This window comes from Scandinavium lactucae, from assembly GCF_033843265.1.
In the GTDB taxonomy this organism is placed as follows: Bacteria; Pseudomonadota; Gammaproteobacteria; order Enterobacterales; family Enterobacteriaceae; genus Scandinavium; species Scandinavium lactucae.
Window position 1 is genome coordinate 1 of record NZ_JAWXRD010000040.1, and the last position, 56,522, is coordinate 56,522.

56 protein-coding genes and 2 tRNA genes (1 of these 58 running past the window's edge) are annotated in these 56,522 nt (G+C 55.0%); 18 read left to right on the forward strand and 40 right to left on the reverse strand.

The window, feature by feature from the left end; translation table 11 throughout:
- Nucleotides 1-60: 60 nt before the first annotated feature.
- The 3 genes from SIK69_RS17635 to mdtK form a co-directional block, all read right to left on the reverse strand.
- Nucleotides 61-137, reverse strand: a tRNA-Val gene (locus SIK69_RS17635).
- A 2-nt stretch (nt 138-139) separates the two neighbouring features.
- Nucleotides 140-216, reverse strand: a tRNA-Val gene (locus SIK69_RS17640).
- A 140-nt stretch (nt 217-356) separates the two neighbouring features.
- The gene (mdtK, locus tag SIK69_RS17645) at nt 357-1,730 is read right to left on the reverse strand and encodes an MdtK family multidrug efflux MATE transporter (protein ID WP_319630562.1); all 1,374 of its coding nucleotides are present in this window, start codon (nt 1,728-1,730) and stop codon (nt 357-359) included.
- Nucleotides 1,731-1,959: 229 nt separating this feature from the next.
- Between mdtK and SIK69_RS17650 the strand changes: the two genes are divergently transcribed.
- Nucleotides 1,960-2,601, forward strand: a complete 642-nt coding sequence (locus tag SIK69_RS17650; RefSeq protein ID WP_319786664.1) for a riboflavin synthase subunit alpha — start codon at nt 1,960-1,962, stop codon at nt 2,599-2,601.
- 31 nt (nt 2,602-2,632) lie between these two features.
- Here the strand turns inward: SIK69_RS17650 and cfa are convergent, their stop codons facing one another.
- Both cfa and punC read right to left on the reverse strand, forming a co-directional pair.
- Complete coding sequence (cfa, locus tag SIK69_RS17655) at nt 2,633-3,781, reverse strand: cyclopropane fatty acyl phospholipid synthase (protein WP_319630560.1); 1,149 nt, start codon at nt 3,779-3,781, stop codon at nt 2,633-2,635.
- A gap of 300 nt (nt 3,782-4,081) precedes the next feature.
- Complete coding sequence (punC, locus tag SIK69_RS17660; protein ID WP_319786665.1) at nt 4,082-5,284, reverse strand: purine nucleoside transporter PunC; 1,203 nt, start codon at nt 5,282-5,284, stop codon at nt 4,082-4,084.
- 107 nt (nt 5,285-5,391) lie between these two features.
- Here punC and punR point away from each other — a divergent pair, with 107 nt between their 5' ends.
- Entirely contained in the window at nt 5,392-6,303 is a 912-nt protein-coding gene (punR, locus tag SIK69_RS17665) for a DNA-binding transcriptional activator PunR (RefSeq protein ID WP_319786666.1), read from the forward strand.
- An 18-nt stretch (nt 6,304-6,321) separates the two neighbouring features.
- Here the strand turns inward: punR and purR are convergent, their stop codons facing one another.
- Entirely contained in the window at nt 6,322-7,347 is a 1,026-nt protein-coding gene (gene purR, locus SIK69_RS17670; RefSeq protein ID WP_319630557.1) for an HTH-type transcriptional repressor PurR, read from the reverse strand.
- A 293-nt stretch (nt 7,348-7,640) separates the two neighbouring features.
- Here purR and cydH point away from each other — a divergent pair, with 293 nt between their 5' ends.
- Both cydH and SIK69_RS17680 read left to right on the forward strand, forming a co-directional pair.
- Nucleotides 7,641-7,730 carry a cytochrome bd-I oxidase subunit CydH gene (cydH, locus tag SIK69_RS17675; RefSeq protein WP_319630556.1) on the forward strand — a complete coding sequence of 30 codons (90 nt, stop codon included), beginning with the start codon at nt 7,641-7,643 and terminating at the stop codon, nt 7,728-7,730.
- A gap of 176 nt (nt 7,731-7,906) precedes the next feature.
- A complete protein-coding gene (locus SIK69_RS17680) occupies nt 7,907-9,073 on the forward strand; it encodes an MFS transporter (protein WP_319786667.1) in 1,167 nt (388 codons plus the stop codon).
- A 41-nt stretch (nt 9,074-9,114) separates the two neighbouring features.
- Here SIK69_RS17680 and sodB read toward each other — a convergent pair whose 3' ends face one another.
- Together sodB and SIK69_RS17690 are read right to left on the reverse strand one after the other, a co-directional pair.
- Complete coding sequence (sodB, locus tag SIK69_RS17685) at nt 9,115-9,696, reverse strand: superoxide dismutase [Fe] (protein WP_319630554.1); 582 nt, start codon at nt 9,694-9,696, stop codon at nt 9,115-9,117.
- A 122-nt stretch (nt 9,697-9,818) separates the two neighbouring features.
- Nucleotides 9,819-10,622, reverse strand: a complete 804-nt coding sequence (locus SIK69_RS17690; RefSeq protein WP_319786669.1) for a C40 family peptidase — start codon at nt 10,620-10,622, stop codon at nt 9,819-9,821.
- Between the two features lie 338 nt (nt 10,623-10,960).
- Here SIK69_RS17690 and SIK69_RS17695 point away from each other — a divergent pair, with 338 nt between their 5' ends.
- Nucleotides 10,961-11,308 (forward strand): Grx4 family monothiol glutaredoxin, encoded by a 348-nt coding sequence (locus SIK69_RS17695; RefSeq protein WP_319630552.1) that lies wholly within the window; start codon nt 10,961-10,963, stop codon nt 11,306-11,308.
- 43 nt (nt 11,309-11,351) lie between these two features.
- Here SIK69_RS17695 and rnt read toward each other — a convergent pair whose 3' ends face one another.
- The 4 genes from rnt to SIK69_RS17715 all read right to left on the reverse strand — a co-directional run bounded on the left by rnt (nt 11,352) and on the right by SIK69_RS17715 (nt 14,345).
- Nucleotides 11,352-12,002, reverse strand: a complete 651-nt coding sequence (gene rnt, locus SIK69_RS17700; protein WP_319786670.1) for a ribonuclease T — start codon at nt 12,000-12,002, stop codon at nt 11,352-11,354.
- 105 nt (nt 12,003-12,107) lie between these two features.
- Nucleotides 12,108-12,515, reverse strand: coding sequence for a lactoylglutathione lyase (gloA, locus tag SIK69_RS17705; protein ID WP_319630550.1), 408 nt, complete (start codon nt 12,513-12,515; stop codon nt 12,108-12,110).
- A gap of 78 nt (nt 12,516-12,593) precedes the next feature.
- On the reverse strand, nt 12,594-13,691 hold the full coding sequence (locus SIK69_RS17710; RefSeq protein ID WP_319630549.1) for an alkene reductase: 1,098 nt from the start codon (nt 13,689-13,691) through the stop codon (nt 12,594-12,596).
- A 54-nt stretch (nt 13,692-13,745) separates the two neighbouring features.
- The gene (locus tag SIK69_RS17715; protein ID WP_319630548.1) at nt 13,746-14,345 is read right to left on the reverse strand and encodes a TetR/AcrR family transcriptional regulator; all 600 of its coding nucleotides are present in this window, start codon (nt 14,343-14,345) and stop codon (nt 13,746-13,748) included.
- Between the two features lie 110 nt (nt 14,346-14,455).
- On the opposite strand from SIK69_RS17715, the gene SIK69_RS17720 reads away from it, so the two are divergent.
- From SIK69_RS17720 to sodC, 3 genes are all read left to right on the forward strand, one after another.
- On the forward strand, nt 14,456-14,695 hold the full coding sequence (locus SIK69_RS17720) for a DUF1289 domain-containing protein (RefSeq protein WP_319630547.1): 240 nt from the start codon (nt 14,456-14,458) through the stop codon (nt 14,693-14,695).
- Nucleotides 14,696-14,744: 49 nt separating this feature from the next.
- Nucleotides 14,745-15,641: an aldo/keto reductase gene (locus SIK69_RS17725; protein WP_319786671.1), complete on the forward strand. Its 897-nt coding sequence runs from the start codon at nt 14,745-14,747 to the stop codon at nt 15,639-15,641.
- Between the two features lie 78 nt (nt 15,642-15,719).
- Complete coding sequence (sodC, locus tag SIK69_RS17730) at nt 15,720-16,241, forward strand: superoxide dismutase [Cu-Zn] SodC (protein ID WP_319786672.1); 522 nt, start codon at nt 15,720-15,722, stop codon at nt 16,239-16,241.
- On the opposite strand, the gene SIK69_RS17735 is transcribed toward sodC, so the two are convergent.
- From SIK69_RS17735 to SIK69_RS17745, 3 genes are read right to left on the reverse strand one after another with little or no spacing between them, the layout of a single operon-like run.
- Entirely contained in the window at nt 16,234-18,258 is a 2,025-nt protein-coding gene (locus SIK69_RS17735) for an FUSC family protein (protein WP_319786673.1), read from the reverse strand. The genes sodC and SIK69_RS17735 overlap by 8 nt on opposite strands.
- Nucleotides 18,258-19,196 carry an HlyD family secretion protein gene (locus SIK69_RS17740; RefSeq protein WP_319786674.1) on the reverse strand — a complete coding sequence of 313 codons (939 nt, stop codon included), beginning with the start codon at nt 19,194-19,196 and terminating at the stop codon, nt 18,258-18,260. The genes SIK69_RS17735 and SIK69_RS17740 overlap by 1 nt, the downstream gene beginning before the upstream one ends.
- 8 nt (nt 19,197-19,204) lie before the next feature.
- On the reverse strand, nt 19,205-19,441 hold the full coding sequence (locus SIK69_RS17745) for a DUF1656 domain-containing protein (RefSeq protein WP_319630590.1): 237 nt from the start codon (nt 19,439-19,441) through the stop codon (nt 19,205-19,207).
- Nucleotides 19,442-19,620: 179 nt separating this feature from the next.
- Here SIK69_RS17745 and slyA point away from each other — a divergent pair, with 179 nt between their 5' ends.
- On the forward strand, nt 19,621-20,061 hold the full coding sequence (slyA, locus tag SIK69_RS17750) for a transcriptional regulator SlyA (RefSeq protein ID WP_319630542.1): 441 nt from the start codon (nt 19,621-19,623) through the stop codon (nt 20,059-20,061).
- A 70-nt stretch (nt 20,062-20,131) separates the two neighbouring features.
- On the opposite strand, the gene slyB is transcribed toward slyA, so the two are convergent.
- On the reverse strand, nt 20,132-20,599 hold the full coding sequence (gene slyB / locus SIK69_RS17755; protein ID WP_319630541.1) for an outer membrane lipoprotein SlyB: 468 nt from the start codon (nt 20,597-20,599) through the stop codon (nt 20,132-20,134).
- A 276-nt stretch (nt 20,600-20,875) separates the two neighbouring features.
- On the opposite strand from slyB, the gene anmK reads away from it, so the two are divergent.
- From anmK to tyrS, 4 genes are all read left to right on the forward strand, one after another.
- Entirely contained in the window at nt 20,876-22,000 is a 1,125-nt protein-coding gene (anmK, locus tag SIK69_RS17760; protein ID WP_319786675.1) for an anhydro-N-acetylmuramic acid kinase, read from the forward strand.
- A 91-nt stretch (nt 22,001-22,091) separates the two neighbouring features.
- Nucleotides 22,092-22,427 (forward strand): C-type lysozyme inhibitor, encoded by a 336-nt coding sequence (mliC, locus tag SIK69_RS17765; protein WP_319786676.1) that lies wholly within the window; start codon nt 22,092-22,094, stop codon nt 22,425-22,427.
- A 56-nt stretch (nt 22,428-22,483) separates the two neighbouring features.
- Nucleotides 22,484-23,140 carry a pyridoxamine 5'-phosphate oxidase gene (gene pdxH / locus SIK69_RS17770; RefSeq protein ID WP_319630538.1) on the forward strand — a complete coding sequence of 219 codons (657 nt, stop codon included), beginning with the start codon at nt 22,484-22,486 and terminating at the stop codon, nt 23,138-23,140.
- 126 nt (nt 23,141-23,266) lie between these two features.
- Complete coding sequence (tyrS, locus tag SIK69_RS17775) at nt 23,267-24,541, forward strand: tyrosine--tRNA ligase (protein ID WP_319786677.1); 1,275 nt, start codon at nt 23,267-23,269, stop codon at nt 24,539-24,541.
- 91 nt (nt 24,542-24,632) lie between these two features.
- Here the strand turns inward: tyrS and gstA are convergent, their stop codons facing one another.
- From gstA to blr, 13 genes are all read right to left on the reverse strand, one after another.
- Nucleotides 24,633-25,238: a glutathione transferase GstA gene (gene gstA / locus SIK69_RS17780; RefSeq protein ID WP_319786678.1), complete on the reverse strand. Its 606-nt coding sequence runs from the start codon at nt 25,236-25,238 to the stop codon at nt 24,633-24,635.
- A 109-nt stretch (nt 25,239-25,347) separates the two neighbouring features.
- The gene (gene dtpA / locus SIK69_RS17785) at nt 25,348-26,853 is read right to left on the reverse strand and encodes a dipeptide/tripeptide permease DtpA (protein ID WP_319630535.1); all 1,506 of its coding nucleotides are present in this window, start codon (nt 26,851-26,853) and stop codon (nt 25,348-25,350) included.
- Nucleotides 26,854-27,430: 577 nt separating this feature from the next.
- Nucleotides 27,431-28,066 carry an endonuclease III gene (nth, locus tag SIK69_RS17790; RefSeq protein ID WP_319630534.1) on the reverse strand — a complete coding sequence of 212 codons (636 nt, stop codon included), beginning with the start codon at nt 28,064-28,066 and terminating at the stop codon, nt 27,431-27,433.
- Nucleotides 28,066-28,770 carry an electron transport complex subunit E gene (locus tag SIK69_RS17795; protein ID WP_319786679.1) on the reverse strand — a complete coding sequence of 235 codons (705 nt, stop codon included), beginning with the start codon at nt 28,768-28,770 and terminating at the stop codon, nt 28,066-28,068. Before SIK69_RS17795 ends, nth begins: the two co-directional genes overlap by 1 nt.
- A gap of 3 nt (nt 28,771-28,773) precedes the next feature.
- On the reverse strand, nt 28,774-29,394 hold the full coding sequence (gene rsxG / locus SIK69_RS17800) for an electron transport complex subunit RsxG (protein WP_319630532.1): 621 nt from the start codon (nt 29,392-29,394) through the stop codon (nt 28,774-28,776).
- 8 nt (nt 29,395-29,402) lie between these two features.
- Entirely contained in the window at nt 29,403-30,455 is a 1,053-nt protein-coding gene (gene rsxD / locus SIK69_RS17805) for an electron transport complex subunit RsxD (protein WP_319630531.1), read from the reverse strand.
- Nucleotides 30,456-32,588 carry an electron transport complex subunit RsxC gene (gene rsxC / locus SIK69_RS17810; protein WP_319786680.1) on the reverse strand — a complete coding sequence of 711 codons (2,133 nt, stop codon included), beginning with the start codon at nt 32,586-32,588 and terminating at the stop codon, nt 30,456-30,458. It lies immediately after the preceding gene.
- Entirely contained in the window at nt 32,581-33,159 is a 579-nt protein-coding gene (gene rsxB / locus SIK69_RS17815; protein WP_319786681.1) for an electron transport complex subunit RsxB, read from the reverse strand. The genes rsxC and rsxB overlap by 8 nt, the downstream gene beginning before the upstream one ends.
- Nucleotides 33,159-33,740, reverse strand: a complete 582-nt coding sequence (gene rsxA / locus SIK69_RS17820) for an electron transport complex subunit RsxA (RefSeq protein WP_319630528.1) — start codon at nt 33,738-33,740, stop codon at nt 33,159-33,161. The genes rsxB and rsxA overlap by 1 nt, the downstream gene beginning before the upstream one ends.
- 78 nt (nt 33,741-33,818) lie before the next feature.
- Nucleotides 33,819-34,259: a DUF2569 domain-containing protein gene (locus SIK69_RS17825; protein WP_319786683.1), complete on the reverse strand. Its 441-nt coding sequence runs from the start codon at nt 34,257-34,259 to the stop codon at nt 33,819-33,821.
- 75 nt (nt 34,260-34,334) lie between these two features.
- On the reverse strand, nt 34,335-34,550 hold the full coding sequence (ydgT, locus tag SIK69_RS17830) for a transcription modulator YdgT (protein ID WP_319630526.1): 216 nt from the start codon (nt 34,548-34,550) through the stop codon (nt 34,335-34,337).
- A 224-nt stretch (nt 34,551-34,774) separates the two neighbouring features.
- Nucleotides 34,775-36,175, reverse strand: coding sequence for a GH1 family beta-glucosidase (locus SIK69_RS17835; protein WP_319630525.1), 1,401 nt, complete (start codon nt 36,173-36,175; stop codon nt 34,775-34,777).
- Nucleotides 36,176-36,286: 111 nt separating this feature from the next.
- On the reverse strand, nt 36,287-36,424 hold the full coding sequence (gene blr, locus SIK69_RS17840) for a division septum protein Blr (RefSeq protein ID WP_319630524.1): 138 nt from the start codon (nt 36,422-36,424) through the stop codon (nt 36,287-36,289).
- 147 nt (nt 36,425-36,571) lie between these two features.
- On the opposite strand from blr, the gene SIK69_RS17845 reads away from it, so the two are divergent.
- A complete protein-coding gene (locus SIK69_RS17845) occupies nt 36,572-37,612 on the forward strand; it encodes an oxidoreductase (RefSeq protein ID WP_319786684.1) in 1,041 nt (346 codons plus the stop codon).
- A gap of 39 nt (nt 37,613-37,651) precedes the next feature.
- Here SIK69_RS17845 and add read toward each other — a convergent pair whose 3' ends face one another.
- The 3 genes from add to malX form a co-directional block, all read right to left on the reverse strand.
- The gene (add, locus tag SIK69_RS17850; protein ID WP_319786685.1) at nt 37,652-38,653 is read right to left on the reverse strand and encodes an adenosine deaminase; all 1,002 of its coding nucleotides are present in this window, start codon (nt 38,651-38,653) and stop codon (nt 37,652-37,654) included.
- Nucleotides 38,654-38,765: 112 nt separating this feature from the next.
- Nucleotides 38,766-39,938 (reverse strand): MalY/PatB family protein, encoded by a 1,173-nt coding sequence (locus SIK69_RS17855; RefSeq protein ID WP_319630521.1) that lies wholly within the window; start codon nt 39,936-39,938, stop codon nt 38,766-38,768.
- A gap of 70 nt (nt 39,939-40,008) precedes the next feature.
- Nucleotides 40,009-41,601, reverse strand: coding sequence for a maltose/glucose-specific PTS transporter subunit IIBC (malX, locus tag SIK69_RS17860; RefSeq protein WP_319630520.1), 1,593 nt, complete (start codon nt 41,599-41,601; stop codon nt 40,009-40,011).
- 173 nt (nt 41,602-41,774) lie between these two features.
- Here malX and SIK69_RS17865 point away from each other — a divergent pair, with 173 nt between their 5' ends.
- Nucleotides 41,775-42,800: a Mal regulon transcriptional regulator MalI gene (locus SIK69_RS17865; RefSeq protein ID WP_319630519.1), complete on the forward strand. Its 1,026-nt coding sequence runs from the start codon at nt 41,775-41,777 to the stop codon at nt 42,798-42,800.
- A 34-nt stretch (nt 42,801-42,834) separates the two neighbouring features.
- Here SIK69_RS17865 and SIK69_RS17870 read toward each other — a convergent pair whose 3' ends face one another.
- A complete protein-coding gene (locus SIK69_RS17870) occupies nt 42,835-44,403 on the reverse strand; it encodes a YdgA family protein (protein WP_319786686.1) in 1,569 nt (522 codons plus the stop codon).
- Between the two features lie 96 nt (nt 44,404-44,499).
- Nucleotides 44,500-45,678 carry a mannose-6-phosphate isomerase gene (gene manA / locus SIK69_RS17875; protein WP_319786687.1) on the reverse strand — a complete coding sequence of 393 codons (1,179 nt, stop codon included), beginning with the start codon at nt 45,676-45,678 and terminating at the stop codon, nt 44,500-44,502.
- 199 nt (nt 45,679-45,877) lie between these two features.
- On the opposite strand from manA, the gene fumA reads away from it, so the two are divergent.
- Nucleotides 45,878-47,524 (forward strand): class I fumarate hydratase FumA, encoded by a 1,647-nt coding sequence (fumA, locus tag SIK69_RS17880; protein ID WP_319786688.1) that lies wholly within the window; start codon nt 45,878-45,880, stop codon nt 47,522-47,524.
- Between the two features lie 92 nt (nt 47,525-47,616).
- Complete coding sequence (gene fumC, locus SIK69_RS17885) at nt 47,617-49,020, forward strand: class II fumarate hydratase (protein WP_319786689.1); 1,404 nt, start codon at nt 47,617-47,619, stop codon at nt 49,018-49,020.
- On the opposite strand, the gene tus is transcribed toward fumC, so the two are convergent.
- From tus to ydgH, 6 genes are all read right to left on the reverse strand, one after another.
- Nucleotides 49,010-49,942: a DNA replication terminus site-binding protein gene (gene tus, locus SIK69_RS17890; protein ID WP_319786690.1), complete on the reverse strand. Its 933-nt coding sequence runs from the start codon at nt 49,940-49,942 to the stop codon at nt 49,010-49,012. The genes fumC and tus overlap by 11 nt on opposite strands.
- 74 nt (nt 49,943-50,016) lie before the next feature.
- Complete coding sequence (gene rstB / locus SIK69_RS17895; protein WP_319630513.1) at nt 50,017-51,318, reverse strand: two-component system sensor histidine kinase RstB; 1,302 nt, start codon at nt 51,316-51,318, stop codon at nt 50,017-50,019.
- A gap of 24 nt (nt 51,319-51,342) precedes the next feature.
- Nucleotides 51,343-52,062 carry a two-component system response regulator RstA gene (rstA, locus tag SIK69_RS17900; protein WP_319786691.1) on the reverse strand — a complete coding sequence of 240 codons (720 nt, stop codon included), beginning with the start codon at nt 52,060-52,062 and terminating at the stop codon, nt 51,343-51,345.
- 84 nt (nt 52,063-52,146) lie between these two features.
- The gene (gene folM / locus SIK69_RS17905) at nt 52,147-52,869 is read right to left on the reverse strand and encodes a dihydromonapterin reductase (protein WP_319786692.1); all 723 of its coding nucleotides are present in this window, start codon (nt 52,867-52,869) and stop codon (nt 52,147-52,149) included.
- A 35-nt stretch (nt 52,870-52,904) separates the two neighbouring features.
- The gene (locus SIK69_RS17910; RefSeq protein WP_319630510.1) at nt 52,905-54,287 is read right to left on the reverse strand and encodes an amino acid permease; all 1,383 of its coding nucleotides are present in this window, start codon (nt 54,285-54,287) and stop codon (nt 52,905-52,907) included.
- A gap of 177 nt (nt 54,288-54,464) precedes the next feature.
- Nucleotides 54,465-55,424, reverse strand: coding sequence for a DUF1471 family protein YdgH (gene ydgH / locus SIK69_RS17915; protein ID WP_319630509.1), 960 nt, complete (start codon nt 55,422-55,424; stop codon nt 54,465-54,467).
- Between the two features lie 523 nt (nt 55,425-55,947).
- On the opposite strand from ydgH, the gene pntA reads away from it, so the two are divergent.
- On the forward strand, nt 55,948-56,522 hold the beginning of the coding sequence (pntA, locus tag SIK69_RS17920) for a Re/Si-specific NAD(P)(+) transhydrogenase subunit alpha (protein WP_319630508.1). The gene runs 955 nt beyond the window's last position; the window shows 575 of its 1,530 coding nt (coding positions 1-575); the start codon lies at nt 55,948-55,950; its stop codon lies beyond the right edge, outside the window.

Consider the following 56,522-nt stretch of genomic DNA (forward strand, 5'->3'; position numbering starts at 1 on the left):
CCGACCCCCACCATGTCAAGGTGGTGCTCTAACCAACTGAGCTACGGACGCACAAAAGGATGGTGCGTTTAATTGGACTCGAACCAACGACCCCCACCATGTCAAGGTGGTGCTCTAACCAACTGAGCTATAAACGCATTGGTGCGTCCGAGTGGACTCGAACCACCGACCCCCACCATGTCAAGGTGGTGCTCTAACCAACTGAGCTACGGACGCACAACGGGGACGAATATTAGCGGCAGGGAGGGGAAGTGGCAAGAGGCAATTGCCACTTTTCTTTCTGTTTTCACGCGATTGCGGAAACACTGCACAAACTGATGATAAAGCAGCCGCCGTGAAGCGGCTGTTTAGGGGGGTTAACGTGCCGCGCGGGCCAGAATAATGGCTGACGGCTGACGTTGCAGGAAACGCATCCGCAGCATCATCAGGATCGCCGCAGAGGTCAGACCGATGATAAAGCCCATCCAGAACCCCGCCGGGCCCATACGCGGCACTACCATGTCGGTTAACGCCAGCACATAACCGCTCGGCAGGCCGAGCACCCAATAGGCGGTGAAGGTGATAAAGAAGATGGAGCGGGTATCTTTATAACCTCGCAGCACGCCGCTGCCGATAACCTGAATCGAGTCGGAGATTTGATACACCGCCGCCAGCAGCATCAGCTGTGAGGCCAGGGTTACGACTTCAGGATTGTCGTTATACAGCAGGGCGATATGTTCCCGCAGAGAGACGGTGAATATCGCGGTCATCACCGCCATGCACACACCAACACCTAACCCGGTACGCGCGGCAGTCTGCGCTTCCAGCGTAGAACCTTGTCCCAGACGGAAGCCGACGCGGATAGTTACCGCCGCTGCCAGTGACATCGGCAATACGAACATCAGCGAACTGAAGTTGAGGGCAATCTGGTGACCGGCTACGTCAATAATCCCGAGTGGGGAAACCAGCAGCGCTACAACCGCGAACAGCGTCACTTCGAAAAACAGCGCCAGAGCAATCGGCAGGCCGAGCTGCACCAGGCGTTTCATAATCGCGTAGTCGGGTTTGCCGAAGCCTTCGTGAGTGCGGATATCCCGCATCGAGCGCGCGCGTTTTACGTACGAGACCATCGCAAAGAACATCACCCAATAGACGGAAGCCGTTGCCACGCCGCAGCCAACGCCGCCCAGTTCCGGCATCCCAAAATGACCGTAGATGAAGATGTAGTTCACCGGGATATTCACCAGCAGACCAATAAACCCCATCACCATGCCCGGTTTGGTTTTCGCCAGGCCTTCACACTGATTACGGCACACCTGGAAGAACAAATAGCCCGGCACGCCCCACAGCAACGCACGTAAATAGCCGACGGCTTTATCCGCCAGTTCCGGGTCGATATTATGCATCGCGTGAATGATATAACCGGCATTCCACAGAACGACCATTACCAGCACTGAGACAAATCCAGCGAGCCAGAATCCCTGGCGAACCTGATGCCCGATGCGATCGCGACGTCCGGATCCGTTCAACTGGGCAATCACCGGCGTCAGAGCCAACAGCAGGCCGTGACCAAACAAAATGGCCGGGAGCCAGATAGAGGTGCCGATGGCAACGGCGGCCATATCAGTGGCGCTGTAGCCACCCGCCATGACCGTGTCGACGAAGCCCATTGCGGTCTGCGCCACCTGCGCAATGATGACCGGGATGGCCAGCGCGAGAAGCTGGCGCGCTTCAATAACGTACTTTTGCACGGGTAAATACCTTTTATTGATTGTTATTGTTGAAGAGACTAACAAAGCCGCCGACACGGGCAGCAAGAAGAAAGAGCAGAGGAATTTTCGAATATATTGTAGCGAGTAATGGGTATTAAGCCAGTCAAAAAAATGGCAGGGAGCACTACCTGACTGGCAAGGTACGATCGCAACTGTTATTGTTCGGGATATAAAAGACGGTGATGATTTAGAGACAGGAGTTAATGGCATGTTTACTGGAATCGTTCAGGGCACGGCTAAAATTGTGTCCATCGACGAAAAACCTAACTTTCGTACCCATGTGGTTGAAATTCCTGAGCATATGCTCGAGGGAATTGAAACCGGGGCGTCCATTGCGCATAACGGGTGCTGCCTGACGGTAACCGAAATTAACGGCAGTCACATCAGTTTTGACCTGATGAAAGAGACGCTGCGGATTACCAATTTGGGCGAACTCAAAGAAGGTGATGTGGTGAACGTTGAACGCGCGGCGCGATTTAACGATGAAATTGGCGGCCATTTGATGTCCGGCCATATCATGACCACTGCCGACGTAGCGAAAATCCTGACCTCGGAAAATAACCGTCAGATATGGTTTAAGGTTCAGGACTCGACCCTCATGAAATACATCCTGTATAAAGGATTTATTGGCATTGATGGCATTAGCCTGACGGTAGGGGAAGTGACGCCCACCCGTTTCTGCGTGCATCTGATTCCGGAAACATTGCAGCGCACCACGCTTGGCAAGAAGAAATTAGGCGAGAAGGTGAATATCGAGATTGATCCGCAAACTCAGGCGGTGGTCGACACGGTTGAGCGTGTGCTGGCCGCGAAAGAATCGGCGATAAAGCAGCTCAACGCTGACGAATAAAAAGAACCCCGGCTTGCCGGGGTTTGTTTTTTTAACGTGCGACGCGTAAGCCCCCCTCGGCACCGCGCGTGAAAACCACCTGCCAAAGCTGAATATCACGGGCGCGAAATGCCCCCGCGCAGGCATTCAGATAATACGAGAACATCCTTTTGAAACGCTCTGAATAATTGTCCGCAATTTCCGGCCAGCTATTTATAAAACGTGAATGCCAGGCCATCAGTGTGGTGTCGTAATCAGCACCGAAGTTATGCCAGTCTTCCATCACAAAGTGCGGCTCGCTGGCAATAGCAATCTGGCGAACTGAGGGTAGACAGCCGTTCGGGAAGATGTATTTATTGATCCACGGATCGACATTATTATCCGTTTTCTTTGACCCAATGGTGTGCAGCAGGAACAGGCCGTCTGGTTTCAGATTACGATCCACCACGTTAAAGTAGGTGGCGTAATTTTTCGGCCCAACGTGTTCAAACATGCCAACGGATACGATGCGGTCGAACTGGTCCTGCAAATCTCGATAGTCCTGCAACAGGATTTGCACGTCCAGCCCCTCACAACGTGCCTGGGCCATTTTTTGCTGTTCGGCAGAAATGGTCACCCCGACCACGCTGACGCCGTAGTTTTTCGCCATATAATATGCCAGACCGCCCCAGCCGCAGCCGATATCCAGTACTCGCATGCCAGGCTGCAATTGTAGTTTCTGGCAAATGAGATCCAGCTTGGCCTCTTGCGCCTGTTCCAGAGTTTGCGCCTCTTTCCAGTACGCGCAGGAATATTGCATGAACGGATCGAGCATCCGACTGAACAAATCATTGCCCAAATCGTAATGTTCTTTACCGACTATCCAGGCACGTTTTTTACTTTGTAGATTGAGCAGACGCGCGCCTGCGACACGCAGCGTATCTTTGAGGTGGCGGGGGAGTTGGCTTTCAAGTCCGGCGCGGAGAACGTGCTGAAAAAACAGATCCAGCCGTTCGCATTCCCACCAGCCATCCATATAACTCTCGCCTAATCCCAGTGACCCTTCCTGTAGCACGCGCTTAAAGAAAAGAGGGTTGTTAACCCGGATGTCTGAGGGAGCGGAACCATTAATTCTGATACCGGCCCGACTCAACATTTCGTTGACGATTCGATACCAGTCATCATTGGGCACGCTTACTTCTTCTATACACGATGAACTCATAGCTTCTCCATCACGCGGCTTGTGATCAGAACCTTAAAACAGCGTAGACGCTTTTTTGGTTATGTGAGAACTCTCACGGACGTTGCCGTGAGTCTGCTATCCGACGTAGAACAGAGGAAGGGAGATATCCCTTGCCGAAAGGCCATCCGTGGGGAAACGGGGGAGATCCGTTCCCCCGTTAATCGCTAATATTTATCGTAATTATGTGATGCAGAATCAGTATAGGCCGCAAAAATGAGTGATTCAATAAAAAATTCTTAGCACACTAATGACTGAGTTGTTACATAGTTGCTAACGACACTATGCGTGTGATTCACGTGCAGTGCCTTCATTTTCATCACGCTGTGCAACATATTGCATCCGATATCCCCAGCCCGCCAGGACCACGGTGAACAGCATCACGCTGGTGGTAGTCAGCAGCGGGGTGGCAATCAGCGTGGAGACCACCAGGCTTGCAAGGAAGCACAGGCCGAGCTGTAAGGTGTTTTGCAGTGCGGCTGCACGTCCGGTCGCCTGTGGGAACGGACGTAACGCCTGAGCCACCACGATAGGGTAAATCGCGCCGTTGGCCATCGCCATCAGGCAGAACGGGATCAGCAGGGCGGTCAGAGAACTGCCTGCGGTCAGGCCTACCGCAAAGGTCCCCGCCACGCTCACCGCGAAGGCCAGTAACAGCCACGGCAGCATCTGCTGACCGTTCCATTTCTGCAATGCGCCACGACAGCCGTAGCCACCGACCAGGAAGGCGATGGTTTGCGGCACGTAGCTCAGGCCAATCACCGTTGGGCCATAACCCATAGCGCTAAGAATGAACGGTGAACCGGTCAGCCATGCAAAGAAGCTGGCAGAGCAGGCGGCATAAATCAGCACGTTGCCACGATAATCGCGAGAGCGCAGCAGGGTCATAAAGGTCAGCGCTTTCTCTGTTTTATGCGGCACGTTCTGCGTCGGCTTTTTCAGTCGCAGCGCCGGGACCATCAGCACCAGGGTAATGGCAAACAGAGTGGCGAAAATCATCTGCCATTCGAAGTGATGCAAGATCCAGCTTCCGAGTAGCGGAGCCAGCGCAGGGGAAAGCCCGACCAGCGGCATCACCGTCGCGAAAATGCGGTTAGTGCGCTCTGGCGGATAATAATCGGTCACCATTGCCTGCCAGGTAACGGCGGCGGCACACACGCCGAAGGCCTGAATAAAGCGCAGCACCAGCAGCGTAGTGGCATCACGCACCCACAGCATGCCAATACAGCCAATGGCAAAAATGGCCAGGCCGATCAGCAGAATAGGTTTCCGACCATATCGGTCGGATAACGGTCCCCACAGCAGCTGAGCAAACGCAAACCCGGCCAGGAACAGGCTCAGGCTGGCGCTAACCGCTGCCGCCGGGGTCTGTAAATCATTCTGAATTACCGCAAACGCGGGCAAATACATGTCGGTCGCCAGAAAACCGAGCACGCTTAGGCCCGCTAGCCAGCATAAAAATCCTTTACCAGGAATATTGTTCATTCTATTTCTCGTCGCAGGTGTACATGGCAGCAGAGTGTAGGGAGTGCAACTTCGCTTGTGAAACGCTAATATTTGTCTGGTGGAATCAAATTTTTTGCAGGCAGCCTATGTGGTCAGAATATTCGCTTGAAGTCGTGGACGCCGTGGCGCGTAACGGCAGCTTTACCTCCGCCGCGCAGGAGTTGCACCGTGTGCCTTCTGCGGTCAGCTATACCGTTCGTCAGCTGGAGGAGTGGCTGGCGGTTCCGTTGTTTGAACGACGGCATCGCGACGTCGAATTAACGCCCGCCGGGGCGTGGTTTTTGAAGGAGGGACGGTCTGTTATCAAAAAAATGCAGATCACCCGTCAGCAGTGCCAGCAAATTGCCAATGGCTGGCGCGGTAGTCTGGCGATTGCGGTGGATAACATCGTCCGTCCGGAGCGCACCCGGCAAATGATTGTCGATTTTTATCGCCACTTTCAGGATGTCGAACTGTGTGTGTTCCAGGAAGTATTTAACGGCGTGTGGGATGCGTTATCTGACGGCCGTGTCGAATTGGCGATTGGTGCCACGCAGGCCATTCCGGTCGGAGGACGTTACGCGTTTCGCGATATGGGAATGCTGAGCTGGAACTGTGTGGTCTCCAGCCGACATCCGCTGGCGCAAATGCGCGGTCCGCTGAGTGATGACGTGTTGCGCAACTGGCCATCATTGGTGCGCGAAGACACCTCGCGCTCATTGCCAAAACGCATCACCTGGCTGCTGGATAACCAGAAACGGATTGTCGTGCCGGACTGGGAGTCGTCCGCGACCTGTTTGTCTGCCGGTTTATGCGCCGGAATGGTGCCTACGCACTTTGCCCGACCGTATATCGACAGCGGGGAGTGGGTGGCGCTGGAGCTGGAAAATCCGTTCCCGGATGCAGCGTGTTGTCTGACCTGGCAACAAAATGACATGTCACCGGCGTTAAGCTGGCTGCTGGACTATCTGGGGGACAGTGAAACGTTGAATAAAGAGTGGTTGCAGGAGCCGGAATAACCGGCCCCTGAGAGGTGATTAGCGGCGATAGTCGCGGAACGGACCGTCAGCTACCGAGCGGCGTTCGATCAGGCGTGGATGCACCTCAATCGACTGCGACTCTTCACGCTTGTTGACGATCCTGTCGAGCAGCATGTCAAAAGCGGCTTCGCCCAGCGAATCTTTCGGTTGGTGAATGGTGGTCAGCGCCGGGGTAAAGAAACGGGCGTTGCGCACATTATCGTAACCGATCACTGAAATATCTTGCGGCACGCGTAAACCCATCTCGTCAGCGGCACACAGGGCACCCATCGCCATGATGTCGCCGCCGCAGAAGACGGCGGTAGGGCGCGGCTGTTGCGCAAGGATCTGCTGCATTGCGCGATAACCGGATTCCGGTTCGAAGTCGCCCTGCACGATCCAGTTTTCAGGCACGTTAATCTGCGCTTCTTCCATCGCTTTCATAAAGCCCGCCAGACGACCCGCTCCGGTGTTACGCTCCATTGGGCCTGGGATCGCTCCGATTTCACGGTGACCACGTTCGACCAGATAACGTCCGGCCAAATAGCCGCCCTGGAAAGCATTATCAATCACGGAGTCGGTAAAATCGGCTTTCGATTCGCCCCAGTCCATCACCACCATCGGGATGTGGCGATACTCTTCCAGCATGTCGAGCACCGCCTGCGGGTACTCCGAACACATCACCAGCAGACCATCGACGCGCTTTTGCGCCATCATCGACAGATACGCCTGCTGCTTTTCGAGGTTGTTCCAGGCGTTCCCCAGAATCAGGGTATAGCCTTTTTCGAAGCAGCTTTTTTCAACGGCTTCAATGATCTCGGCAAAGTAGGCTGCTTCGCTGCTGGTCGCCAGCAGGCCAATAGTCTTGGTGTGATTGACCTTCAGGCTGCGCGCCACGGCGCTTGGCGAGTAGTGCAGTTCTTTGATGGCTGCCCATACCGCGTTGCGGGTATCTTCCGCCACGAAGCGAGTCTTGTTAATTACATGTGATACAGTTGTAGTGGAAACGTTTGCGCGTTTCGCTACATCTTTAATTGTTGCCATTCGTTCTCACTCCAGACCCTTTCCTTACGCCTGATTATCGACACGAAAACGTTTGCCTTTACACACCCTGGATACAATTCATTTGAATTGCGGTACGCCGGGAAACGACACAGAACGACGGGAGGGGGTCAATGGCTGCTACGCTTTTAAATTAGCGTGGAATTTTGTCTGATTCTTACGGAAAGGGAAAGAGAAAAATCGTTATGCGCCGAAAACCTGCGAGATTTTTGCGTATGATTGTGCAAAAATGAGCAGGCTCACTTTTGTTGTGGGGATTAAAAGGAGAAAAATTGATGAGTACCGACCTGAAGTTCTCTTTAATGACGACCGTAATTGCTCTGGCCCTGATCGTGGCCGCCGGGCTGACCGCCGTACTGCACTGATTTACCCGGAGGGAGAAATCTCTTCCTCCTTCTCATTTCCCTTCTGATTGTTATCAATTTCGCAAAAAACTTTTGCCATTTTGTTTACTTCTGTTTTTTTGTGATTGATGTCATGCTTTTGACTTCTGTTTTTGCACCATCCCCCTTCCCGGCGGATGGCTGACTGGAGTCGTACCATGAAAATCAATTTTCCCCTGCTGGCCTTAGCGATAGGGGCGTTTGCCATCGGCACCACGGAGTTTTCGCCGATGGGCCTGCTGCCGGTGATTGCCAAAGGCGTCGATGTCTCTATTCCCGTGGCGGGAATGTTGATCAGTGCTTATGCCATTGGGGTGATGGCCGGGGCACCGCTGATGACGCTGCTGCTCTCTCATCGCGCACGGCGTAATGCGCTTATTTTCCTGATGGCGATTTTCACTCTTGGTAATGTGCTCTCGGCTATCGCGCCGGATTACACCACGCTGCTGCTGTCACGCATTATTACCAGCTTAAACCACGGGGCATTCTTTGGGCTTGGCTCGGTGGTGGCCGCCAGCGTTGTGCCGAAACACAAACAGGCTAGCGCCGTGGCGACCATGTTTATGGGGTTGACTATCGCCAACATCGGCGGGGTTCCGGCGGCAACCTGGCTCGGTGAAACCATCGGCTGGCGGATGTCGTTCCTCGCAACGGCTGGTCTGGGCCTGGTGGCGATGCTCAGTCTGTGGTTCTCTCTGCCAAAAGGGAGCAGTGGTGAACGCCCGAATGTGAAACAGGAACTGTCGGTGCTGATGCGTCCACAGGTGCTGACGGCCCTGTTGACCACCGTGCTCGGTGCAGGCGCGATGTTCACCCTGTACACCTACATTTCGCCCGTGTTGCATAGCCTGACGTCGGCATCCCCGCAGTTTATTACCGCGATGCTGGTATTGATTGGGGTGGGTTTCTCGCTCGGTAACTATCTGGGCGGCAAGTTTGCCGACCGTTCGGTGACCGGCACGCTGAAAGGCTTCCTGCTGCTACTGATTGTTATCATGGTGTCGATTCCATGGCTGGCGCAGAGTGAAATTGGTGCGGCCGTGAGTATGGTTATCTGGGGTGCCGCGACCTTCGCGGTGGTGCCTCCGCTGCAAATGCGCGTCATGCGCGTGGCCCATGAAGCGCCAGGCCTGTCGTCATCGGTGAATATCGGGGCGTTCAATCTGGGGAATGCGCTGGGCGCGGCGGCGGGCGGGGCGGTAATTTCCGGCGGCCTCGGCTACAGCTTTGTGCCGGTGATGGGCGCGATTATTGCCGGTATTGCCCTGTTGGTGGTGCTGTTTAGTGGTCGTCGTCAGCCGGAAGAAGCGTTTTCAAGCCATTAAGAATATGCCCGGCGGGAGAGGTCTATCCGCCGGGCCAGAAATTATGCTGCCAGATTCTTAGCAACAAATTCCCAGTTTACCAGCGCCCAGAAATGCTCGAGGTAGTTCGGGCGGGCGTTACGGTAGTCGATGTAATACGCATGTTCCCATACGTCTACGGTCAGTAATGGTTTCGCATCCGTGGTCAGCGGGGTACCCGCGTTAGACGTGGACACGATAGCCAGTTTGCCGTCCGCTTTCTTCACAAGCCAGGTCCAGCCTGCGCCGAAGTTTTTAACCGCCGCATCGGTGAACTGCGCTTTGAATTCGGCAAAGCTACCAAAACTTGCGTTAATGGCGGCCGCGACCTCGCCGGTTGGTTCGCCACCGGCGTTCGGTGCCAGGCAGTGCCAGTAGAAGGTGTGGTTCCATACCTGAGCGGCGTTGTTGAACACGCCCGCTTCGGACGTGCGCACGATTTCTTCTAAGGTTTTGCCTTCAAAAGCGGTGCCTTTGATCAGATTGTTGAGATTGGTGACGTAGGTCTGATGATGCTTGCCGTAATGGTATTCCAGCGTTTCAGCGGAAATGTGTGGTGCCAGGGCGTCTTTTGCATACGGTAATGCAGGTAATTCGAATGACATTGCTTATTCTCCCTATTGTTATTAATACCCAATAGCCATGTATTGAGTAGGGATAGGGTAGCAAATTAAAAGATGTGGCTAAAGAGGAACTTACCCAGCCGCTTTCACGGCAGGGTGAGGGGTTAGCGAATCGTTTTCGACGTCATCACGCGGCGTGCACCGACATAATGGTTTGCCCAGTAATCTTCGCTCAGGGAGGTAATCTGGATATCGCGACCAGAGCGAGGTGACTGGATGAATTTTCCATTCCCGACATATACCCCAACATGATCGGCAGTGCCGCGGCCACGGGTGCGGAAGAACACCAGATCGCCACTTTGCAACTCGCCACGGTCAACGGAACGGGCATCGCGCAGATGGTACATTTCATTCGCGGTGCGCGGAATACGGAATTTCACGAGGTCTTTATAGGCGTAATAAACCAGACCGCTGCAGTCGAAACCGGTACGTGGCGACGAGCCACCCCACCGGTAAGGTTTGCCAATCTGGCCCATCAATTTATTCATCGCCGTTTTTTGTGCTTTCTGCACGCGGGCTTTGTGCGCATCCGCAATGGTCAGCGGCTTCACTTCTTCATTAACGCATTTCTTTTTATGGCCTTTACGCGCGCTGCATCTCTGCACCATTTTTGCCGAGGCGGTTTTTAATGCGGGGCTACGGGTTTTTCGAGAAGAGGCGGTTTTGCTGACGGTGGAAGTGGTTTTACTTTTTGCGGCCGTTTTCTGCTTAACGGTGCTGGTTTTCTTTTTCGCGGTGGTTTTGCTTTTGCTGCTGGTGGTTTTCTTTTTGCGGTCTGATTTGGCCTGGTGCGATTTCTGAGAAGCAGAAGACCGCGCCTGTTCAGACGCATGAGACAAAGGGGTCATCGACAGCGATGTAAACAGTAAAGCGCAGAGCGTGATCGAGAATTTATTTATTCGCGCCACTGAGCATTCCTCTGTTAGGCAGGCAAACACTCATGCCTGGGTATGATTGACAAAACGAATCGATTCTAATGCATAAAAACACTTATTGTTAATATACTTTTTGTATCTGATGCACTGTTTCGTTAGCGACTGCAAAAAAATGCGTCAATGTTGACATAAGATGCTCGGAAAATGCTCAAGCTATGGGCGGCGTGGCCGATAAAGGCATATTTTTAAGGCAACTTCACCGCGCCAGAGGTAAAATGTATTTGCGTGAACAAAATGTTATTTTCTGACAGCAGTCGTTGGCGTTACACTGATTGACTACAGTCATAAAAAGAAGTTTAAGGAAGCAAGACATGAGCACCACTCTTGAGAAAATCCAAAGCCAAATCGCTGAAAACCCAATCCTTCTGTATATGAAGGGTTCTCCGAAGCTGCCAAGCTGTGGTTTTTCCGCTCAGGCGGTTCAGGCACTGTCTGCCTGTGGCGAGCGCTTTGCCTACGTCGATATCCTGCAGAACCCGGACATTCGCGCCGAGCTGCCGAAATACGCTAACTGGCCAACCTTCCCGCAGCTGTGGGTTGATGGCGAACTGGTTGGCGGCTGTGACATCCTGATTGAGATGTACCAGCGCGGTGAACTGCAGACGCTTATCAAAGAGACGGCGGCTAAGCATAAAGACGACGAGCAGCCTGCTGAGTAAGTCTTTGTCTGGCAATAAAAAAGCGACCAATGGTCGCTTTTTTTTATTCTGCGTTTTCTGGCATCGGCAACGGCCAGCCGCCGAGACGCTTCCAGCGGTTGACGATTTCGCAGAACAGCTGTGCGGTTTGTTCCGTGTCATACAGGGCAGAGTGCGCGAGGTTACCATCGAATGCCATCCCCGCTGCGAGGCAGGCTTTCGACAGCACGGTTTGGCCTAATGCCAGGCCGCTTAATGCCGCAGTATCGAAGGTGACGAACGGATGGAATGGGTTACGCTTCAGCCCGGCACGCTCGGCAGCGGCCATCATAAAACTGTGATCGAACGTGGCGTTGTGCGCCACCATGATCGCGCGGTTACACTCCTGATCCTTCATTCCTTTGCGCACTTCTTTAAAAATGGCATGCAGGGCATCGTACTCGCTGACGGCACCACGCTCAGGATCGTTAGGGTCAATCCCGTTAAAAGCCAGCGCCTCAGGGACCAGATTTGCCCCTTCAAACGGTTCAACGTGAAAATGCAGTGTGCTGTCCGGCATTAGCCAGCCGTCTTCGTCCATCTTCAACGTCACGGCGGCCACTTCAAGCAGTGCATCCGTCTTGGCGTTAAAGCCTGCGGTTTCTACATCAATGACTACAGGATAAAAACCACGGAAGCGGTCGCACAGTGCATTACGTTGAGCGTTGTCGGACATCAGGATCTCTTAGGCTTACAAAAAGTAGCGCGCATTATGGCAAATTTTGCCGGCGGTTGCAGCAGAGGCGGGAGTAAAAAAAGGGTGCCTTAGCACCCATGAACCTTAATGACCCAGACCTTTACCAGCGTCTTTGGCTTCAATCAGTTCGATTTTATAGCCGTCCGGATCTTCAACGAAGGCGATGACCGTGCTGCCGCCTTTCACTGGACCCGCTTCGCGAGTGACGTTGCCGCCGTTATTGCGGATGCGCTCGCAGGCTTGTGCTGCATCATCAACGCTCAGTGCAATATGACCATAGGCGCTACCCAGCTCATAGCTGTCGACGCCCCAGTTATAGGTCAGTTCGATAACCGCTTCTTCGCTCTCCGGGCCGTAGCCGACGAAAGCCAGAGAATATTTGTATTCCGGGTTTTCGCTGGTGCGCAGCAGCGACATGCCCAGCACCTTAGTGTAGAAATCAATCGAGCGTTGCAGGTCGCCAACGCGCAGCATGGTGTGAAGTAGGCGCATTCTCTTTCCCTTAAGGTCTTGTTCGTAAAACAGGAATATCAGTATAGCGGCGGATGCCCGCCGCTATCAATCAGGGGATTAGAGAGCAGGGTAATCGGTATAGCCTTCCGCGCCGCCGCCGTAGAAGCTTTCCGGACGCTGCGGGTTGAGTTCCGCTTTACGCTCCAGACGTGCAACCAGGTCCGGGTTGGCGATGTAGGCGCGACCAAACGCCACAGCGTCAATCAGGCCTTTGGCAATCAGGTCTTCCGCTTTTTCAGGGGTGTAGGCACCGGCCCCGATAATCGGGCCATGGAAGCGTTCACGTACTTTACGACGGAATTCTTCGGTATAAGGCTGACCGCCTGCCCAGTCTGGCTCGGACATGTGCAGATAAGCAATGCCACGTTTGCCCAGTTCTTCAATCAGATACAGCGCATCGGCTTCTTCATTCGGGCCGTTGTCCGTGTTCTGGAAAGAACCAATTGGCGATACGCGAATACCAATGCGATCGGCACTCCACTCTTTGCTGACGGCATCAACCACTTCAAGTACCAGACGGGCACGATTTTCGATACTGCCGCCGTACTGGTCGGTACGCTGGTTAGCGGAAGGCGACAGGAACTGGTGCAACAGGTAGCCGTGAGCAGAGTGCAGTTCGACGAGGTCGAAACCTGCTTCGCGTGCATTAGCAACCGCCTGACGAAAGTCATCCACGATGCCAGGGATCTCGCTAAGTTCCAGCGCACGCGGGACAGAGGTATCTTCACGGGTCGCGTTGCCGTTGGCATCACGCAGGGAGGTACGGGTACCTGCGCTCAGCGCAGAAGGGGCAACTGGTGCCTGGCCGCCTGGCTGTAGGCTGTTGTGCGAAATACGCCCGGTGTGCCACAGCTGAACTGCCATCAGGCCGTTTTCAGCGTGAACGCCAGCGGTGATTTTTTTCCATGCCGCGATTTGCTCCGGGCTGTGCAGGCCGGGTGCGCCAGCGTAGCCTTTCGCCTGGGCAGAAATCTGTGTAGCTTCGGAGATAATCAGGCCGGAGCTTGCGCGCTGGCGATAGTATTCACCCATCAGTGGGGTTGGAATGTCACCCGGTTCAATGCTGCGCAGGCGCGTCAGCGGGGCCATCAGTACGCGGTTAGGCAAAGTAACAGCGCCGACCTTCAGCGGGGTGAACAGTTTCTGTTGTGACATAAGAACTCCTGAGTAGACCGGTCGTCTAGTGATTCGTGAAATAAAAACGCCTGTTTATATGACAGGCGCGGCAATCATAGTCTTTGCATGTTCGAGCGCGCTTTCCAGCGGCGTCGAACTGCGTGAAATCTTGGCCTGAAGGTTCGCCCCCAGCCACAGGGAGTACAGCACCTCGGCTTGGGTATGGGCATCACCGTGGAAGGTGAGGCTCTTCTCTTTACGGCCTTCTTCCAGTGCGTGGCTCAGCAGGACAATAATCTGGCTGGCCCCTTTGTTCATTTCGGTGCGCATCACTTCTGAGAGGTCACACACCTCGGCGGAGAGTTTCACCGTCAGACAACCGCTGATAATCCCCTGTTGGCAGAACTGGGTCAGGGTATGCTGATAGTAAGCCAGCAGGCGGTCACGGTAGTTGCCTTCACCGTGGGCAAAATGCTCAGCCAGACGGCAGTGGTAATCGGCGTAGTGACGCTCAAGCAACGCCACACCAAATGCTTCTTTAGAGCGGAAATAGTGATAAAACGAGCCTTTCGGCACTTCCGCCGTTTTCAGCAGTTCGCTCAATCCCATTCCGGTAAAGCCGCGATGCATACATAACCGTTCGCCAGTGGCGAGGAGATGTTCGCGAGTATCATGTTCGGTGTGTTTGTTCATGGGGCTAAATGTAGTAGACCGATTGGTCTAATGCAAGCGAAAAGTGTTTGGCAGTTGCAGGAAGAGCGATATCAGGCTTCAATGAGAGTAAGCAAATGACAGGGGGCGGTGTGGCAGAACAACTGGAGTTTTTCCCGGTACAAAGCCCGTGCCGGGGTATCTGTCAGTCTGATGAACGCGGCTATTGTAGGGGCTGTATGCGCAGCCGTGACGAGCGTTTCAACTGGCAACAATTCAACGATGCCCAAAAGCAAGAGGTGCTTCGCCTCTGCCGCCAACGTCTGCTGCGCAAAATCCGTGCAAACAAAACCCTTTCTCCTGAAGAACCTGATCAGCCTTCACTGTTTTGACCCTAAATGTGCGTATACTCGATGAAATTTTTCTGTTGAGGAAGCTTGTATGGTTCAGCGTATTACTCTCGCGCCTAATGGCCCGGAATTCTCCCGCTTTGTGATGGGCTACTGGCGTCTGATGGACTGGAACATGTCCCCGCAGCAGTTGGTTAGCTTCATTGAACAACATCTTGATCTCGGGGTGACGACGGTCGATCACGCCGATATTTATGGCGGCTACCTGTGCGAAGCGGCCTTCGGCGACGCCATGAAACTGGCCCCGCACCTGCGCTCACGTATGGAAGTGGTCAGCAAATGCGGGATAGCGACCACCGCGCGGGCGGAAAACGCCATCGGGCACTACATCACCGACAAAGACCATATTGTGCGCAGCGCCGAACAGTCGTTGACCCATCTGGCCATTGACCAACTGGACCTGCTGCTGATCCACCGCCCAGATCCACTGATGGATGCCGACGAGGTGGCAGAAGCCTTTACCGCGCTGCATCAGAGCGGCAAAGTACGTCATTTCGGTGTTTCCAACTTCACGCCAGCCCAGTTCTCCCTCCTGCAATCACGGCTGCCGTTTACCCTGGCGACCAACCAGGTTGAACTCTCTCCGGTGCATCAGCCGCTGCTGCTTGACGGCACGCTCGACCAGCTACAACAGCTGCGCGTGCGCCCAATGGCGTGGTCTTGTCTGGGCGGCGGGAGCCTGTTCAACGATGAGAAATACCAGCCGCTGCGTGATGAGCTGGCGACAGTCGCGACCGAACTCAACGCCGAAAGCATTGAACAGGTGGTTTACGCCTGGGTGATGCGCCTGCCTTCCCAGCCGCTGCCGATCATCGGTTCCGGTAAGATTGAACGCGTGCGTTCGGCGATCGCCGCTGAAAATCTTAACATGACCCGTCAGCAGTGGTTCCGCATTCGCAAGGCCGCACTCGGTTACGACGTGCCGTAATTCTGCTTTGCGCTAACGTTCCGACCAAAAAAGCGTTCCTGGTTTAGACTTATCAGGAACCTTTTTTTTGGAGGTACTATGAAGCGCATCACTCTTACCTTACTGACCCTGGCCATTTCAACCGGCGCGTATGCCGCCAGTACCGAAGTGGAGATGAATCTCGTCACCCCGCAAACCGTCGGACAGTCGATCGGCGAAGTGAAAATCACTGAAACCGATAAAGGCCTCGAATTTACCCCCGATCTCAAAGCGTTACCACCCGGTGAGCATGGTTTTCATGTTCATGCGAACGGTAGCTGCCAGCCCGCCCTGAAAGAGGGGAAAGCCAGCGCTGCCGAATCGGCAGGCGGTCATCTCGATCCCGATCATTCGGGCAAGCATGAAGGGCCAAACGGCATGGGGCACCTCGGCGATTTGCCGGTGCTGGTGGTGAATAATGATGGAAAAGCCACGCAGCCGGTGCTGGCTCCGCGGCTGAAAAAACTGGATGAGGTGAAAGGCAAAGCCCTGATGGTCCACATCGGCGGGGATAATATGGCCGATCAGCCAAAACCACTTGGCGGTGGCGGGGCGCGTTTTGCCTGCGGGGTCATTAAGTAGCCCGTTCCTCGATTGTCCCCGCAACCGGCGCTTGTTCTAGCTGCAACAGTGAACAGTACAAACGCCAGATAATCGCCGCCAGTTCTCTGGCGGCAGGCTGATGATGGTGGCCCAACGCTTCATAAATTCGTTTTAACTCGCTTAGTGCCGAGGCCAGCGGACGCTGCTGAACGCCACGCTCGCTCATCACATCGCGCAGCAGGCTGATACACAGGTCGCGCACTCGCTCCAGCGGGTCAGAGCGGGTTTCCCAGTCTCGCAATTGCCAGACCACATGGCTACAGTTGAGTAATACCACCCCCCAGCGCAGAAGCCACCGGCGGGAGAGCGCATCCCGGCTGTTACTGAGCTGGCTGATGTAATGATAAACCAACGATTCAAACTCATGTTCGCTTTGCTGCGGGCGACGGCTGAGCTGATCGACAAAGTGACGCCGTAACGACCGAATATGGCGGCGACTTTTACGGGCATCCGATCCCGGTTTGAGCACCGCGAAGGCCAGCCATGCCAGCCCCACGCCGATAATCTTAGCCAGGTTATCGTTAAGAAAACCGGCGAAATCATACACCGGCGGGTTGGTCACCGAAATGAACGATCCCATAAACACCACCAGTTGCCCCCATAGCCCGGCGTACTTCGGCATTTGCAGTTTGAACAGCTGCATGGTGACCAGCAGGGGGAACAGAAACAGCAGGAATTGCCAGAGGTCACTGATTTGCACCATCAGGCCAAACTTGACCACAAAGCTGAATAGCGACAGCAGCAGCAGGGTGCGCAGCAGCAAGGTCAGGGAGTTGAAGGGTGAAGGTGAGATAGAAAAGAGCACGCAGCAAATGGCCGCCAGGGTCAGTGCTGCCGGGCCGGACGCCCACTGGGTATTGATGGTCCATGCGCCAACCATAATCAGGGCGAAGAAGGTGCGCAGCCCGTTCCATAGCGCCTCGGCATGGTCAGTCCGGCGAGTCAGTGCGGGGGCTGCGGGCACATCAAACTCGGTGATCGCCGAGGCATTTTGCAGTCGTTTTAGCCAGCGGCTGGAGGTCAGATACAGGCGGCAGAAATAACGCAGGCGTTGCCAGAATGCCTGATGCCGGTAATCCATTGGGTCGCGCGGGGCCAGCGGGGCGATTATCCGGGCCACGCTATAGGCGTTTGCGCCAGGCTTCGCCAGCTCGGCGAGTAATTTTTCCAGCACCTCGCGGGTATTGGCGGGGTGTTCAGGCCAGTTAATCAGCATCCGGCGCAGGCTGGAAATCACGCTGGTCATGCGCAGCTGCTGATGTAACAAATAGTTCAGCAGGCTGTTCTGGCGACGGAAGCGGTAATGGCTCCAGAATGCCTGAATGCGCAGCAGGTTCATGGTCAGGATCTGACCAATAACGCTCTCATGCGCGGTACGAATCGCATCGGTGGTTTCCGGCTGCCACAGCAGGCTGGCATGTTCCAGAATACGCGCATGCATGTTCTTTAGCGCGGTCAGCAGGGTGGTGCCATCTGAGGTGCTCGGCATGATCATCATCATCAGCGCCCCGCAGACGATACCGAGTATTACTTCACATACGCGAGCCTGGGCGATATCCCATAGATGTGTGGCATCCACCAGATTGACCATCGGGAAGGCAATAATCGCACAGGTATAGCCCGCAAGCTGGAACGCATAGGCGGCGTTGTTCAGGTACATCGCGCAGACCCAGGTGCACAGGGCAATCCACGCCGACAGCCCGAACAGAAACAGCCACGGATCGGTCATGGTGTGCCCGGCAATTAAAATCGCCGCGCAGGCCCCCAGCAGACTCCCGGCAATACGCCCCAGACTTTTACTGATAACTCCGCCCACGGTCGGAAAGCTCACGACCGCCGCAGAGGTCATGGCCCAGTAGGGCTGATCCAGATTGATGTAATAGGCAAAACTTAGGGCCAGGCACATCGCGATGCCGTTACGTAAGGCATACCGCCATTGCGGGCGTGTGGCCTTTACCCATGGCAGCGACCGCCAGGTTAGCGCCTGTAAATTCATTACTGGCCGCCGATCGAGACGGTGCAGGTCGTCCCCGCAACCAGAATGATATCTTCTGGCAGCTTATCGAATTCGATGCGAACCGGAACGCGCTGAGCCAGTCGCACCCAGGGAATGGTTGGTTTGACGTCAGCGATCAAACTGCCTTCCGGGCCGACGCTCTGATCCGAGATAGCGCGCCCAATACTGCCAACGTGACCCTGTAACGTTTGTCCGTTGCTGTAAAGCACCACACTGGCCGCGCCGCCAGGACGAATGTGGCGCAGTTTGGTCTCTTCAAAATAGCCGACGACATAAAACGAATGGCTATCGACCAGTGCAAATACCGGGTGGCCGACGGCGGCATAATCCCCGGTGCGGGTCGACAGATTGGTGACCCAGCCATCAACCGGCGCTTTGACGTCGGTTTGCGCCAGCTGCCAGTTGGCGTGTTCAAGGGCCGCGTTAGCCGCATCGGCACTGGCTTTGGCTGCGGCGACGCTGGCTTTGGCGGCTTCGGCATTAGCGGTCGCCGTTTTCAAAGCATTATTGACGGTGTCGAGATCTTCCGCCGAAATAAAGTTTTTCGGTAAATTACGACGGCGGTCAGCTTCACGACGGGCCTTGTCCATATCTGACTGGGCTTTATTCCAATCTGACTTCGCTTTCGCCATGTCTGACAACGCTTTGGCATATTGGGCCTGGGCGGTCATCACCGCAATGCGAAATGGCGTCGCATCGAGACGGAACAGTACATCCCCGGCTTTTACCTGCTGGTTATCCCGGACGTTGAGTTCGATGATACTTCCGGATACCTGCGGGGTGATGCTGACCTGTTCGGCACGAATTTTGCCGTCACGCGTCCACGGCGACTGCATATAGTAATTCCAGACCAGCCAGACGGCCACCAGCGCCAGAGCCGCGACCAGCAGCGTGGAGAAATATTTCATTTTTTTCATTGAGTGAGTTACCACGCCACAATCAGAACCAGCGCCAGGCAGACCGCCAGCGCGAACAGAGAAAGATCCATTAAAAGAGGGTGCCAGACGTCACCCGCGTACATCCAGTCGCGCAGCTGGCGATGGGCGAGCAGCCAGATAAGAAAGCCCAGAATCACCGCTTTGAACAGTGGGGGAAAGTAGATTGAGGCCCCAACAATCAAGTCCTGCAGGGGAAGTCCCGGAGTATTAAGCGTCAGCTTCACGAGCAAAAATCCTTTGCAAATCCAGTAGTGCGGCAGAGGGCTGCGATGCCCGGTATAGTCATTAGTGTAAATCATCCCGTTCGTTAGCGGGGATGAGCCAATACATTTGTTTTGGGCATTTAAATGCTGCACACTATTCTAAAATCAGTATAATAACTTAGCAAGCTAATTATAAGGAGATGAAATTGGAATCGCCACTGGGTTCTGATCTGGCACGGCTGGTGCGCATTTGGCGTGCTCTGATTGACCATCGCCTGAAACCTCTGGAATTAACGCAGACTCACTGGGTTACGCTGCATAACATACATCAGCTGCCCCCGGAACAGTCGCAAATTCAACTGGCTAAGGCGATTGGTATCGAGCAGCCTTCACTGGTTCGTACCCTCGATCAGCTGGAAGAGAAGGGCCTGATTTCGCGTCAGACCTGTGCCAATGACCGTCGTGCTAAACGTATTAAACTGACTGAGAAAGCCGAGCCGCTAATCGAAGATATGGAAACAGTGATTCGTAAAACGCGGGGGGAAATTCTCGCGGGCATCTCGCCTGAAGAACTGGATCTGCTGCTGGGGCTCATTCGTAAGCTGGAGCAGAACATAAACGAACTGCAGGCCAAAGACTAGCGCTCAGACCGGAATAACAAAAAAGGCCCTGAATCAGGGCCTTTTTTTATGGGTGATACACGCCGGATCATTAGCGAGGGGAAACGGTCACCTGGCTGCCATTGCTGGCCATCACGACACGTTGCCCGGCAGCGAACTGGGTTGCGCCCTGTTTCTGCACCACCATGATGGTATTGCCATCGTCCTTACGGATTTCCAGCTCTACGCCCTGGGTTTTGTTCATTGCACCCTGAACGCCCTGGCCCGCTACACCACCTGCGACTGCGCCCGCCGCGGTTGCCAACGAACGACCGGTTCCGCCGCCCACGGTATTCCCGAGGAAGCCACCCAGCACCGCACCACCGATTGCGCCGATGACGTTAGAGTCATCACCGCCCTGAATCTGTACTGGACGAGTATGAACAATCGTCCCGTAGGTCACATTCTGAACCTGTTTGGCTTCGGATGCGGAATAAACGTCTCCGGAAAGGCCGCTGCTGCTGACACAACCGGCAAGCGTGAACCCAATCATTGAAACGGCCAATACACGTAACATCATTTATGAATCTCCTGTTCACAAGTAACGCTCTTGAGAGCATCCGTCACCGCAATTATATGGCATTTATGCACTAGAGGTCATATGTTCTGCGAGGATCTACACAAAATTGTAGTCTCTTTGTGCTCAACCTTACATAAACAGCCGTTGCGATAAAGGCATACAACGCAACCGGACGTGTATCCAGGCCGCGAATTATTAAATTTCGTCAGTGGATCATGGCATTAAGAAAAACTTTATGCTTCATTGTTTTTCTCAGTCATAAATTCAGGAAAGCGTATGAAATCGGGTCGCTATATTGGTGTGATGTCAGGCACCAGCCTTGACGGTGTAGATGTGGTTCTCGCGGCGATGGACGAAAGCATAGTGGCGCAGCAGGCCAGCCTGTCGTACCCCATTCCCATTGCTATCAAGGAAGCCATCCTCGCTATCTGCCAGGGGCAGCAGCTGACCCTGTCGCAGTACGGGCAGCTCGACACACGCCTCGGACATTTGTTCGCTGATGCTGTGCTGGCACTGATGGCGCAGGAAAAGCTATCGGCCAGCGATATCGTGGCCATTGGCTGTCATGGGCAAACGGTATGGCATGAGCCGGACGGTGAGGCCCCGCATACGCTGCAAATCGGAGACAACAATATCATTGCTGCCCGCACTGGTGTCACGGTGGTTGGTGATTTCCGCCGCCGTGATATCGCCCTGGGCGGGCAGGGTGCGCCGTTGGTTCCGGCATTCCATCACGCGCTACTGGCTGTGCCGCACGAGCGTCGCATTGTGCTCAACATCGGCGGGATCGCGAATCTGTCAATGCTGAGTCCTGGGCTGCCGGTCAAAGGACATGATACAGGGCCGGGTAACATGCTGATGGACGCATGGATTTGGCGTCAGTGCGGAAAACCGTATGACAAAGATGCCGAATGGGCGCACACGGGTAAAATCAGTCTGCCGTTGTTGCAGGAAATGCTCAGCGACCCGTGGTTTGCATTACCTGCTCCGAAAAGCACAGGACGCGAATATTTCAACTACGGCTGGCTCGAGCGCCAGTTAGCCAAACACCCGGGGGTGGCGGCGAAAGATGTAATGACCACCCTGACTGAACTGACCGCTGTGACCATCAGCGAGCAGGTGTTGCTGAGCGGTGGCTGTGAGCGTCTGCTGGTGTGCGGCGGAGGCAGTCGTAATCCTTTGCTGATGGCGCGCCTGGCTGCGTTGCTACCGGGTACTGAGGTCTCAACCACCGACGACGCGGGTGTCAGCGGAGACGATATGGAAGGTCTGGCCTTCGCATGGCTTGCCTGGCGTACGCTGGCCGGGTTGCCGGGTAATCTGCCGTCCGTCACCGGGGCCAGCATGCCAACGGTGCTGGGGGCGATTTTCCCTGTTAACCCGGCGCAGAATCAGAGTTAACTGACTGAGTCGTGATGCCATTGCCGATAGAATAGGTGTGTTTAGGGAGGGCAACTGCCCTCCGGGACCGGGACAGTCTATAGGCAAGCCAATGAAAAAAATTCTCCTCGCGGTAGTACCACTGATAGCACCCTTGATGCTCTCCGGCTGTAGCTACTACAACCAGTTCGTCGAGCGGATGCACACCGACACCCTTGAATACCAGTGCGACGAAAAACCGCTGACCGTTCACCTGAACAACACCCGTCAGCAGGTCGATTTCATCTACGATAATCAGCAGCAGACGCTGACCCAGGGCATTTCAGCCTCGGGGGCGCGCTATACCGACGGCATTTATGTCTTCTGGTCGAAAGGCGACAGCGCGACGGTCTACAAACGTGACCGTATCGTCTTGAATAACTGTCAGTTGCAAAATCCGAAGCGTTGAGATTTTGCTGACGGCGGCGCACAATAGCGTCACCTAAAGACAACTTCGAAAACGCCATGTCTGACAACGACTCCCTGCAGCAAATTGCGCATCTGCGCCGTGAGTATACCCGTGGCGGCCTGCGCCGCCGCGATCTTCCCGCTGAACCGCTGGCACTTTTTGAACGCTGGTTGGGGCAGGCCTGCGAGGCCAAACTTGCCGATCCCACGGCGATGGTCGTGGCGACCGTGGATGAAAACGGTCAGCCCTATCAGCGCATCGTGTTACTCAAACATTACGACGAAAAGGGGCTGGTGTTCTATACCAACCTTGGCAGCCGTAAGGCGCATCATCTGGAACAAAACCCGCGTATCAGCCTGTTGTTTCCTTGGCATATGCTGGAACGTCAGGTGATGGTCACCGGCAAGGCTGAACGGCTTTCTACGCTTGAAGTGGTGAAGTATTTCCACAGCCGTCCGCGCGACAGCCAGATTGGTGCCTGGGTCTCGAAGCAGTCCAGCCGTATTTCTGCGCGCGGGATCCTCGAAAGCAAATTCCTTGAGCTTAAACAAAAGTTCCAGCAGGGCGAAGTGCCGCTGCCGAGTTTCTGGGGCGGATACCGCATCAGCATTGAGTCGATGGAGTTCTGGCAGGGGGGTGAACATCGCTTGCATGACAGATTTATGTACCAGCGTGAAAACGATGCCTGGAAAATCGACCGACTCGCGCCGTAATCGCGCATTTTGTTGCGTTAAGCGCTGGCACAACACGGGCTGGCGTTTTATTCTATGAGCCTTTCGCATCTTGCGAAACGTCGTGTACCGGCTAAGGTGCAGTCTGTTTTATACATGGAGACTTTGATGGCGAGCAGTAACTTGATTAAACAATTGCAAGAGCGGGGCCTGGTGGCCCAGGTGACGGACGAGGAAGCGTTAGCAGAGCGACTGGCGCAGGGCCCGATCGCGCTCTATTGCGGCTTCGATCCTACCGCTGACAGCTTGCATTTGGGGCATCTCGTTCCCCTGTTATGCCTGAAACGCTTCCAGGAAGCGGGCCACAAGCCTGTGGCTCTGGTGGGTGGCGCAACTGGCCTGATTGGCGATCCTAGTTTCAAAGCGGCCGAGCGTAAGCTAAACACCGAAGATACCGTGCAGGAGTGGGTGGATAAAATCCGCAAACAGGTTGCACCGTTCCTCGATTTCGACTGCGGCAGTAATTCTGCCATCGCGGCCAACAACTATGACTGGTTCGGCGGCATGAACGTGCTGACCTTCCTGCGTGATATCGGTAAACACTTCTCTGTTAACCAGATGATCAACAAGGAAGCGGTAAAACAGCGTCTTAACCGAGATGATCAGGGGATCTCCTTTACCGAGTTCTCCTACAACCTGTTGCAGGGTTATGACTTCGCGTGCCTGAACAAACTGCATGGTGTGGCGCTGCAAATCGGCGGCTCCGACCAGTGGGGTAACATCACCTCCGGTATCGACCTGACCCGTCGTCTGCACCAGAATCAGGTGTTCGGTCTGACCGTTCCGCTGATCACCAAATCCGACGGCACCAAATTCGGTAAAACCGAAGGCGGCGCGGTGTGGCTGGATCCGAAGAAAACCAGTCCATACAAGTTCTATCAATTCTGGATTAACACTGCGGACGCGGACGTATATCGCTTCCTGAAGTTCTTCACCTTCATGGACATTGCTGAAATTAATGCCCTGGAAGAAGAAGACAAAAACAGTGGCAAAGCACCGCGCGCGCAGTACGTGCTGGCCGAGCAGGTCACCCGTCTGGTGCATGGTGAAGAAGGTCTGGTGGCGGCAAAACGCATCACTGAAAGCCTGTTTAACGGCAACCTGAGTGACCTGAGCGAAGACGATTTCGAACAACTGGCGCAGGATGGCGTGCCGATGGTCGAAATGGAAAAAGGGGCTGACCTGATGCAGGCGCTGGTGGATTCTGAGCTGCAGCCGTCCCGCGGTCAGGCGCGCAAAACCATCGCCTCAAACGCGGTCACCATCAACGGTGAGAAGCAGATTGACCCGGAATACACTTTCGCCGAAAGCGATCGTCTGTACGGGCGCTACACGCTGCTGCGTCGCGGTAAGAAAAACTACTGCCTGGTGTGCTGGAAGTAATTTTCCCGTTACCAGCACATGAAGAAGGCCGCGTATGCGGCCTTTTTTAATACCTGATGGCGCTCATGCTTATCGAGCCGAAATCTAAGCCTTAATTTAAGCCTTCTGCCGCCAATGCTGCGGTAACAGCCGGACGGGCTGCCACGCGGGCCATATAAGCTTCAATATTTTTGTAACCGCTGAGATCCAATTTTACCGCCCGCGCCCAGCGCAGGACGGTAAACAGGTAGGCATCAGCGATGGTGAAGCGTGCCCCGCTGATCCACTCCCCGTCACGCAGCGCATCATTCACATAGCTGAATTTTTTCTCCAGCAGTGCGCGGACGGTCGGTTTGAAGTCTTCAGGTGTGTCCGGACGGAACAACGGCGTAAAGCCTTTGTGCAGTTCGGTGGCAATGAAATTGAGCCATTCGAGCGTCTTATAGCGAGCGATGCTCCCCGCCGGGGCCAGCAACTGGCGGTCAGATTTGGTGTCCGCGATGTACTGCATGATCGCCACGCCTTCGGTCAGCAGGATGTTGTCGTCCAGCAGCAGGGCAGGAACCTGGCCTTTCGGGTTGACCTGCCAATAATCCTCCCCATTTTCCAGCTGCTTTATCGCGAGATCAACGCCAACCAGCGAAAAGTCCATGCCGCTCTCCCGCAGGGTGATATGTGAAGCAAGGGAACAGGCACCGGGTTTATAGAATAATTTCATGACGAACTCCTTAGGACGCAGATGTGTCATCCATCCTAGTTCGCCCGCAGATAAAAAAAAAGCCGCTGAACGTGTCAGCGGCCTAATTTATTCGGATTGCCGAAGAATGTTATGCAGTTGCCGTTTCGCGGGCTTTGTCAGCGGCATCATCTTCCTGGGTCATACGATTCAGTTTCGGTGCAGTCAGCAGCATCAGGACTGCGATCACCGCAGTGGCGATGCCAATCTTCATGAACACATCACCGTAGACGTGCAGGGACATCAGGGGATCAGTCACGTTTTCTGGAACTGCCATCAGGTTAGCCACGTTACCCGCGATGATGGCTGCACCGGCAGTGGTCAGGAACCAGCTACCCATGATGAAGCCCATCAGACGCTGTGGAACCAGCTGTGCAACCATCGCCAGGCCGAGACCGGAGATCATCAGCTCACCGATAGACTGCAGCGCATAGCTCAGAATCAGCCAGTTAACGGACACGATACCAGCATCGGTTGCGAACTTGGCACCCAGTGGCAGCACCAGGAAGGCCAGTGAACAGAGGATCATACCGAAGGCAAATTTGTGCGGCATCGGCATACGGTCGCCCATCTTGTTATAGATAGCGGCCAGGATTGGACTACCAATCATGATCCAGAATGGGTTCAGGGCCTGATACTGCTCTGGCTCGAACGCGATACCCAAAATGGAGTGCTCAACGTTACGGATAGCGAAGAAGTTCAGAGAGGTTGGCATCTGGCTGTACAGCACGAAGAATACAATCGCTTCAACCATCAGAATGAAGGCCACGATCATTTTACGACGCGCGGCACCTTTCATCGCGAAGGTCTCTTTCGCGAACAGGCAGATGATACCCAGAGCAACCACGGCCAGAACCATACGAGCGATACCCTGGTTGTGCAGCAGCCAGGTGGCAATGGTCACCAGAACCACAACCCCAACGATGGTGGCCAGCAGTTTACCCATGTGAACCGGGGCAAAGTCAGGCTTGGAACCGTAGCTTTTCACCCATTTCTGGCAGAACGCAAAGTTCACCACGGTAATACACATACCCACCACGCTCAGCGCAAACGCCGTGCTCCAGCCATATTTCGCGGCGAGCCACGGGGTCGCCAGCATAGAGAAGAAAGAACCGATGTTGATGGACATGTAGTACATGGTGAATGCACCGTCCAGACGCGGGTCGTCTTTCTCATAACAGGTTGAAAGCAGGGCGGATGGGTTAGCTTTAAACAGGCCGTTACCCACAGCGATAGTCGCCATACCCATATACACGACGGCGGCATCGTGCCCCGAGAAGGCCACCAGCGCATAACCAATCGCCAGCACAACCGCACCCAGCATAATGACACGCTTGGTACCGAGCACTTTATCACCCAGCCAGCCGCCTACAGCGACCAGACCATATACCAGTGCGCTGAAAGAGGAGAACAGCGTAATAGAATCCGCTTCGGACATACCCAGTTGTTTAACCAGGTAAACGGCCATGATGCCCTGAAGGCCGTAATAACCAAAGCGTTCCCACAGTTCAATTGAGAAAATGAGATAGAAAGATTTCGGTTGTTTGAAAGCGTTCAGACTCACGCTTTCAGTTGGTTTATTGTTTGCAGTAGACACATATACCTCTTTTTTTACATCCCATATTAACGGGGTTCGTGGGCGTGACGTTCGTTTTGACATCCGCCTTATAGTTATTCTTGGAGGGGAAAACGGCAGGTAATGTTCACTATCCTGGACAATCGCACAAGGGGTTTGTAATACTCTGTTACACATAACGAGGGCGTTATAATCGTCCGTTCATCTAAATGTTATTCAGCGTTTAACTTCGCCGTTTCGATTCTTCTGGTTTTTTTCACTAAAAAGGTGCCGATTTTCTGGGCTTGTGGCGATATGTTCTGCCGTTTTGCTTGCTGGGCAGTCATATAGGCCAATAATCCGAAAAATAGTGGTGATATGTCTGGTTAAAAAACAGTTAACCGCTGCATGAGCAAAGGCTTAGCTTCGTTTCTTTAACATCGTTTTAACGTGGTGTTATGGAAGTGATCTGTGTCACATTTGTATAGAAATTTCAGTTGGAAAAAAAACGATTAACCTGTCCGAGCGATAACAGGCCAGATGATGCATTAGTCTGGAGGGGTTTTATGGACAATAAAATGGAGAGAACGCCGTGCCGCGACACGGCGATAAAACAGGATCAGATATCGACTTTCTCTTTATATTCACAGAGGTCTTCAATCAAGCAGGAGCCGCAGCGCGGTTTACGTGCGACGCAGGTATAACGTCCGTGCAGAATGAACCAGTGATGGCAGTCGACTTTAAACTCGGCGGGGACCACTTTTAGCAGCTTATCTTCTACCTGCTCAACGTTTTTCCCCGGCGCAAAGTTGGTGCGATTGCACACCCGGAAAATATGCGTATCCACCGCGATGGTCGGCCAGCCGAAGGCGGTGTTCAGCACCACATTGGCGGTTTTACGTCCGACACCGGGTAAAGCCTCCAGCGCCGCGCGGTCTTCCGGTACGACGCTGCCATGCTGTTCAATCAGGATCCGACAGGTCTTAATCACGTTTTCGGCTTTGCTGTTAAACAGGCCGATAGTCTTGATGTATCCCTTCAGCCCGTCAACGCCGAGCGCCAGAATCGCTTCCGGCGTATTCGCCACCGGATAAAGTTTGGCGGTGGCTTTGTTAACGCTCACGTCGGTCGCTTGGGCTGAGAGCAGAACCGCAATCAGCAGCTCAAACGGCGTGGTGAAATTCAGTTCCGTGGTCGGGTGGGGATTGTTGTCACGTAATCGGGTGAGGATCTGGTGACGCTTCTCTTTATTCATCAAGCTTTCCCTGGCGTGGTTTTCACATCCGGCGCAACTTCACAATGGTTACGTACGGTGCTGGCTTTCTGCTTCGCGCGCTGATCGATAACGTATTTAATCGCCAGCAGCATTCCCAGACCAATGAACGCACCCGGGGGCAGCATCGCCAGCAGGAATGGCGTGTCGGTATGGAAAACTTCAATGCGCAGGGCTTTGGCCCAGCCGCCGAGCAGCCCATCAGCGCCGTCAAACAGGGTGCCGTTGCCGAGAATCTCACGAATAGAGCCCAGCACAAACATCGCACAGGTGGCACCCATGCCAATCGAGAAACCGTCCAGGGCCGACAGCATCGGGCCTTTCTTAGCGGCGAACGCTTCGGCGCGCCCGACCACGATACAGTTGGTCACGATCAGCGGAATAAAAATTCCCAGCGACTGATACAGCCCAAACGCATAGGCGTTGATCAGCATCTGCACCGAACTCACCACCGAGGCGATAATCATGACGTATATCGGAATACGAATTTCCGATGGTGTCCAACGGCGCAACAGGGAGATAAACAGGTTAGTCAGGGTTAAGACCAGCGTGGTGGCCAGTCCCAGCCCGAGGGCGTTAGTCGCCGTCGAGGTCACAGCCAGCAGCGGGCACAGGCCCAATAGCTGCACCAGCGAGGAGTTGTTTTTCCATAATCCCTGAACAATAACGTCTTTGATTTCGCTCATGATTTACTCTTCACAGGGGGTAAGTTCGTTAATCTGCTGCGGCAACGTCTGCGCAAACAGTCCGGCACGCTTCACGGCGTTCACCACTGCACGCGGGGTGATAGTCGCCCCGGTAAACTGGTCGAACTCACCACCATCTTTTTTCACCGCCCACTGGCTGTCACTTGCTGAGTGGATAATTTTTCCGGCAAAACGGGTTATCCAGTCGGAATGGCGCAGTTCAATCTTATCGCCTAAACCTGGCGTTTCATGATGCTCAGTCACGCGCGACCCCAGCACCGTGCCGTTAAAATCGGCACCCACCAGCAACTGAATGGCACCGGAATAACCGTCCGGAGCTGTCGCCTCCATCACTACTGCGACCGGGGTGTCGTCTTTACGGGCAATATAAATCTTGTGGCTGCCTTTCCCCAGTTCAGGAGCGTTCAGCACATAGCAGCTTTTCAGCAAGTCGTTATTATAGCTATCTTGCGTCACCACCTGATCGAACAGCGCCATCTGCTGTTTGGCAGACTGCGTATCAATGGTGCTTTTGGTCATCTGGTTAATTATGGCCGTCATCCCGGTGGCACCGGCGGCGAAAAGCGCCAACGTGATGCCATGTTTGCGAATCGTAGTCAGCATGGTCGGTCTCAGCGGTGTCCGTAAACGCGCGGGCGCGTGTAGTAATCAATCAGCGGCACGGTAATGTTGGCCAGCAAGGTGGCAAAGGCCACGCCATCCGGATAGCCGCCAAAGCTGCGAATCAGCCATACCAGGACACCCGCCAGCGCGCCGTAGACCAGCCGCCCGCGATTGGTGGTCGAGGCGGTTACCGGGTCGGTCAGAATAAAGAATGCGCCGAGCATGGTGGCCCCTGAGAGCATATGCATTTGCGGGGACGCCAGTGTTTCAGGCGAGAAAATCCAGCCTAGCGTAGAGCACACGGCCAGCGTCAGCAGGAAACTCACCGGAATATGCCAGCGAATAGCGCGCTGCCACAGCAGGAACAAGCCGCCTGCCAGGTAGGCCACGTTCACCCACTGCCAGCCAATTCCGGCCAGCGCACCGCGATAAATCGACGCGTTCAGAATGTCGCTTACGCTATGCCCGGCGTGCAGTGACGTTTTGAAGGTATCAAGTGGCGTTGCCTGACTGATCCCGTCCACGCCCATGCGCAGGGTGTTGATGTCAGCCCCGGTCGCGGTATGGCCGCTGAAGATTATCTGCAACGTATCCATCAGGCCTGGGGTGGTGATGGCGATTTCCTGCGGCGGCAGCCAGGACGTCATCTGCACCGGGAACGAAATCAGTAGCACCACATAGCCAATCATCGCCGGGTTAAACGGATTCTGACCCAGGCCACCGTACAATTGCTTGGCGATAACGACCGCAAAAGCGGTGCCGAGCACAATCATCCACCAGGGTGCCATGGAAGGAATACTGATAGCTAATAGCAGACCGGTCAGCAGGGCGGCGTTATCCTGCAGCGTGTGTAGCACATTCTGTTTACGCAGACGAAGGATGGCGGCCTCTGCACCCCAGGCCGTAAGGCTTGCCAGCACTATCTGAACGAGCGTCCCCCAGCCAAAAAACCAGGTCTGAATAGCGATGCCCGGCACGGCCGCCAGCAGTACCAGCAGCATAATGCGCGAGGTCTGGCGATGGTTATGGGTATAAGGAGAGCTTGCGATTTTAAAAACCATTTATTCCTCGTTCACTGCCTGTTTTTCTGCTTTGCGTGCTTTCGCTCGGGCGATAGCCGCTTCAACGGCGGCTTTACGCGGATCGATGGTTTCAGCCACCGGTTCATTGGCGGCTTCTTTTTCGGCTTTCCGCGCTTTGGCACGGGCGATGGCGGCTTCCACAGCGGCCTTGCGCGGGTCGACGGTTTCAGGCGTCGGTTCCGCAGCGCGCTGCTGTTCAGCTTTCCGTGCTTTGGCACGAGCGATCGCCGCTTCCACAGCGGCTTTACGCGGATCGACGGTTTCAGGCGTCGGTTCCGCAGCCGGTTGCTGTTCAGCTTTCCGCGCTTTGGCACGGGCGATCGCCGCTTCCACAGCGGCCTTGCGCGGGTCGACGGTTTCAGACATCGGTTCCGCAGCGGGTTGCTGTTCAGCTTTCCGCGCTTTAGCCCGGGCGATGGCCGCTTCCACAGCGGCTTTACGCGGATCGATGGCTGCACTCGCCGACTCAACGGTTGTGTCGTGCTGTTGTTTTTCAGCCTGTGCGGCACGCGCCTGTGCTTTTCGCGCTTCGCGGGCGGCGATCACTGCGCTGTTATCGGGCTTAGCCCCGGCCTGAACGATAATCGGCTGCGAGGCCTGCTGTTTCTCGCGCACACGGTTCAGCGCGGCGTTAATCGCATCCTGATCCTGCGCGGCAGGCTGTACAGCAGACTGTTTGTGACGTTCCTGGCGCGCCGCTTTTTCACGTTCCAGACGCTCGGCGCGGGCTTCAAAGCGGGCTTTAGCCTCAGCGGCACGTTTTTCTTCCAGGCGAATGGCGGCAATCTCGGCCTTTTCCTGGCGGAAATACTGCACCAGCGGAATATTGCTTGGGCAAACCCACGCGCAGGCCCCGCATTCGATACAGTCGGAAAGGTTGTGCGCGGTGGCTTTGTCGTGCTGCTGGCCTTTACTGAACCAATATAGCTGCTGTGGGAGCAAATCAGCCGGGCAGGAGTCGGCGCAAGCGCTGCAACGAATACACCCTTTTTCTTCTTGCTGCTCACCCATCTCACTGGCGGAAGGTGCCAGTAAGCAGTTGGTGATTTTCACCACCGGGACATCCAGCCACGGCAGGGTAAAGCCCATCAATGGACCGCCCATGATCACCATCTGTTCTGGGCCAGGACAGAAGCCCGCGTCTTCGAGCAGATGACGCACCGGGGTGCCTAAACGAGCCCAAACGTTGCCCGGACGCGAGACAGATTCCCCGGTGAGGGTCACTACGCGCTCGGTCAGCGGTTCGCCGTCGATCACCGCCCGTTTCACGGCAAACGCGGTGCCGACGTTTTGCATCAGTACGCCGATATCTGACGACCGCCCGCCGTGCGGCACCTGTTTCCCGGTCAGTATTTGCGTCAACTGCTTGGCACCGCCGGACGGGTACTTGGTGGGGATCACCCGCAGGCTGATGCCGTGGGTATTGGCCAGCACCGCACGCATCATCGAAATGGCCTGCGGTTTGTTGTCTTCCACGCCAATCAGCACCTCTTTGGGCTGCAGAATGTGCGCCAGAATACGGATGCCCTCGACGATTTGCGCCGCACAGTCCTGCATCAAACGGTCGTCAGCGGTGATATAGGGTTCACATTCCGCCGCGTTGACGATCAGCGTCTCGATTTTATCGCCGCCGCCGTTGAGCTTAACCCCGGTCGGGAAACCCGCGCCGCCGAGACCAGCCACGCCGAAATCATGAATGCGTTCAATCAGCGCCTCGCGGCTCTGCTGCTGCCAGTCGCTCCAGCCGTCGCGATCAATCCAGCGGTCCTCACCGTCGGCCTCGATGATGACGCTCATTTCTGCCAGTGCTGAGGGATGAGCGGTGGAGTGGGGCGCAATGGCAATCACGGTACCGGACGTCGGTGCATGTACCGGCAGCATTCTGCCCCAGCCACGCGTCAAGGGCTGACCGCGCAGGACGTGCTCGCCTACGCTCACGGTCAGTTCACCTTCGGTGCCTATATGTTGTTTGAGTGGCATCACGTAACGCTGCGCAAGAGGAACCTGGCGCAGCGGCGTGCCATTCGACTGTGTCTTCATTTCAGGAGGATGAATCCCCCCTTCGAAATCCCAGATTTTGTCCTTTCTGAACGCGGAGAATAACTTAAGCATGGTGTTCCACTGGAATAATACGCACTGGAATGGTTTGTAGATCCCACTTCCAGCTGTCGGTCGTCTCGGCGACCGGACGTAATTCGATACACTGCGTCGGACACGGCGCGACGCACAGATTGCACCCGGTACAGAGGTCGGTCACCACGGTATGCATGGCGCGCGTGGCACCGACGATGGCATCCACCGGGCAGGCCTGAATACATTTGGTGCAGCCAATACAATTCGGCTCGTCAATAACCGCAATCATGCGAACCGGCTCAGCGGCCTGTTCGTCGCCGTCGATTGGCTGCGGGTCTACGTTTAGCAGGGTAGCAATTTTCAGCATCACCGCTTCGCCACCGGGGGCGCAACGGTTGATTTTCTCACCCTGGCTGCCGACGGCTTCTGCGTAGGGACGGCAGCCGGGATAGCCGCATTGCCCACATTGGCTCTGCGGCAGGATTTCATCAATTTTTTCCACCACCGGATCGTCTTGTACCGCAAAGCGGCGCGAGGCATATCCGAGAATGCCGCCAAAAATCAGGCCTAACAGGCTGAGGGCAGCGATGGCAATCCACACTAACGTCATTACAACTTCACCAAACCACTAAAGCCCATAAAGGCCAGAGACATCAGCCCGGCGGTAATCAGCGCAATGGCATTCCCGCGGAACGGGGCAGGGACATCGGCCACCACCAGACGCTCACGAATCGCTGCGAACAGCACCATCACCAGCGAAAAACCGACTGCCGCGGAGAAACCGTACAGCGCCGATTGCAGGAAGTTATGCCCGAGGTTGATGTTTAACAGTGCCACGCCGAGCACCGCACAGTTGGTGGTAATCAGCGGCAGGAAAATCCCCAGCAGGCGATACAACGCCGGGCTGGTTTTGCGCACCACCATCTCGGTGAACTGCACCACTACGGCGATGACCAGAATAAAGGCCAGCGTGCGCAGGTAAATCAGATTTAGCGGAATGAGGATCCAGGTATCTATCAGCCACGCGCAGACCGAGGCCAGCGTCATCACGAAGGTGGTGGCAAGACCCATTCCCATAGCCGTTTCCAGTTTTTTGGAAACGCCCATAAACGGGCACAGTCCAAGGAACTTCACCAGAACGAAGTTATTAACAAGAACAGTGCCGACGAAAAGCAGCAGGTAATCAGTCATAGTGAGCCTGAAACGAAAAAAAAGCCGCCTATTATCGGACAAACCGCAGCAGGCGACAACAGGTTATCTGTAGGGTTATTACGGATTCACAAAGGTCCGCTTTACACGCGTGGAACGCTTAAAGTACGGAACCAGCAACGCAGTGGCCAGCAACGGGAACAGCAGCTGGCGCAACGCAAGGGCATCGGAGACCGGCGCGAAGGCGAAGGCTTTCACCGCCAGCAGCACCGAAATCAGCAGCCAGATAATATAGTGCTTCGGCACCAGCTTGCGGCGTTTAAAGAAAGCGGCGGTCAGCCAGAAGGTATAGGCCCACATCGCAACGGCAAAGACCATCGACAGCAGCCACAGGCTCAGGTTTGTCGCGCTTAAAGCGCCCAGGTTGCTGCGTGCAGCAGGGGACAGTAACACACCTGCGTATAACAAAATGGCAAGCGATGCGCTGATCAAGGCCACAATCAGCCATGCAAGCGGGGCAAATAGCCAACCACCAATACGTTCTGTGGGTTCAGTGGACATTACGTCTCCGGAATCAGCGTCAGTCAAAAAAGCAGGGCGAGAAGTATAAGCAACTGACGCGTGAGAAAACAGTCTTTATTGCACGTAGTGCCAGACGGTCTTCGGCACTTCACCGACGTTGTATAAACGGCCACCGGAAACCAGTTCAGCACGACGATGATCGGCCGCCCGATACATATTCACAATGTCCTGGGTATCCGTCAGAGAGTAATTCAGATGGTCAAAGAGTTTTTCCAGACTTTCGAGGGAACTGATCTTTCGGAATTTTAATAAATAATCCTGAACGGTCATTTTAGCGCGTTTCCATTTTATGATGTTGTAATTATGAGGTAAGAACAACCTGCCAACGGCAACCTGGGTTGTAAGTGGTGTCAAATCAGACAGTGATAATCGCACGAATTATTTCGGCTATAAATAGCAAAAACAAGCACGGAACGTGATTCTGTTGTCGTTAAATTTAATTTAAGAATTTTCTAAAACTATATCAGGCGTCGGATGACGCCTGGAGGGGAAGATTATCGCTGTTGGCCGCGGGTGGCAATGACGTTTTGATACCAGAAAAAGCTCTTTTTACGTTTTCGTGTCAAATTCTGCTGATGATCAACATAAACAAAACCATACTGTTTTTTGTAACCGTTCAACCAGCTTAATAAATCAATAAATGACCACGGGTAATAACCTCGGACGTCTGCGCCCTGCGCCATCGCTTTTTCCATGGCATCAATATGCATCTGTAAATAGTCAATACGCGGTTGATCGACAATTTCTCCGTCAATAATAGGGTCTTTCGCGCCTAAACCATTTTCGGTGATGTACATCGGAATATCGCCATAGCGTTCTTTAATCATCATAATGCCGTCGGTCAAACCCTGAGGCCAAATCTCCCAGTCCCAGTCGGTATATACCCCGTCCGGATTCCGCACGAATTTGAACAGGTCTTTGAAGCCGAACTCTGCCCCACTGTTGGGTTCGCCGTTATGGTTGCTGGCGATCTGCGTGTCGCCCGGGTTGGCGACCACCGTTTCGCGGCGGTAATAGTTAAGGCCAATGAAGTCGCAGATGTTGTTGCGCAGCAGCTCATCATCGCCCGGTTCAAAGCGGGGAACATCCCACAGGGCCTGCGTTTGAGCGAGCAATGCTTCAGGATAGTGGCCTTTGAGCACCGGATCGTACAGCCAGTGGGTATGGATAGCATCCGCCAACTCAGTGGCGATGCGGTCTTCCGGACTGCTGGTTAGCGCGGTATGCGGTTGCAGGACGTTTACGAAACCAATGTCGCCCTGAATGTTCATTTCGTGGAAGGCTTTCACCGCCAGGGCATGGGCGATAAACACCTGATGACAGGCCTGAATCGCCCGGGCCGGATCACGAACCGACGGGGGATGGCTGCCGGTGATATAACCGTGGCCGATAAAGACGATGGTTTCGTTAAAGGTGGCCCACAGTTTAACGCGGTCGCCGTAGCGCGAGTAGCACAGGCGGGCGTATTCCTCGAAGGCAAGCGCGGTGGAACGCACCTCCCAACCGCCTTCATCCTGCAATGCCTGCGGCAGGTCCCAGTGATAAAGCGTAATCATGGGCACAATGTTGTGCGCCAACAGGGTGTCGATTAAATCGCTGTAGAATTTAACGCCGGCTTCGTTCACTTCTCCGCGGCCGTTAGGCAGCAGGCGAGGCCAGGAGATAGAAAAACGGTAGCTTTGCAGGCCCATTTCGGCCATCAGCGCCACGTCTTCCTGCATCCGGTGATAGTGATCGACGGCGACGTCGCCATTGGTGTTTTGATATGTCGTACCAGGGAGATGAGAGAAAACGTCCCAGATGGAAAGCCCTTTGCCATCTTCGTTATGTGCGCCTTCTACCTGATAGGCGGCGGTTGCCGCGCCCCACAGAAAATTTTTTGGAAATGCAGCCATTACACGCTCCTTATCGATGAGATAAAAGCAGTGTAAGGAGTCAGACTTAGGGTCTGCAACCGGTTTCAGAAACCGGTTACATAGGTTGCGACCGGAGTCACTTTCTTACCGTTATTTATGTTGTGCGGTGGCAGGGGGCTCTGGTGGCTGGTAATTATCAATATGATGCGCCGCAATCAGCAGCAAAAAGCACACGCCCAGTACAATCCAGCCCACCAGCTCGACGATACGATTAAATACCATACTCATAACAATCAATGTCCAAAAGAATCCAGGGGCGAAATGTTACCAGGAACATGGCGTTCGCGCCAGTTGAAACGGGGAGTGTTAATAAAGGGTTGTGAGCCTCTTACAGATGTTGTGAAATGGCGGGTAACCACAGATGAGGGCAAAAACATGAGTGACACTATCCGCGTCGGATTAATTGGCTATGGCTACGCGAGTAAAACCTTTCACGCACCGCTGATCAGCGGTACGCCGGGAATGACGTTGGCGGCAGTTTCCAGCAGCGATGAAGCGAAAGTCAAAGTGGACTGGCCGGGTGTTAAGGTCGTTTCTGAGCCGAAGCATCTGTTTAACGATCCCAGCATCGATTTAATTGTCATTCCCACGCCTAACGATACCCATTTCCCGCTGGCGAAGGCCGCGCTGGAAGCGGGCAAGCATGTGGTGGTGGATAAGCCGTTCACCGTGACACTGTCACAGGCTCGCGAACTGGATGCGCTGGCGCGTAGCCTCGGTCGTCTGCTGTCGGTGTTTCACAACCGTCGCTGGGACAGCGATTTCCTGACGGTAAAAGCCCTGATCGCTGAAGGCTCGCTTGGCGAAGTGACCTTCTTTGAGTCGCATTTCGACCGCTATCGCCCGGAAGTCCGCAACCGCTGGCGCGAGCAGGGCGGCCCTGGGAGCGGCATCTGGTACGATTTAGCTCCGCATCTGCTCGATCAGGCGGTGAATTTATTCGGTCTGCCGGTCAGCCTGACAGTTGACCTGGCGCAGTTGCGTCCGGGCGCGCAGTCAACGGACTACTTCCATGCGGTGCTGAACTATCCGCAGCGCCGGGTGATCCTGCACGGCACGCTGCTGGCCGCAGCGGAATCCGCACGTTATATCGTGCATGGCACCCGCGCGAGCTACGTTAAATATGGACTCGATCCGCAGGAAGAACGCCTGAAAAACGGGGAGCGTTTGCCCCAGGAAGATTGGGGTTATGATATGCGTGATGGGGTGGTGACGCGTGTGGACGGCGATGACCGTACGCAAGAGACCTGGCTGACGGTGCCGGGTAACTATCCGGCCTATTACGCCGGTATTCGTGATGCCCTGAACGGCAGCGGAGAGAACCCGGTCCCGGCGAGCCAGGCGATTCAGATTATGGAATTGATTGAGCTGGGGATTGAATCCGCGAAGCATCGCGCGACGTTGAGCCTGACCTGATGAATTACCCGGTGGCGGTGGCGCTCACCGGGTATTTTTTTAAGCCGCTTTTACCGCATCAATCAGCGCCTGTTTCTCCTGGGCGGAAAGGAACGCTATCTCCAGACCGTTAATCTGCGCCTGACGGATCTGCGCCGCAGAAAGACCGGCTGCCGGGGCCGCTACCTGGTACTCGTGAATAATGTCGATCCCTTGAACCGCCGGGTCGTCGGTATTCAGTGATGCCAGCACGCCGTGTTCCAGGAACGTCTTGAGTGGGTGGCGCGCCAGGGTTGGCACGGTGCTGGTCTGAATGTTTGAGGTCAGACAGGATTCAATTCCAATGCGCTGTTCGGCGAGGAAATCCATCAACGCGCGGTCTTCCACTGCTTTTACACCGTGGCCGATACGCTCGGCACCCAATTCACGAATCGCCTGCCAGATGCTTTCCGGCCCGGCAGCTTCACCTGCATGAACGGTGATATGCCAGCCCGCATCGCGTGCGCGATTGAAATGATTGAGGAACAGGCTGCCCGGGAAGCCCAGTTCATCACCGGCCAGATCCAGGGCGGTAATACCGTCGCGATGGGCGAGCAGGGCGTTCAGCTCTTGTTCACAGGCAGTTTCGCCGAAGGTGCGGCTCATGATGCCAATCAGTTTGGCCTGCACCGGGAAATCACGGCAACCTTGCTGCACCCCGGCGATCACCGCTTCAACCACCCCGGCGACCGGCAGGCTGTGCGTCATTGCCATATAGCCCGGCGAGAAGCGCAGTTCAACATAGTGCAAACCGTTGCGGGCAGCATCTTCAATATTCTCATACGCTACGCGGCGACAGGCGTCGAGGTCGGCCAGGACTTTCACACCCCAATCGAGTTTGCTCAGGAAGCTGACGAGATCTGGTTCATTGCTGGTGACCTGAACGTGCGGGCGCAAGGTGTCCAGCGTGGAGGCAGGAAGCGCAATGTTATGCTGGCGACCGAGTTCAAGAATGGTTTGTGCGCGAATGTTGCCATCAAGGTGGCGGTGAATGTCTGTCAGGGGCAGGTCTTTATGAATCATGGTCGCACTCTTTTTTTAGGTGAAGTTTTTTAGGTAAAGTGCGACACATTATAAAGCGAAAACGAGGGAAAAAGCTATTTTGCGCAACGACTATCTCTGTTGCGCAACAGCGTTAGCGAACGGCATGAAGGGCGTTAATCAGCCCCTGGACACCACGTTCGAGCTTACTGCGTGGACAGCCCGCATTGAGACGGACAAAGCCATTGCCTTCTTCCCCGTAGGTATAACCCGGCATGATGGCGACCTTTTGTTGCTCAATCAGCACTTTTTGCAGCAGTTTGTCGTCGATGTGCAACGGGCGTAGATCAATCCACGCCAGATACGTTGACTCCGGCGGTTGCCAGTGAAGTTCCGGGAAGGCGGCGTTCAATTCGCTGGCAATAAAGCGCATGTTGTCCTGCAAATAATCACGCAGCGCGTCAAGCCAGGCCTCGCCCTGTTCATAGGCGGCAATGTGCGCCACCACGGCAGGAATGGAAGGGGAAGATAGTCCGTCCCGTCCTTTAAGCGCGTTGAGATACCCATTGCGCGAGGTTTCTGCCCCAATCAGACCGTATGCCCCGGTCAAGGCTGGAATGTTGAAGCTCTTGGAACCTGAGGTGAACAGCGCCCAGTCGTTTTGTGCCACTTCACACCACGGAATATGGCGGCGACCGTGCCAGGTCATATCCATGTGGATTTCATCGCTGATCACCTTCACGCCGTGCTTATTGCACAGGCTGGCGATAGTAGTCAGCTCTTCGCGAGTCCACACTTTCCCGGTGGGGTTATGTGGGCTGCACAACAGCAGGATTTTATTTCGTGGTTCGGCAAGCACGCTTTCCAGCAGCGTCATGTCACATTGCCAGCCTTCGGCGGTCTGATGCAGCGGCACGGCGGCAATCTGACGATGGTTACCCTCAATCGCTTTGTAGAAAGCGTCATAGGCCGGGGTCTGGACCACCACGCCGTCGCCGATCTCTGACCATTGGCGGATCATTTCTGAAACCATGTAAATAACCGACGGGCCGTACACCACCTGTTCGGTGTCAATCTGGCTGTCAAAACGTGTCTGGAACCAGTGCTGAATCGCGCCCAGGAACTCGTCGTTTTTCCAGCGGCTGTAGCCCAGTACGCCATGGCTCAGACGTTGGCTGACTGCCTCCAGGATGCAAGGGGCGGTGGCGAAATCCATATCCGAGATGGTGAAAGGCAGTAAATCCGCTGCGCCGAAGCGGTCAGCAACGTAATCCCACTGGGTACACCAGGTGCCGTGGCGGTCTACAACCGTTGAGAAATCAAACATCGGAAACTCCATTTCGGTCAAACGGGGGAGGAAACATTGTCCCCCTTCAGAGCGAAGGGGGAAAGGAGATTTACGCCTCGACGGTATGCATCAGGCTGGCCAGTTCATCTTTGACCGACTGGACCTGCGGGCCAATCACAACCTGCAGACTGTGCTGGTTGAGCTGGACCACACCGATGGCACGGTTGGCTTTCAACGCGTCAACGTCAACCTTGCTCATGTCATCCACCGACAGACGCAAACGCGTCAGGCAGTTATCGAGGTTGGTGATGTTATCCGTGCCGCCGAGTGCTGCCAGAATGGCAGGGGCGTTGTAGCCGGATTTACCGATCGCCCCCACCATGGCTTTTTCTGCGCTGGAGGCGGATTCGATATCGCGGCCCGGCGTTTTGATGTTAAAGCGAGTGATAGCGAAGCGGAAGATAGCGTAGTAGGCCGCAAACCAGATAGCCGCGACAACCGGCACCATATACCACTTGGTGGCCAGGCCGTGCAGAATACCGAACACCACGAAGTCGATGATGTTGCCATCGGTGTTACCGATAGTCACACCCAGAACCGCCATGATGGTAAAGCCAAGGCCCGTCAGCAGGGCGTGGATAACGTACAGCACCGGAGCGACGAACAGGAACAGGAATTCCAGCGGTTCGGTGGTGCCGCCCACGACACAGGCAATCACGCCGGAGATAAGCAGGCCTTTAATCTTGTGACGGTTTTCCGGACGCGCACAGTGATACATCGCCAGTGCCGCACCCGGCAGACCGCCGAGGAAGGCAGGCATTTTACCCTGAGACAGGAAGCGAGTTGCGCTCTCAGCGAAGCCATGTGTCGTTGGGCAGCTCAGCTGCGCCTGGAAAATAGTCAGCGCGCCGCTGACCTGATGGCCACAAACATCCAGGGTGCCGCCCGCTTCGGTAAAGCGAATCAGGGCTACCAGAATGTGATGCAGACCGAACGGCAGCAGCAGACGTTCACCGGTGCCGAAGATCATCGGACCAAACTCACCCGCACCGTTAATCACGTAACCCAGACCGTTAATGCCTTTAGCAAAGATTGGCCAAATCAGCGGGATAACCAGCCCCACCAGACCGAGCACCACGGTAGTGATGATTGGCACAAAACGGGTGCCACCGAAGAATGCCAGCGCATCCGGCAGGCGAATGGTATTGAAACGCTCATGCAGCATCCACACGATGATGCCGCAGATAACCGCCCCGAGGATCCCGGTATCAATAGACTGAATGCCAATCACGTTCTGGATGTTGTTGGCTTTCAGGATAGCCGCATCGGTGGTAGGCAGAATGCCTTTCGCTGTCAGCCAGAAGTTGACCGCCAGGTTCATCACCGCAAAGCCGACAAAACCGGCAAACGCCGCCACGCCTTTGTTATCACGCGCCAGGCCCAGTGGGATAGCGATACAGAACATCACTGGCAGGAAGCTGAAGGCAAACGAGCCGACTTTACCCATCCAGATGAAAACGGCCTGCAGGAACGGGGTGTCCAGCCACGGAAGCAGCGTGGTGACATCGTGGCTGCTCAGCGAGCTGCCGATGCCCATCATGATCCCGCAGAACGAGAGAAGTGCCACTGGCAGCATGAACGTCTTGCCGAGCTGCTGGAAAAATTCCCACAGGCTAATTTTGGGTGCTGCTTTCGCCGTCATAAAACGACTCCTTGTGCTGTAAATACTGTTGTAGTTGTTGAGTGCAGCGAGAAGATAAAACGTTTTACCTAAGTTTAGTGCGAGGTAAATCACATATTGAAACTATGATAAGGTTTATAAATATAACCCATTGATAAAACGTTTTATCGCTACACAGGAGTGGCAAGCGGCGCATGGCCATTGCAAAAAAAGTCACCATTAACGACGTCGCCCATGCGGCTGGGGTCTCCGTCGCCACCGTTTCGCTGGTGTTAAGCGGCAAAGGGCGCATCTCTACGGCGACCGGTGAACGTGTCAGTCAGGCCATTGAGCAGCTTGGCTTTGTGCGTAACCGTCAGGCGGCATCATTGCGCGGCGGGCCATCGGGGGTGATAGGGCTGATTGTGGGCGACCTGTGTTCACCCTTTTACGCCGAACTCGCCGCGGGCATGATTGAAGCCCTCGAATCACAGGGCAAAATGGTGTTTCTCACTCAGGGCGGGCGCAAGGGCGAACACATGGTCGAGCGCTTCGATACCCTGGTGTCACAGGGTGTAGACGGCATTGTGATTGCCGGGGCGGTCGACAGAGGCGCTGAACTGCGTAGCAAAGCCGATGAAAACGGGGTGCCGCTGGTTTTCGCTTCCCGGGCCAGCTATCTCGATGATGTCGATCTGATCCGCCCGGATAACATGCAGGCCGCGCAGATGATTACCGAACACCTGATCCGCCGTGGGCACCAGCGCATCGCCTGGCTGGGCGGACAAAGCGCCTCGTTGACCCGCGCAGAACGTGTCGGTGGCTACTGCGCCACGCTGCTAAAGTTTGGTTTACCGTTCCACAGTGAATGGGTGGTGGAGTGTGAGGCCAGCCAAAAACAGGCTTCTCAGGCCTTAACTCATCTGCTGGGGCAAAACCCAACCATCACCGCAGTGGTCTGTTATAACAGCGTGGTGGCGATGGGAGCCTGGCTGGGGCTGATGCGTTCCGGCTGGAAAAGCAGTGACGAAGGGGTTGATTACTACGATAAACGTGTGGCGCTGGCGGCCTTTGCGGAAGTCCGCGAAAAAGACCTCGACGACGCGCCGATGAGCTGGGTGATAACGCCTGCTCGCGAAATGGGTAAAAGCGTGGCGGAGAGAATGCTCCAGCGTATTGAGGATGGAAAGAGCACGGTGCGCAATCAGATTATGCCGCCGCGCCTGGTCAAACAGCAGTAAAAAAAACCGGCAGCCAGGCTGCCGGTTACGCGGACTACTGCGCGCCGTTGGCCGAGGGATCAGGCTGCCCGACGGGTGGCTGCGTTGGCACCGGAGCCGGTGTGGTTTCACCTTGCGGGGCAGGGATCGCCAGATTCGGTACGCCAAACATACCGACAAAATCAGCCAGCGGCATTTTCTGTCCGTTCAGGGTTACCTGCCCGTTGGAGTATTGCAGGCTGGTCTGAATGTTGTTGTCTTGCTGGGTGGTGATGCGGAACATCTGACCCATCGCTGCCAGACCTTTCACCTGCTGGCTCGCCAGCTTCTCGGCATCTGCCTGCTGATAACCTTCCAGACGCGCTACCTGAGTCATGAACTCGGTTGCCATGTCCATTGGGATCACCAGTTTGCTGTCGAGTGATTTCACGCTGCGATCCACTTCCTGGGCCAACGTCTGCGGGGCCACGGTGGCCTGCGACGGATCTTTCAGGAACAGGGACAGGTTAAAAGTGGTTTCGCCTTTGCTGTTTTTCCAGCTCAGCGGCGCGACGGTGATAACCGGCTCTCCTTTCAGTAGCAGCGGCAGGGCTTTGAAGAACGCCTCGGTCACTTTCTGCTGATAGACCTGCGGATTATCCATCATGCCCGGCTCGGCAAGCAGGGCCTGCACTTCACCATTGTATTGCTGGCTGAACTGGTGCCACGCCTGACCATCAATCTGACCAATCTTCAGCGCCAGCTTGCTGCTACCCATGTCCTGACCCTGAAGCTTCAGGCTATCGAGGGTGTAATCCAGCGAGGTGTCGATGTTTTTACCGTCTTTCGACAGATTGGATTTCCCGTCAAAGGAAACGCCGTCCAGCACCGCCAGCTCTTTGCCTTCCACGGCAATGGCCAGCTTATCGAGCGTCACTTTCTGATTGCCAATGCGTTCCGCAAAGCTGGTCAGCTTGCTGTCGCCTTCGGTTTTCAGATTGTTAAAGGTGAGCTGGACTTTCTGGTTGTACTCGTTAACCGCGTTGACAACCGCGCTTTCAACGTTACCGTTGAGGGAGAAAACGTTGCCATCTTTATCGGCATCAAGTTTGAATTCACCGCCGCTGAACGCGACTTTCTCATCGCCTTGTTCGTAGTTCAATGGCTTGAGGTTGATGTCGGATGCAGTATCGCCGGAATAGCTGATGCGGGTGCTGATATCAAACGGTGACTGACCTTTGGCCAGTTCAAACAGATGTTTGGTCGCGTCGTTGTTCACCAGCGTCGAGTTCACCGTCGCCATTGCCGGAGCAAGGTTAAACGATTTTAACGAGGCCAGTGGGAAAGGACCGTGGGAGACGTTCTCATCCAGAATGATGGTCTGCCCAGGCTTCAGCCAGCTGCTTTTCGCGCCGTCTGCCGGTTTCACCACCATCTGTAAATGGCTGCTGAACACGCCGCGCTGATAATTCTGATACGCCAGTTGAATACCGGCTTCTGGCGCGGTACTGGCGAGCTGCGCGTTGGCCTGCGCAACCATGTCGGCCAGACGGCCTTCCAGCTGTTTACCGGTGTACCAGGAGCCCCCGGTCCACACCACCCCTAAAGCCACAATAATGCCAACTGCAACCAGCGATTTTTTCATAGCGTTTGTCCATAAAATGAAAACAGGCGGAGTCTTCCGCCTGTGATGTCGTTAGGCTGCCTCAAGCTTAGCAAGAGATGCCTGAATGTTCAGTATTTACTTGAGCTTATTGTAAACGCGAGCTATACGGCCCACGCCGCTCAGGCGGACTGGCGACTCATTGGCAGCCACAAACGCGGATTCGCCCGGCTTCAATACCAACCGCTGATCGTCTTTTTGCAATACCGCTTCGCCTTCGAGACAGAACAGGATTGCCGCACTCTTCTGCGCCACCTCGGCACCCTGGGTGCTAAGGTCATGCAGAGAGAAGGCAAAATCGTCGACCGGAATGGGGAAGTCGAGCTCGGCACCATGCTGGCTCGGCTGAGTCAGCAGTTCGGTGGCCGGTTTCGGGGTGAACTTCACGTTCGCCACCAGTTCCGGAATATCAATGTATTTTGGCGTCAGGCCTGCGCGAAGCACGTTATCGGAGTTCGCCATCACTTCCAGCGCGGTGCCCTGCAAATACGCATGTGGAGTTTCAGCGAACAGGAACATCGCTTCGCCCGGGTTGAGTTTCACCACGTTGAGCAGCAGCGGCGAGAACAGGCCACTGTCGTCCGGGTAGAACTGCGCAATGAAACGAATGGTTTCCCATGGCTCGCCCTGTTGGTTGTTCAGTGCGGCTTTCAGCACGCCCAGCGCACGTGATTTTTCGTCACCCTGCATATTCAGCAGGCTGGCGAACAATTGGCTCAGACGCTCGGCGTCAGGCTCCTGCAGGAAATGGGCAATCGAGGTGTGCGCGCCCGATACCGGCTGTAGCAGCGAAACGATCTCAGAGAACTCGCGGAAGGCGTTCATGGCGAGGAACGGGGTGAGGGCGAAAACCAGCTCCGGTTTATGGTTCGGATCTTTGTAGTTACGTTCGGCGGCGTCCAGTGGAATACCGGCGGCGTTTTCTTTCGCGAAACCTTCTTCGGAGGCTTTCTTGTTTGGGTGTACCTGAATCGACAGCGGATTATCGGCGCACAGGACTTTGAACAGGAACGGCAGTTCGCCAAAGCGATCCGCGACCTCACGCCCAAGCAGGGTGGCTTTATCGGCGTCGACAACATCGCGCAGGCTGCGAACCTGGCCGCTGGCGTCGGTGATTTTTGAGCTGCTCTTCGGATGCGCACCCATCCACAATTCTGCCATCGGCAGATTGTCCGGGTTGGCGATACCGTAGAGATCCGTTAACGCAGTGTGACTACCCCAGGCATAGTTCTGCACTGAGTTGATGAGTTTTTGCATTATCAAGCCCTGTAAATGTATGGAAATTATCTCCCTGTATTAAACCAATAAACCGCACAGAAGTAACCTTCTCAGGGAAAAAGTCGTACTAGTCTCAGTTTTTGTTAAAAAATTGTGTAGGATAAGCGGACTCGCTGTTCCCAGGGTCTATGGAAGACCGGCCCGAAAATAATTTGCCAATGTCGTAAGTGAGAGAACAATGTCGAACAAACCTTTTATCTATCAGGATCCTTTTCCGCTGAAAAAGGATGACACCGAGTATTATCTTCTCAGTAAAGACCACGTCAGCGTCACCGAATTCGAAGGCCAGGAAATTCTAAAAGTTGACCCGCAGGCGCTGACGCTGCTGGCCAAACACGCTTTCCACGATGCCTCATTCATGTTGCGTCCGGCGCACCAGCAGCAGGTGGCCGATATTCTCAATGACCCGGAAGCCAGCGAAAACGATAAGTACGTGGCGCTACAGTTCCTGCGTAACTCCGACATCGCAGCCAAAGGCATTCTACCGACCTGCCAGGATACCGGCACGGCGATCATCGTCGGTAAAAAAGGCCAGCGTGTCTGGACCGGCGGCGGCGATGACGCGGCGCTGGCCCGCGGCGTATACGACACCTACATCGAAGATAACCTGCGCTACTCGCAAAACGCCCCGCTGGACATGTACAAAGAGGTCAACACCGGCACCAACCTGCCCGCACAGATTGATCTCTACAGCGTCGACGGGGACGAATATAAGTTCCTGTGTATCGCCAAAGGCGGCGGTTCGGCGAACAAAACCTATCTGTATCAGGAAACCAAAGCGCTCATTACGCCTGCCAAATTGAAAAATTACCTGGTAGAGAAAATGCGTACCCTCGGCACCGCCGCGTGCCCGCCGTACCACATCGCATTTGTGATTGGCGGCACGTCAGCAGAAGCCACGCTGAAAACGGTCAAACTGGCCTCCACCAAGTATTACGATGGTCTGCCGACCGAAGGCAACGAGCACGGCCAGGCATTCCGCGACATTCAGCTTGAGCAGGAGCTGCTGGTGGAAGCCCAGAATCTGGGGCTCGGCGCGCAGTTCGGCGGGAAATACTTCGCCCACGATATTCGCGTGGTGCGCCTGCCGCGTCACGGTGCTTCCTGCCCGGTGGGCATGGGTGTGTCCTGTTCCGCAGACCGCAACATCAAAGCCAAAATCAACCGCGATGGCGTCTGGATTGAGAAGCTGGAGCACAATCCAGGCAAGTATATTCCGGAAGCATTGCGTAACGCCGGGGAAGGCGAGGCGGTGAAAATCGACCTTAACCGTCCGATGAAAGAGATTCTGGCCCAGCTTTCCGACTATCCGGTGTCAACCCGTCTGTCGCTGAACGGCACGATTATCGTGGCCCGTGATATCGCCCATGCGAAGTTGAAAGAGCGGATGGACAACGGTGAAGGCCTGCCGCAGTACGTGAAAGATCACCCGATTTACTACGCGGGCCCGGCCAAAACCCCGGAAGGGTATGCCTCAGGCTCCCTCGGCCCAACCACCGCCGGACGAATGGACTCCTACGTCGATCAGCTGCAGGCGGAAGGCGGGAGCATGATCATGCTGGCCAAAGGTAATCGCAGTCAGCAGGTAACCGACGCCTGCCATAAACACGGCGGTTTCTACCTCGGCAGTATCGGTGGTCCGGCAGCGGTGCTGGCGCAGGGCAGCATTAAGAGCCTGGAATGCGTCGAATACCCGGAACTGGGAATGGAAGCCATCTGGAAAATCGAAGTGGAAGATTTCCCGGCCTTCATTCTGGTCGATGATAAAGGCAACGATTTCTTCCAGCAAATTCAGTCGTCACAATGTGACCGCTGCGTGAAGTAGTTGTTGTTTTGCCCGATGGCGCTACGCTTATCGGGCCTACACTTCGCTTGAGCTTCGTCAAACCCCTTCACTTTGATTTCAAGGAGAAAGACATGACAACGTTACGCCGCGAGAGCGACTCTATGGGCGCGATAGACGTCCCGGCAGATAAGCTATGGGGCGCGCAAACCCAGCGCTCGCTGGAACATTTCCGCATTTCCACTGAAAAAATGCCGGTGTCGCTGATTGCGGCGCTGGCGCTCACCAAACGCGCGGCGGCCAACGTTAATCATGATTTACAGCTGCTATCCGCCGAGAAAGCCAATGCGATTGTTGCTGCCGCCGATGAAGTACTGGCGGGTAAACATGCAGATGAGTTTCCGCTCGCTATCTGGCAAACCGGCTCCGGTACCCAGAGCAACATGAACATGAATGAAGTGCTGGCTAACCGCGCTAGCGAGCTGCTCGGCGGCGTACGGGGCATGGAGCGAAAGGTCCATCCGAACGATGACGTGAATAAGAGTCAGAGCTCGAACGATGTCTTCCCGACCGCAATGCACGTTGCGGCAGTGATTGCGGTCCGTGAACACCTTCTCCCGCAATTACAGACGCTGAAAAAAACGCTGAGCGATAAATCTCATGCCTTCGCCGATATCGTCAAAATCGGCCGCACCCATTTGCAGGACGCCACGCCGCTGACCCTGGGACAGGAAATTTCCGGCTGGGTGGCCATGCTTGAGCATAATCTAAAGCATATCGAGCTTACTCTGCCGCATCTGAGTGAACTGGCGCTGGGCGGCACGGCGGTGGGTACCGGGCTGAACACCCATCCGGAATATGCGAAACGCGTGGCTGACGAACTGGCGGCGATGACTGGTCAGCCGTTCATCACTGCGCCGAATAAATTCGAAGCGCTGGCCACCTGTGATGCGTTGGTTCACGCTCACGGGGCGCTGAAAGGGCTGGCGGCCTCGATGATGAAAATCGCCAATGACGTACGCTGGCTGGCATCTGGTCCGCGATGCGGCATTGGCGAGCTCTCTATCCCGGAAAACGAACCGGGAAGCTCGATCATGCCGGGCAAAGTTAACCCTACCCAGTGCGAAGCGATGACCATGCTGTGCTGTCAGGTGATGGGTAATGATGTGGCGGTGAATATGGGCGGGGCGTCGGGCAATTTCGAACTTAACGTGTATCGCCCGATGGTTATCCATAATTTCCTGCAATCGGTGCGCCTGCTGGCGGACGGCATGGAAAGTTTTAACGCGCACTGCGCGGTGGGGATCGAACCGAATCGGGCGCGTATCGATCAGTTGCTCAATGAATCGCTGATGCTGGTCACCGCGCTGAACACCCACATTGGTTACGATAAAGCGGCTGAAATTGCCAAAAAGGCCCATAAAGAGGGGCTAACCCTGAAAGCGTCGGCCCTGAAACTGGGGTATCTGACCGACGCTGAATTTGACGAATGGGTTCGACCGCAAGCCATGGTCGGCAGCCTGAAAATCAATCGTTAGCCACATAGAGGTGCAGTCGCGGGATGATCAGCTCCAGCGGCTGCGCTTCGGGTTTATAACGATACTGCACGTTATCTGCATCATAGTTCAGCAGTTCACCTATCTCCGGCACGCTCACGCCCTGAGTGCCGGAAATCAGGGCAATCATCGGCCCCGGACAGGCGTACTGCATCTGCTTTTGTTGTCCTGCGTACCACACCCGTGCAATCGGCTGTACCTTCACCGGGCGTTTAATTTTCAGTTTGGCTTTCTGCGGCAGGGCGGCGATGTCCTGATATTCCCGCTCCAGCCTGGCCTGCCACTGTTCACGGGTAAAAGGGGGGACCGAGCGGGGCGAGCGCAGGCTGTTTTCCAGCTGTTTCAACACCTCATCGCGGGTCAAATTCTTAATGATGTGTTTATTCGCCCAGCCGAAACGGATGCTGGCGGGATCGCGCAGCAGAGTCAACGAGCGGTAGGCTTTAAGCGTAATCAGGCCTGGCAAATGATGATGTACCCACTCAAAACGGGCCGCAGAGGGCAGGCCAGACTCGACGGTCACCATGTTCCCGAACGCCGCTTTCAGGGTATTAATACTGCTGATCTTGTTTTCCAGGGCAGTTAACTGGGCAGGCTCCGGATGTAAGCAAATCACACCTGGCAGGCGGACGGCGGCTTTGCTACTGCGATGTTCCGACTGTTGCTGGATAAACAGATGGCTAAAGTGATTCAACGCCATCAGCCGCGCCTTTTCACCCAGGTGCTGAACCACGGCAATGGACGAAAGTGGGTCGTGCTCATGTTCCTTGCTCACTTCCGGCAACTCGAACACCCGAGCCGCAAGCAGGCGACAGTCGACCAGCATCTGCTGCAGTTCCAGCAGCTCATGCTCCATCTGGCGGAAGGTCGAGGTTAAGCGCTCAATCAAATCGTAATCAGCCATAGCACCCACTTTAGTTACAACATACTCATTGATTATTCACTATAAGCAGGTTGGCGGCATTGTGCAACGTTTGGTCAGGCAGGGGCCGGTAAGTTCAATTGATGATCAACGGGCCAGCTAAAGCAGAAGCGTGCCCCGCCGAGCGGGCTGGCGTCGCAGATCACTTCCCCGGACATCGCCAGGCCAATGGAATGCACAATAGCTAAGCCCAAACCGCAGCCACCGGTGGCACGGTCGCGGCTCGGGTCAAGACGCACAAACGGCTCGAACACGCGCTGGCGTTCATCAGGTGCAATCCCCGGGCCATCGTCGTCCACCGCTAAGGTGGCGCGTCCGGCATGCAGCGTGAGGCTGACCTGGATCTGCTGGCGGCTGTAGCGTATGGCATTGTTCACCAAGTTATCCAGCACGCGTTCCATCAGGCGCATATCCAGCGAGCCATAATTGCCTGGCGTGAGCTGAACCAGGGTCACGTCACGCTGCGGATTGACGGTCTGGATATCTTCGACGTGGGCAGTGATCCACTCTGCCAGGTCAGGGGTGGTCAGAATCAGTTCGTTCTGCGGCCGGTCGAGGCGGGCGTAAGTCAGCAATTCCTCAATAAGCGCCTCGAGCTGGCCGATATCACGGTTCAGCGCCTGAGATTCGGCTTCGGTCAGGTTCTCGCTCATTTCCAGTCGATAACGCAGGCGCACCAGCGGGGTACGCAGCTCGTGTGCGATGCCGTCAGTGAGCTGCTTTTTACTGGCGATCAGCGCGTTAATGTTATCCGCCATCTGGTTGAACACCACCCCGAGCCGTTCGAAGCTCGACATGCTGTCAAAGTGAATACGCTCGGCAAGATGGCCTTCACCAAAGCGTTGGGCGGCGGTCTCAAGGCGGAGCATGTCCTGCCAGTGTGGGCGCATCCAGATAAATACCGGAAAGGCCAGCGACACGGCGATCAGCGCCAGCAGGGCGATATCCAGCAGCCGCATTTCGTGCAGATAATAGAGATAGGGCACCGGACCAACGGCTAATACGTAATGACTGCGCGGAATGCGCTGGATAAAGGTGTACTGATCGTCGAGGGCGACGATATCCCCCCGGCGTAAATGCTCCATTGAGCTTTCGGCCAACTGGAATTTATTCAGTGGCTCAATGCGTAAATCGAAAGAGAGATTGAGATCGAGCTCTTTAAGGGTTTTGCTCCAGTCCCGGGGTGGGATTTCGCGCAGTTCGCTGCGCATCAGATACAGCGAACTTTTCATCAGGTCGTCGAGGGATTGTCGACCCGCGCGTTCGGCGGTGAATTTGTACACCAGCCCGACCAGCATGGTCATCACCAGAAAGCAGACAAATAGCAGCAGATAAAACTGCACGAACAACTTTTTCATTTCTGGCCCCGGAAGTGCGGAAAATTAGTTATCCCAGGCGTGGGGGGCGAACAGATAGCCCTTATTACGCACGGTTTTAATTCGGTACGGCTCGGTCGCGCTGTCGAGCAGCTTTTTGCGCAGCCGCGAAATGGCAACGTCGACGCTGCGGTCCATGCCGTCATAGCTCACACCGCGCAGATTTTTTAACAACGCGTCGCGATCCATTATCTGTCCAGCGTGGGTGGCCAATTCCCAAAGCAGGTCGAAATCGGCAGTCGACAGGGTGACATTCTCGCCGCGGAGTTGTACCTGACGGTTAACCGGATCGATAGCCAGGGTGCCAAAGCGAAGCGCTTTATGTGGGGTCAGACCGGAAGACGATTTCTCACCCGCAGGCGCTGTGACACGCTGGCGCAGATGCAGGCGCAAACGTGCGAGTAGCACCGCAGGAGGCGTGGTTTTCAGAATATAATCACTGGCACCCATTTCCAGAGACAGAATATGGTTCATGTCACTGTCGAGGGAGGTGAGGAGCACGATAGGCCCTTGCCACTGGGTGCGTAAATCGCGACAGATGGTCATCCCGTCTTTGCCCGGTAGCATAATATCCAGCAGCACCAGATCCGGTTTTTCGCGAAGCACCACTTCTTCGGCACGGTCGCCGCGCGATTCGACGATAACGTCTATATCATGTTTGCCGAGATAGGCGGCAATAAGGGACCCGACTTCCGGATCATCTTCCACAAAAACGATCTTATTCATAACCATCATGCATTGCGAAAAAAGCTAAAATACACCGCCACTCTGTGGGGGGCTATCAATCTTTCGTAAACACTTCCGAAATATTCAGCGCAGCGGACGACCCCCATCGACGCCAAACGAACGCCCGGTGACATAGCAGCTGGTCAACAGGTAATCGACCAGATCGATAATCTCTTTCTCGCCAGGCGCGACCTTCATCAGCGACTTATTCAGCGCTTCCTGACGGTATTGGGCATCATCACTCTCATTAAACAGAATCAGCGCTGGGGCGATGGCGTTGACTTTCACTTCCGGTGCCAGTTTGCGGGCGAACGAGCGGGTCATATTGTCGAGTGCGGCTTTACTGGCGGCATAGGCGATGTGCTTGTCGCTGCCTTTTTCGACCACGTAATCGGTAAAGTGAATGATATCCCCGCCAGCATGGCCTTGGCCGCGCAATAACGGTTCAAGCGCATGATTGAGCAGATAGGGCGCATTGACGTGGATTTGCATCATTTGCTGCATCACACTGCTCAGTGACGTAGCGGATTTTTCCGGTATCCAGGCGCTGGCATTGTGGAGAACCGCCCGCAGGCCATCGGTGTGCGCTTTCACGGTTTCAGCGAAAGCGAGGATCCCGTTATCGGTAGAGAAATCGGCGGCAATGCAGCGCGCCCCGGCACGTTCCAGCCCGTCGATGGCGGCATAGCGCGTGCGGTAGCTGACGATAACCGGCTGCTGTAGGTTCAGAAAATGGTGGGCAAGGGCGAGGCCGATCCGACGGCCTCCACCGGTAATAAGGACGGGGCGGGTCACTCGTTCACCCATCGTTCTCTCCTTAGCGTCGCGATGGGGTAAACGCGTTACCCCACTAATATCCACGTTGCCGGCACTGCGGCAACCAGTAATAAACCAATCAGCGCCATCTCACGGCGTTTCAGCACCTGGTCCAACTGATGGGTACGGCGGGCGTAGATAAACACCAGTAAACCCGGCGCATACAGCACGACTGACAGCAGCAGATGCATTGGGCCGGAAGCATACAATAACCATAAGCCATAAAGGCAGGCACCGATACCTACCGCCTTGTGCAGTGGCCGGGTCGCCATTTTCAGCAGAAACGCCCCGACCAGGAAATATGGCACAAGGATCATCTCTGAGGCGATGGTCAGCAGGGTATTATAATCGGAACCGGTGAGCCAAATCAGGATCAGACACACCTGCACGCTGATGTTGGTCAGCCACAGGGAAGACGACGGCGCGTTGTTGTTATTCTGACGGGCAAAAATGCGCGGGAAAGCTTTATGCGTTGCCGCCAGATATGGCACTTCCGCTGCCATAATGGTCCAGCTCAGGTACGCCCCGCACACCGAGACAATCAGCCCCGCAGCAATCACCACTTCGCCCCAGGAGCCCATCATGCGGACCATCAGACCTGCCATCGACGGGTTACGCATTTCGGCCAATTCCGGGCGTGGCACAACCCCCAATGACAGCAGGGTGACCAGCAGGTAAACGCTTAATGCGGAGAGGACCGCCAGCAGCGTTGCGCGACCCACGTCTTTCTTATCGCGCGCTCGGGCGGAAACCACCACCGCGCCTTCAACGCCGATAAACACCCACAGCGTTATCAGCATCGTGCCTTTAACCTGTTCCCACACCGGTACGCCCAGCGCCACGCCGCTAAAATCGAGGGTAAAGGTATCGCTGCTGAACGCCATCGCGGCCAGAACGATAAACAGGCCGAGCGGAACCAGTTTTGCCAGCGTCGCCACCAGATTAATGCTCGCGGCGGTCTGCACCCCGCGCAGCACCAGACAATGCACCACCCACAAAAGCACCGAGGCACCGAGCATCGCTTGCCAGGTATTCCCGTCGCCAAACAGGCGCAGTTCAGGCGTATCGGTAAAGAAGCTCAGGGCTGAAAAGACGATAACCAGGTAGGAGACGTTGGCAATCACCGCGCACAGCCAGTAACCCCAGGCCGAACAAAAGCCAATCAGCTCACCAAAACCTTCCCGGGCATAGGTGAAAATCCCGCCATCGAGATCGGGACGAATACGGGTCAGCAGTAACATCGCAAAGGCGAGGAACAAAATGCCGACACCGGTAATCGCCCAGCCGATAAGCAATGCGGAAGGGCTGGCCACTTCGGCCATGTTTTGCGGCAGGCTGAACACACCTGCGCCGAGCATTGAGCTGAGTACCAACGCCGTCAGGGCGCTAAGACCAAGTTTCTTTTCCATGAGCATCCTGTCGAAGGAACAATAACAGCCAGAATATTTATTTGGCTAAAACGCATAAAAATGGAGGAATACGCTACGGCGCGCGATTTTACGGAGAGAGTCGTTGGCTTGCAATGACAAGGGCCAGAAAAAATAAAAAAAGGCAGCCGAAGCTGCCTGATTGCAGAGATAAAGCGATTACTTATACAGGTCGGCGCTGATGGTCATGTTGCCACCACGTTCCTGCCACTGGCGGGTAATGTGGTAGTACTTAGCCCCTTTCTTCGCGGCACGTTTAGCAACCTGATAAGAAATCTCGGTCATGTTGCCGTAGTTGCCGGTGAACTGAACGCTATCGAACGGCACCATCTGCGCGGCGGTGACTTTGTTCAGCTCTTCGATTTTAGTGCCGTCTGGCAGAGTGACACTGTAACGTCCACCCTGTGTTGACTGGGTTTCGAAGAATCGACCTACGCCTGCGCCACCCGCAGCCACACCCACGGTGGATGAGGTTGCCACGCCTGGGATTTCAACCTTCTTGGCGGCTTCACCGCCTTGGGCCAGTGCCGCACGGCCTGCCTGAGAATCGGCCGGGATAGCGTCCGGGCTCTGGACAACGCGTTTCTTCGCATCGGCTTTATAGATGTAGGCCGTAACACGCTGGTTACCGCCGTCGTTAGCATCTATCTGACGTACGATGAAGAACGAAGCAGCGCCTTTGGCTTTCGCCGCTTTGGCGATGGCAGAGTTCACGTCAGGCTGGCTGCGATAAAAACCCTGCACGGTTACGGTGTCGAAAGGCTCAATCAGGGCAGCCTGATCTTTCGGCAGTTCCGTCACGCCGCCGATCACGCGGTTTTGAACCACGTCAGCTTTCGGGGCATCTTGTTTGTAAAAGTCTGCGGTTACACGCCAGTTGCCACTGCCGGAGAAATCGGAAGTATCGACAACATAGAAGGATGCAGCACCCTCTTTGTCAGCTTTACGGGAAACGGCATCCACAGCGTCACCAATGGCATTAAAACGACCGGTGATAACGATACGATCGTACGGCTTGAGGGCTGCCGCTTGCTCCGGCGTTAACTCGGTGGCTGCACTGGCAGAAAAGGCCGTTGCAGACAGAAGAGCGGTTGCCAGGAGGGTGTACTTAAGCTTCATAAAAATAATCCTTCGCCTTTCGCAAACCAGGTACTGGTAGTTGTTAGTGACTAAAACGTCGATGATTATTGCATTTAATTTGCGTCACTGTCTGCGTGATTTTGCTTAACTTGTGCGACCCTGATAACAGCGCAGGATAACTTTTCACGATATGTTGTAGAAACGGGCAGTTGACCAGCAAAAGCGATAATCGATATGACTTTTATAAGTTAATGTAATGTTAATGCGAGGTAACGCTGCCGCGAATAATCATGTTTTACCGCTTCGCTTAAGCGAATTATCAGGATCCCCCGACAAAATCAGGTAAATATTACTGCCTGACACCTGCATAAGTGACTTTTCCCTAATAAAATCACAATTACTGTTTTCTAACGCTAGATCACAACCGCTATTTTCAGTAGGTTATAGAAAGTTTGTTACTGTTTTATTTTCCGGGTGCTCGCCTCTTCGCCAGTCCATACTGCCAGGGACGGAACCCAACAAAACAACAAACCATCATTTACCATCGATGGAAGGGAAAACTATGCGTATTGCGGTACCAAAAGAGACGCTGGCCCTGGAAACCCGAGTTGCAGCCACGCCGAAAACGGTGGAACAACTGCTCAAACTCGGTTTTACAGTGGCTGTGGAAAGCGGGGCCGGTAAGCTTGCGAGCTTTGACGATCGGGCCTTTACCGAGGTGGGCGCTGAAGTCGTTAGCACCGAGTCCGTTTGGCAGTCTGACATTATTCTCAAGGTGAATGCCCCGACTGACGCAGAAATTGCGCTGCTCAATCCCGGCACCACGCTGATTAGCTTTATCTGGCCGGCACAAAATCCGGAACTGATGGCGAAACTGGCCGAACGTAATATCAACGTTATGGCGATGGACTCCGTGCCACGTATTTCGCGCGCCCAGTCTCTTGATGCCCTGAGTTCAATGGCTAACATCGCCGGGTATCGTGCGATTGTTGAAGCCGCCCATGAATTTGGTCGTTTCTTTACCGGACAAATTACCGCCGCCGGTAAAGTGCCACCGGCTAAAGTCATGGTGATCGGTGCTGGTGTTGCCGGTCTCGCCGCCATCGGGGCGGCCAACAGCCTCGGGGCTATCGTTCG

What these genes read in the sequence shown, in the direction of transcription:
- SIK69_RS17650 (WP_319786664.1), top strand. Translation starts at nt 1,960, where the DNA reads ATGTTTACTGGAATCGTTCAGGGCACGGCTAAAATTGTGTCCATCGAC.
- cfa (WP_319630560.1), bottom strand. Translation starts at nt 3,781, where the DNA reads ATGAGTTCATCGTGTATAGAAGAAGTAAGCGTGCCCAATGATGACTGG.
- punC (WP_319786665.1), bottom strand. Translation starts at nt 5,284, where the DNA reads ATGAACAATATTCCTGGTAAAGGATTTTTATGCTGGCTAGCGGGCCTA.
- punR (WP_319786666.1), top strand. Translation starts at nt 5,392, where the DNA reads ATGTGGTCAGAATATTCGCTTGAAGTCGTGGACGCCGTGGCGCGTAAC.
- purR (WP_319630557.1), bottom strand. Translation starts at nt 7,347, where the DNA reads ATGGCAACAATTAAAGATGTAGCGAAACGCGCAAACGTTTCCACTACA.
- cydH (WP_319630556.1), top strand. Translation starts at nt 7,641, where the DNA reads ATGAGTACCGACCTGAAGTTCTCTTTAATGACGACCGTAATTGCTCTG.
- SIK69_RS17680 (WP_319786667.1), top strand. Translation starts at nt 7,907, where the DNA reads ATGAAAATCAATTTTCCCCTGCTGGCCTTAGCGATAGGGGCGTTTGCC.
- sodB (WP_319630554.1), bottom strand. Translation starts at nt 9,696, where the DNA reads ATGTCATTCGAATTACCTGCATTACCGTATGCAAAAGACGCCCTGGCA.
- SIK69_RS17695 (WP_319630552.1), top strand. Translation starts at nt 10,961, where the DNA reads ATGAGCACCACTCTTGAGAAAATCCAAAGCCAAATCGCTGAAAACCCA.
- rnt (WP_319786670.1), bottom strand. Translation starts at nt 12,002, where the DNA reads ATGTCCGACAACGCTCAACGTAATGCACTGTGCGACCGCTTCCGTGGT.
- gloA (WP_319630550.1), bottom strand. Translation starts at nt 12,515, where the DNA reads ATGCGCCTACTTCACACCATGCTGCGCGTTGGCGACCTGCAACGCTCG.
- SIK69_RS17710 (WP_319630549.1), bottom strand. Translation starts at nt 13,691, where the DNA reads ATGTCACAACAGAAACTGTTCACCCCGCTGAAGGTCGGCGCTGTTACT.
- SIK69_RS17715 (WP_319630548.1), bottom strand. Translation starts at nt 14,345, where the DNA reads ATGAACAAACACACCGAACATGATACTCGCGAACATCTCCTCGCCACT.
- SIK69_RS17725 (WP_319786671.1), top strand. Translation starts at nt 14,745, where the DNA reads ATGGTTCAGCGTATTACTCTCGCGCCTAATGGCCCGGAATTCTCCCGC.
- sodC (WP_319786672.1), top strand. Translation starts at nt 15,720, where the DNA reads ATGAAGCGCATCACTCTTACCTTACTGACCCTGGCCATTTCAACCGGC.
- SIK69_RS17735 (WP_319786673.1), bottom strand. Translation starts at nt 18,258, where the DNA reads ATGAATTTACAGGCGCTAACCTGGCGGTCGCTGCCATGGGTAAAGGCC.
- SIK69_RS17740 (WP_319786674.1), bottom strand. Translation starts at nt 19,196, where the DNA reads ATGAAAAAAATGAAATATTTCTCCACGCTGCTGGTCGCGGCTCTGGCG.
- slyA (WP_319630542.1), top strand. Translation starts at nt 19,621, where the DNA reads ATGAAATTGGAATCGCCACTGGGTTCTGATCTGGCACGGCTGGTGCGC.
- slyB (WP_319630541.1), bottom strand. Translation starts at nt 20,599, where the DNA reads ATGATGTTACGTGTATTGGCCGTTTCAATGATTGGGTTCACGCTTGCC.
- anmK (WP_319786675.1), top strand. Translation starts at nt 20,876, where the DNA reads ATGAAATCGGGTCGCTATATTGGTGTGATGTCAGGCACCAGCCTTGAC.
- mliC (WP_319786676.1), top strand. Translation starts at nt 22,092, where the DNA reads ATGAAAAAAATTCTCCTCGCGGTAGTACCACTGATAGCACCCTTGATG.
- pdxH (WP_319630538.1), top strand. Translation starts at nt 22,484, where the DNA reads ATGTCTGACAACGACTCCCTGCAGCAAATTGCGCATCTGCGCCGTGAG.
- tyrS (WP_319786677.1), top strand. Translation starts at nt 23,267, where the DNA reads ATGGCGAGCAGTAACTTGATTAAACAATTGCAAGAGCGGGGCCTGGTG.
- gstA (WP_319786678.1), bottom strand. Translation starts at nt 25,238, where the DNA reads ATGAAATTATTCTATAAACCCGGTGCCTGTTCCCTTGCTTCACATATC.
- nth (WP_319630534.1), bottom strand. Translation starts at nt 28,066, where the DNA reads ATGAATAAAGAGAAGCGTCACCAGATCCTCACCCGATTACGTGACAAC.
- SIK69_RS17795 (WP_319786679.1), bottom strand. Translation starts at nt 28,770, where the DNA reads ATGAGCGAAATCAAAGACGTTATTGTTCAGGGATTATGGAAAAACAAC.
- rsxG (WP_319630532.1), bottom strand. Translation starts at nt 29,394, where the DNA reads ATGCTGACTACGATTCGCAAACATGGCATCACGTTGGCGCTTTTCGCC.
- rsxD (WP_319630531.1), bottom strand. Translation starts at nt 30,455, where the DNA reads ATGGTTTTTAAAATCGCAAGCTCTCCTTATACCCATAACCATCGCCAG.
- rsxC (WP_319786680.1), bottom strand. Translation starts at nt 32,588, where the DNA reads ATGCTTAAGTTATTCTCCGCGTTCAGAAAGGACAAAATCTGGGATTTC.
- rsxB (WP_319786681.1), bottom strand. Translation starts at nt 33,159, where the DNA reads ATGACGTTAGTGTGGATTGCCATCGCTGCCCTCAGCCTGTTAGGCCTG.
- rsxA (WP_319630528.1), bottom strand. Translation starts at nt 33,740, where the DNA reads ATGACTGATTACCTGCTGCTTTTCGTCGGCACTGTTCTTGTTAATAAC.
- SIK69_RS17825 (WP_319786683.1), bottom strand. Translation starts at nt 34,259, where the DNA reads ATGTCCACTGAACCCACAGAACGTATTGGTGGTTGGCTATTTGCCCCG.
- ydgT (WP_319630526.1), bottom strand. Translation starts at nt 34,550, where the DNA reads ATGACCGTTCAGGATTATTTATTAAAATTCCGAAAGATCAGTTCCCTC.
- SIK69_RS17835 (WP_319630525.1), bottom strand. Translation starts at nt 36,175, where the DNA reads ATGGCTGCATTTCCAAAAAATTTTCTGTGGGGCGCGGCAACCGCCGCC.
- blr (WP_319630524.1), bottom strand. Translation starts at nt 36,424, where the DNA reads ATGAGTATGGTATTTAATCGTATCGTCGAGCTGGTGGGCTGGATTGTA.
- SIK69_RS17845 (WP_319786684.1), top strand. Translation starts at nt 36,572, where the DNA reads ATGAGTGACACTATCCGCGTCGGATTAATTGGCTATGGCTACGCGAGT.
- add (WP_319786685.1), bottom strand. Translation starts at nt 38,653, where the DNA reads ATGATTCATAAAGACCTGCCCCTGACAGACATTCACCGCCACCTTGAT.
- SIK69_RS17855 (WP_319630521.1), bottom strand. Translation starts at nt 39,938, where the DNA reads ATGTTTGATTTCTCAACGGTTGTAGACCGCCACGGCACCTGGTGTACC.
- malX (WP_319630520.1), bottom strand. Translation starts at nt 41,601, where the DNA reads ATGACGGCGAAAGCAGCACCCAAAATTAGCCTGTGGGAATTTTTCCAG.
- SIK69_RS17865 (WP_319630519.1), top strand. Translation starts at nt 41,775, where the DNA reads ATGGCCATTGCAAAAAAAGTCACCATTAACGACGTCGCCCATGCGGCT.
- SIK69_RS17870 (WP_319786686.1), bottom strand. Translation starts at nt 44,403, where the DNA reads ATGAAAAAATCGCTGGTTGCAGTTGGCATTATTGTGGCTTTAGGGGTG.
- manA (WP_319786687.1), bottom strand. Translation starts at nt 45,678, where the DNA reads ATGCAAAAACTCATCAACTCAGTGCAGAACTATGCCTGGGGTAGTCAC.
- fumA (WP_319786688.1), top strand. Translation starts at nt 45,878, where the DNA reads ATGTCGAACAAACCTTTTATCTATCAGGATCCTTTTCCGCTGAAAAAG.
- fumC (WP_319786689.1), top strand. Translation starts at nt 47,617, where the DNA reads ATGACAACGTTACGCCGCGAGAGCGACTCTATGGGCGCGATAGACGTC.
- tus (WP_319786690.1), bottom strand. Translation starts at nt 49,942, where the DNA reads ATGGCTGATTACGATTTGATTGAGCGCTTAACCTCGACCTTCCGCCAG.
- rstB (WP_319630513.1), bottom strand. Translation starts at nt 51,318, where the DNA reads ATGAAAAAGTTGTTCGTGCAGTTTTATCTGCTGCTATTTGTCTGCTTT.
- rstA (WP_319786691.1), bottom strand. Translation starts at nt 52,062, where the DNA reads ATGAATAAGATCGTTTTTGTGGAAGATGATCCGGAAGTCGGGTCCCTT.
- folM (WP_319786692.1), bottom strand. Translation starts at nt 52,869, where the DNA reads ATGGGTGAACGAGTGACCCGCCCCGTCCTTATTACCGGTGGAGGCCGT.
- SIK69_RS17910 (WP_319630510.1), bottom strand. Translation starts at nt 54,287, where the DNA reads ATGGAAAAGAAACTTGGTCTTAGCGCCCTGACGGCGTTGGTACTCAGC.
- ydgH (WP_319630509.1), bottom strand. Translation starts at nt 55,424, where the DNA reads ATGAAGCTTAAGTACACCCTCCTGGCAACCGCTCTTCTGTCTGCAACG.